We start from the raw sequence: 55,236 nt of genomic DNA on the forward strand, positions 1-55,236 counted from the left end.
GGGCACCACCGTCCTGGTGCCGATCACCGCCACCGGCCTGAAGTCACCAGCCTGATGACGACGGCCTCGACTCACCCGCAGAGCCTCTTCGTCAGCTGCCCCTCAGCCAAGTGGCCCCCGCGCCCGGCTCCGGGGCAAACTTGCGGACATGAGTTACCGGGTGACCTTTGTGTGTACGGGGAACATCTGCCGGTCCCCGATGGCCGAACACATCCTGCGCCGACACGTCTCGGAAGCAAATCTGGACGTTCTCGTCGACAGTTCAGGAACCGGCGGCTGGCACGTCGGCGACCCCGCTGACAAACGCACAGTCGCCACACTCCGACGCCACGGCTACACCTCAAAACACACAGCCCAACAGTTCCGGCCCCTGTGGTTCAACCGATACGACCTGATCATCGCGCTCGACCAGGGCCACTATCGCGACCTCCGTTCAATGGCCCCCAATCCCGAGGACCGAGAGAAGGTCCGCCTGCTGCGCGAGTTCGACACGGCAGCCGACGGGCTTGACGTCCCGGATCCGTACTACGGCGGTCGCGCCGGCTTCGAACTCGTCCGAGACCAGATCGAGGCCGCCGTACCAGGCTTGCTCGAAGAGATCCGCAAGAACCTTCCGGCAGGGAGGGTCTAGGCCAGGTCTAGGCCCTGGAAGTTGGAAACGGGAAACACTCTTGTGCACTTTGTGGAGCCTCTGAATCCTGACAAACTCTGATTGGCGGCGGCGCACCGGACGTCCTTGAGACGGAGCCAGTAGTGACCTATCCGAACAGTTTTGGAGCCGTGCTCCATGAGCTGCGCGGAAAGGCGGACTGGACGCTCTCTCGGCTGGCCCGTGAGGTGTACTACAGCAAGGGACACCTCAGCAAGATCGAAAATGGGCTAAAGGTGCCGTCGCCGGATCTGGCACGCCGATGCGATGCCGTACTGAAGGCCAATGGGGCGCTTATCGCGCTGGCGGCGAACGACGTCTCCGACCCCATCGAATCAGCCACGGCCGCGATTCGGCCGTTCGCGATTTCGATGTCGGTTACGGGGGCGGATATGCACACGGGTGAAGAGGCGGAAGGCGCGTCCCTCAGATTCTTCAGAGCGGCCTTCGACAGTGTCCGGCTGCTTGGCCAGACCGCTCATCCTCGGCTGGTGCTGCCCCTCGTGGTGACCCAGACGGAGGCGTTGCAGGCTCTGGCAGGGCAGGCCGGAGGCCGTACCAGATTGGAGTGGTTGGCGCTGGCCGCGCGGTTCGCGGAGTATGCCGGGTGGATGGCGCAGGAGTCGGGGGACAACGAGGCCGCGCTGAGCTGGACCGAGCAGGCAGTGGCGATGGCGGCCCCCGGACCGGATCGGGACCTGGAGTCGTACGCCAAGATTCGCCGAGCCCTGATCACCTTCTACAACAATGACGCCGCTCAGACGGTGGCCTTGGCCCGCCAGGCACAGCTGGGCACCAACGCTGCCAGAATCCGCGGATTGGCCGCCCAACGTGAGGCGCAGGGCCACGCCCTCGCCGGCGATTACGACGCCTGCTTCCGATCACTGGACCAGGCCCGGGAACTGCTGGCCGACGCCGAGCAGTCCGAGGCGCCCGTCCTCGGCACGACGAACCTGCCGGATTCGGTCGCAATGATCACCGGTTGGTGCCTATACGACCTGGGCCGAGCCCGCGAAGCGGCCGAAGTGCTCGACCGCGAGTGCGCGCGACTGTCCCCGCACGCTCTGCGCACCCACGCCAGGTACGGCGTGCGCCGGGCCCGGGCCCACGCCGCCGTCGGCGAGATCGACCACGCCTGCCAACTGACCGCGGAACTGCTCGACACAGTACGGCTGGTGCGATCGGCCACGATCGGCACCGACCTGCGGCAACTCGCGCACACCTTGCTGCGCTACCAGCAAAGTCCTTCGGTGCGGGCCCTGCACTCGCGACTCATGTCGTCGCTACGCCTGTCCTAAACGCATCTGAATTCTCGATCCGAGGAGGATCCGTCATGCCTGCTGTCTTCATCAACTACCGGACCGGTGACGGCGAGGACGTCGCCGTCACGCTGGACACCTATTTGTCCAACAGGTTCGGTACCAACCTGATCTACCGGGCGAGCAAATCCATCGAACCCGGGCAGCGATACCCGATCCATCTGATCACCAATGTGCGTCGGAGTTCGGTCCTGCTGGCCGTCATCGGCTCCCGCTGGCTGACCGCACGGGCGGAGAACGGCAGGAGCCCCCTGTTCGACCCCGAGGACTGGGTCCGGACCGAGATCCTGGAGGCGTTCGCGCACAAGGTGACGGTGATCCCCGTTCTCGTCGGCAGGACCACCCGGCTCAACCCCGCCGATCTGCCGGACGAACTGGTGGACCTGGTCGAACACCAAACTGTGAAGTACGAGTCGACCAGCGCGGACGTGGACCTCGCCACGATCGCGGAACGGTTGATGCGCCAGATCCCGGAACTGGCTGACCGGACTGCGGTGGACGACTCGCCTGGCCATCAGGCGACTGGCCAGCGCGGCGGAATCACCAACTTCGGCGACAACTCAGGAACGATCATGAACGAACCTACCGGTGTGTTCCATACAGGGAGCGGGTCGATGTACAACGCCCTTCCACCGGACTTCGACCTGTTCCGGCGCAGGACCTGAACTGGCGGACACGATGGAATCCCATCTCAACAACCCGACAGGGATGTTCCACACCGGCCCGGGGTCGCAGTTCAACTACTCGACGTACATCATCGAATCGGACGGCCGCCTGACCAGAAAATCCCGGCGGTTCACTGCGGAATATCTCAATTGGCTACAGCCGCGGTTTGTCCGCCCTCCTGGCTACGGCGCGGCCGAAACGCGATTGATCGATTCTCGCGCTGTGGTGGTGATCGGCCCTCCCGGCAGCGGGCGGCGAAGCGCAGCGTTACTGCTGCTCCACGGGCTGGAGAGATTCTCGGGCCCGCTAAAGGAGTTCACCCCGATCGGCAAGGACGACATCGACCAATGGGACATGAAGATCGAGCCGGGGGACCGGATGCTACTCGACTTCACGAACTTCGATGAGGATGGATTCGCAGTAGTCCAGGACAAGCTGTCCTCGTCCCACGCCGCAGTGATCGAGAAACAGGCGTACATGGTCGCTGTGCTGCCGTACGGGATGGATGCGCCATTCCAGGCGGAACTGATCCGGCTGATCAGTCGGATTGAGCGGCCATCCCCGATGATGGTCTTCCGGCGGCACCTCAGAGTTGATGGGATCAAGCCCGATGATGCCGCGACCGCCGAGATCGAGGCGGAGTTGCGCAGCTGGGAGATGCGGCGGGTGGACCGGCTGGCAGGTCTCGTCAGAGACGCACGTGCGGGCGCACCTGATCAAGCCCTGGGGTTCTGGCTCGCGCAAGCGATGGCTGCACTGACTGCGGGGAACAGCACGGTCTCGAATGCGGTCAAGTCGATCAGGTCGGGCTTGCTCCGTGCGTTGCTGCTATCAGCGGCGATGCTCCACGGGGCACACGCCGATGTCGTGTTCCATGCGGCTCAGCGCCTTCTCGCGGGGACCGACTATCCCGACACCGGTACTCCGGCGCTGGACGAAAGCGGCCTTACCGAGCATTTCGGGGAGCTGAAGATCGCCAGGCTGCCCGATGGCGCGGTCCGTTTCGACGCACTCGGCTACGACGCGGCGGTGCGCGCCTACTTCTGGCGCGACCATCTCAAGATGCGCGAGGCGCTGCGCGATTGGGTTGGCGACCTGATCAGGCTGACCGGCCTGACCGGAGGAGATCGTCAGCGCCTGGTCACGCGCTTCGCTGAACAGTGCCTGGAGGTGGCACAGCCAGGCGACCTGATCTGGCTGGTCGAACGCTGGACGTCGCGCGGAAGCCCGGCCTGGCTGCTGCCGTATGCCGCGCAGGCACTGGAACTGGGGTTGCGGCACGAGCGGTTCGGCATCAGTTTCCGCCGGAAGGCACTGGAATGGGGGAAGCTCCCGCGGCTGGCCCCTGAACTCGGACGGGTACTCGTCGCGACCTGCGCCACAGTGGTCTCCGATACGCACCCTGAGCAGGCCCTGACCCGCCTCCATCACCTGGCCCGCCAGTCCGATGACAGCATCGCGGCGATGGCACGGACGTCGCTGTCGCTACTGACCCAGGATGTCCGGCTGCGCAAGGAGCTGTTCCGCCGCCTTTCGGTGGGCAAGCTATCGGCGAAGGAAGCCGACTTCGAGTTGTTCCTGGTCGCGGCCGAACCGGTCGTGATCGTGTCCGTACTCGCGGACGAGAACGGGAGAGCTTGGGTCGTCGAATGCTGGCGCTCCATGATGACCACGAAGTCACCGGCCTACTGGCGTGAGCTGGTCCATCACTGGCTGGCCGCGTCAGGCACCGACCTCGACGGAGAGCGGCTTCTGGACACGCTCGTCCTGGCGGCAACTCAAGCCGGCAGGGCACTCGGGGACCTGTACGGCATTGCCCTCCGCTGGGCGTACCTTCGCGGCCCGGAAACCGCCCGCAGACACGAGATCGCTACCCGGCTCTGGCGGAAGATCGATGCCGCTCAGGGCGTGGACGTCGTCACGGGATGAGGATGACATGACGACCCGTACAAAGAACGTGTCCTTTGCCTCGCTTGTGGCAGGGATGTCATTGCTGCTGATCGCCAGCCTGATCTTCAGCTGGCCGCTGTGGGCCTGGTTGCTGCTCGTCGGGGGGCTGGCCCTTCTCGCCGTCGTGTCCTTACGCCGGCCCGCGTATGATTCGCGCTCTGAGCGTGGTCCTGAGGAAGAGGTCATCCCGCCGCCGTTGCCGTACGAGCAGCAGACGATCGAGCGGGTGTCGTTGCCGAGCGCGGTACCGCACTACAGTTTCCACTTCTCCGCCACCGTGTATCATCGTGGGACGGAGCGGGCGGTCGGCGTCTTTCGGCCGAGCCTGGCCGCGCTGGCTCTGGACGATGTTCTTTCCCGCGCCCGTGCGACAGCCGAGAACGAAACACCCGAAAAGTACTCGTTAGTCCGTCAGCAGCTCACCCACCGGCTCGGTGTTCCGCGAACCGATCGCACCGGTCTCGTGGAGATCGTGGTCACCGACATCACCCTGGTCCTCTCCGACTCTGACACCGCCAGGCTCGAAGCCATGGCGGATGTGCGCAAGGACGAGGAACTTCACGAACTCCAGCGCCAACGGGAGATTCGCGACCGGAGCTACCTCAGTGACGACGTCCTGAAGAGTCCTGGGGCGGCCGTGGTGTGGTGGCTGACGAAGAACGCGAACCAGGTCGACACCGCGGTCAATCTGATCGGCACTCTCGCGCAACTTTCTGCGGCAGCCAACGACGACGACGTTTCCGCGCCATTCCTCCACATGGCACCCTTTCCGCCACCAACCGTTGAGCTCAACGGGTCCTCCGCACCCCCACCGCCCAAGACCTTGATTGACAGCCTTCGAGAGCTGATGAGGCAACTGGACTTGGACCCTGAGGCCGTCGAACCCTTCGTGCACCGGTTCGCCCAGTACGTCCGGGCGGCTGGTCGAGCAGACGAGGCTGATCAGATTCTGAAGGAGTTCGATCTGCTCCCGGATCCGGAGGACTGGGAAACCGAGGACGATCCCGCCGAGCCGGAGGAAACCGACTGATTCTGATGTGAGAACGGGCGTGACACCCAACTGGTGTCAGGCGGTGGTGACGGCTCCTGGGGGTCCGCGCCTGCGTAGCGCGTACTGGAGCAGGACCGGATGGAGGATGTCCGGTTCGGTGCGCGGTGTCGCGGTTGGGTGCTCGGGGAACCGCTGGGCGGAGAGGATGACGAGCGTCAGTCGTACGAGCAGGCGGCGGAGGAGCTCCCACAACACGCGTTCGCCGCGGGCCAGCCAGAGCGCGGTCAAGCCGGCGGCCCAGCCGTGCAGGACGAGCATTCCCAGACCGGGCACCAATCCGGCGTGGGCGTGGTGCGCGCCGGGGATCGCGTGCGCCAGCGAGAACATCACATGCAGCACAGCCTGCAGACCGACGAGCAACGGGAGGATCACGCCCAGCGTGTGCTCGCGCCCAGCCAGCGGAAGCGCCGTCAAACAGCCCAGGCCCAGCGCGATCACGAGCATGGGACCGGAGACCGAGCCCCCGGCGAACAGGTGCGCGAATGCCGCCAACCCCGTCGACACCACAGCAAAGACCGCTGAGCGGACGAGCCGGAATGACGGAGAGACGGCCATGATGCGGACAATCATTCCACGACGACCCCGCGCCTTCCAATCCGCCAGGTGGGCGGACTCGCCAAAGGCGGAATGGTGAAATTTCAGGCTTCGCGGGCGTCGAGGAGTTCGTCCCAGTGGTCTTCGGTCCAGGCGCACATGGCCGCGAGGGGTTCGAGAATGCTGCGGCCGAGGGGTGTCAGGTCGTATTCGACTCGCTGAACTGGGGTGGTGTGGACGTGGCGGAGGATGAGGCCGTCGCGTTCGAGGGTTCGGAGTGACTGCGTGAGGACCTTTGCGGTGATGGTTCGCAATGGGATTCGCAGTTCTGAGAAGCGGCGTGGGCCGTGTTCAAGGCATCGAATGATCATGCCAGCCCATTTGTCGCCGATGCGAAATGGCACGACTTCCGACGGGCAGATCTCATCGAACATGTCCGGATCAAGAGGTTCTCTCACGGTTTCACGGTAGCCGGTATCCCGTCGGTAACCGGTTGCCCGGATAGCTTCCGAGGCACTGAATCCAGCTGCGGAGGTACGCGAGATGGGGAAGATCGTAGTTTTCGGCGCGGGGGGCCGAGCGGGGGGCGCGGCCGTGCGGGAGGCTCTGCGGCGCGGCCATGCGGTCACCGGAGTGGTCCGCGATCCTGCGAAAGCCGCGGACGGCATGCGGATTGTCGCCGGTGACGTCACGGACGCGGAGAGCGTTGCCGAGCATGCCAAGGGCCATGACGCCGCGATCTGTGCGGTCTATGACGCCAACGTGGAACCTGAGATCTTCTACGCGGGCACCTCGCGTGCGCTGGTCGAAGGGCTCGATCAGGCGGGCGTCGGTCGGCTGGTGGTCGTGGGCCTGGCGTCGATCCTGGAGACCGCGTCAGGCGCGCTTCTGATGGATACGCCCGACTACCCGCAGGCGTACCGAACCTTTTATCTGGGCCACGCCGCGGGCACGGCTGTTCTTCGGGAGAGCACCACCGCACTCGACTGGCTGGTCCTCAGCCCGGCGGGCGACTTCGATCACACCAACGTCGACGCGGGCAGCTACCGCGTAGCGCCGGCCGACGCCGGCAGCCGCATCTCCTACGCCACCCTCGCCACCGCAATCCTGGACGAAATCGACAACCCAACCCACCACCGAACCCACATCGGCATCGAGACCGCCTGAAGCGACGATCATCCACCGCCCCCCAGCAGCGGCACCGCATGCGGGTGCGCGAGCAGCATCCGCCACAAGAGTTCAGCGTAGGTCGAACAGCCACCACGCGCGCGCCGCCCGGAGTGCACGCTCGACGAGCAGGCAGGAGGCCACGAGCAGCGCCGTCACGACGACCGGGTATGTCACCGCGAGTACGGTCTGCGCCGCAGGTCCGGCCTGGGACATCGGCCCGGACACGGCCACATGCAGCAGCGCCAGCAGCGGCATGTGGATGACGTAGATCGGGAGCGTCCGCCGGCCCAGCCAGGCCAGGGCCGTGCCGACGCCCTGCCACCGGGCGACCAGCGGGGCCGCGCTGAGGCCGAACACCATCGCGATCAGCGAGACCATCGGCCACACCGTCGGGATGTGCTGGCTGGCGGTGACGACCATGGCCAGCAACGCGACGCCGTACACCGCGCCGATGGCGCCCACTCGCCGCCACGTCGCGGCGGCGATCAGCCGCTCGGCGTGCGGGCGCAGATGTAGTCCGAGCAGGAAGAACATGAAGTTCTGGAGCAGCGATCCCCGGTTGCCCGGCGTGGCGATCAGTTCGGCGGCGGCCACGACCGCCAGCACGGCGGCGGCGCCGAGCATGATCGGGACGGGGATGCGCTTCAGCGCCTTGGCGACCACGAAGTAGAGGGCGAGCGCGTACAGGTACCACAGGTTGGGTGGTGTGATCGTGAGCTGTTCCACGAACTGGCCCACGCTGTGCGCGCTGAGGGTGTCGAAGCTCGGCGTGAACCACGTGATCGCGGTGTGGATGACCATCCAGACCAGGTAGAGGTACAGGAACTTGGCGACCCGCGAGCGGACGACCACGCGCCAGGGGCGGTGGAAGGCGTTCAACGCGAACATGCCGGAAATAGTGAAGAACAGCGGCATCCGCAGCGTCATCAGCTGGTCCCCGACGAATCCCCACGCGGCCGGGATCGGCGCGTCGATCCGCCAGTCCACCTGGAGGTAGTGCTTGTTGACCGCGTGCCAGAGCACCACGAGCAGGATGCAGACACCTTTTGCGACATCGGCCCACATCGCCCTGGACACCTTGACGCTTGCCGTCGTTGCCATCTCCGCTCCGCCCTTCCTGGCTGGTTAGGGCAACTTTGTGCTGGTACGGCGGCGATGAGGATGGCGGCATACGCAGTGCGGAAAAATGCACGCCCGGGGAGCGATGAGTTCGGCGGAGCGCCGGGATCTGTCTGGATGAGTGGCCGCACCCGCGGCCCTGGATCCGGAGGACACCATGCACCAGAACCACCCCGCGCCGATCAGCGGACTGCTGGAGCGCGGCTTCGAGACCACCACGTCCCTGCTGGCCTCAGTCCCGGCGGACGGCTGGGACCGGCCGAGTCCCTGCGCCGACTGGACGGTCCGCCAGGTCGGCAATCACCTGGCCGGCGGGCTCACCCTGCTGGCGCGGGTCGCGAACGGGGAGCCGGTCGCGCCCGAGGAGCACGACCCCCGGCTGACGTCCGGCACCGACCACCTGGGCAGTGATCCCGCGGCGTCGTTCGCGGCCGTTGCCGAACGCTGCCTCGCGGCCTTCGGCGCCCCCGGCGCACTGGAGCGAATCGTCTCGTTCGCGGCCGGTCCCGTCCCCGCGGCGGTGCTGGCCGACGTCTGCCTGCTGGAGTCACTGGTGCACGGCTGGGACATCGCGTCCGGCGCACAGGTCTCCTTCAAGCCCGAGGACGCGGTGCTCGACGCGGTAACCGCCTTCAGCCAGCGAGCCATCGGCGCGGAAAACCGCGCCAACGGCCAGTTCGGACCCGCCCTAACCGCGGCACCGGCGGACCCACCGCTCACGAGCCTGCTGGCCCACCTGGGACGACAGGCCTGACTTCGGGTAGTCCGAAAACCGGGGCAGGGCGGACCCGCCACTCATGGGCAACCTGGGCCGAGGGCGCCTGATCTCGGGCAGTTCGAAGAACAAAACGGACCCGTCACTCACGGGCCTGTTGGCAGAAGGGCCTGCTCGAAGAAGCGGAACAGGGGTGGACCCGCCGCTCACGGGCCGGGCCTGACCTCTGGTAGTTCGAAGAACTGGAACAGGGTGGGGTCGGGGAAGCCCGTGATCGAGTCGATCCCGCCCGGCGTGAAAGTGAGGACGATCACTCCGTACGCCCGGTAAGGCGCTGTGTCCTTGCCGGGCAAGTACGCGGCCACGGCAGGGTGGCCGTTCGCGCGGGTGACCGTCAGCGGGATCCGGTCGAGGCGGCCTTCGGCCGGGACGGTGGCGAAGAAACCGGCGACCTGATCGCGGCCCCGGATCACCGCCTCCTCTGGCGGCATCCGGAGGACCGCGTCCTCGTGTAGCAGTGCGGCCAGCGCCGGGATGTCACAGCGCTGCCAAGCCTGCACGAAACGGCCGAGAACGTCCTCGTCGCGCCGATCCAGCGATCGCGGGGAGCCCGGAGTGCCTAGTGTGCCGCGGGCTCGCTGCAGGGAGCTGTTGACGGCGGGCACGCTGCTTTCCAGCAGGTCGGCGACCTCAAGTGCGCTCCAGCCCAGCACATCCCGCAACACCAGCGTCGCTCGTTGGGTGGCGGGCAGCCGTTGCAACGCGACGACGAAGGCCAGCGCGACGCTCTCCCGCGTCTCGGCGACCATCGCCGGGTCGCCTTCGGTCAACTCGTCCAGCAGCCGGTCCGGATAAGGCTCCAGAAACGCGACCTCGCCGGCGATAACCGGCTGCCGCCCGCTGCGTTCGATGGCTTTGAGACAGGTCGTCGTCGTGATGCGGATCAGCCAGTGCCGGAGCGGCGCACGCCCTTCAAAGGAATCCAGCGCCCGCCAGGCCCGCAGCAGCACCTCCTGCGAGGCTTCCTCGGCGTCGTGATACGACCCCAGCATGCGGTAACAGTGCACGTGCAGCGCCCGCAGATGCGGCCCCACCAGATGCCGGAACGCCTCCCCGTCACCCTGCCGCGCGGCGGAGAGCCACGCCGCCTCGACCGTCACCACTCCATCCACGCCGCCAACATACCCAACGCCTACGACAGAAATGAGGACCCGCCGATGACAGAGAGGGACCGCCGATCCAAGACCGGCGGTCCCCCAGGAGAGCTACTCCGCGGCGCAGCAGGTGTCAGTCGCGTTGTCCGCGCACTGCTCGTGGCTGGAACAGTCCTCGGCGCTCTCGTGCTCGTGGTGAACGTTGTGGTGATTTGTCATGGCAACCTCCAGATTGTGATGGTCGACTCGACGGCCATTCCGGGTCACGGCATGGCCGCTAATCTGCGTTTATTTCAGAGAGTAGATATCCAGTTACTCTCTGCTTACACGCCTGAGCAACCGTTCAACCTTGTGATAATCCTTGACATCGAATATCCAGGATATTTAGCATCCTGGATATGCGCATGAGTGAAGGTGTCGAGTGGGCTCTGCACTGCTGTCTCAATCTCGCCTTCCTGGAACAGGATGAGGCGGTGCCGGCCGTGAAGCTGGCCGCCTTCCACGAGCTTCCGACCGCCTATCTCACCAAGCAGCTGCAGGCGCTGGTCCGGGCTGGCATCGCGTCGTCCGTACCAGGACCTCGGGGTGGTTTCCGGCTGGCCCGCGCGCCGGAGCAGATCAGTCTGCTGGACGTGGTCGTCGCGATCGAAGGCACGGAGCAGGCGTTCCGGTGTGAGGAGATCCGGCAGCGCGGCCCGGGGGGCGGCGCGTCGGGGGGAATCCAGGTCGCGTGCACCATCGACGTCGCCATGCGCAAGGCCGAACTCGCCTGGCGGCAGGCCCTGGCCGCGCAGACGATCGCCGACATCGCGGCGACCGTCGGGCGCCGCTACCCCAGCACGCCGGTCCGTGTCCGCAACCTGCTGGCGACCGCCCCGGCTTAATCGATCATGCTCACGCCTTTCGGATGCTCAGGAGGGAGACCAGGATGTCTGATGTCCTGATTATCGGTGGCGGGTTCGCTGGAGTCTGGAGTGCGCTGGGTGCGGCGCGCCTCGCCGATCAGCGGCTCACGATCACGTTGGTCGCCCCGGGTGACGATCTGGTGATCCGCCCCCGGTTGTACGAAGCCGCCCCGGCCGCGCTGCGGGTGCCGCTGGAACGGATCCTGCAGCCCACCGGGGTGACCCGGCTGCCCGCGGTCGTCACCGCCATCGACACCGACCGGCGGTCGGTCACCGTCACCCGAGTCGACGGGCAGCCCGCCGACCTGAGCTACCGCCGGCTGATCCTGGCCAGCGGCAGCGCCCTGCGCCGCCCTGCCCTGCCCGGCCACGAGCACCTGTTCGACGTCGACACCCTCCCCAACGCGGTCGCCCTCGACAGCCACCTGCGGACACTCCCGGCTCGCCCGGCCGGATCGGGCCGGTTCACCGCCGTCGTCATCGGCTCGGGCTTCACCGGCCTGGAGGTCTCCACCGAACTCGCCGGACGGCTCCGCGCGCTCGCCGGACCCGCCGCCCACGAAGTCCGGGTGGTCCTGGTCGAACGCGCCGCCACACTCGGCCCCGAACTCGGCCCGGGACCGCGCCCGGTCATCACCGCCGCGCTGGACGAACTGGGCATCGAGATCCACCTCAACACCAGCGCGGCCTCACTCGACGCCACCCGCGTCCTGCTCACCGACGGTACGGAGATCCCCGCGCACACGGCCATCTGGACCGCGGGCATGATGGCCAGCCCGCTCACCCGCCAGATCCCCGGCAAACGGGACCACCTGGACCGGCTGCTGGTCGACAAGCACCTGCGGGCCCCCGAGGCGCCGGAGGTGTTCGTGGCCGGCGACACCGCCGCGGCGAGCGCGGACGACAGCCACCTGACCCTGCAGAGCTGCCAGCACGCGATCCCCCTCGGCCGGTACGCCGGGCACAACGCCGCCGCCGACCTGCTCGGGCTGCCCGCCCTGGAGTTCGCGCCCGCGCCGTACGTGACCTGCCTGGACCTCGGCGCGGCCGGTGCGGTGCTCACCACCGGCTGGGACCGCGCCGTGAAACTCACCGGAAGCACGGCCAAAGACCTCAAACGCACCATCGTCGAGAAGCGGATATATCCGCCCCTGGACGACCTCGAAGAGATCCTGAACGCCGGCGACCCGGAACGCGCCTGGAAGTGATCTGCGCCTCCTTCGAGGGCGGCCCCCGACCGAGGAACTGTCCGCGCTCACCGTGGACGAGATCATCGGCGGCTACTACCGCGTGAGCTGGAACGGAGGCACCCTGCTGGATTCCCGTTAGTCCTGGACCACCCGCTCGATGCTGGCGTTGAAGCGCGCCAGCCCTTCGGCGAACGCGATCAGCTCCGCCGAAGTCCAGTTCGACAGGACCTTGTCGAGCCCGTTGAGCCGGCAGGCGCGCTCCTCCTCGACCCGGCGCAGCCCCTCCTCGGTGATGCGGAGCTTTCTGGCCATGCCGCCGTCCGGATCGGGGATGCGCTCGGCCAGGCCGCCCCGGAGCAGCACGGTGGTCTGCCGGTTGACGGTGGAGGTGTCGAGGCTGAACGCGTGCGCGAGCTGGCCGATCGACATCGGTCCCTCGTCTTCGAGCCGCCGCAGCAGGATGTAGCCGCTGCGCTCCAGCCGCCGTTCCTCGGGGCCCGCGGCCGTCGCGCCCAGCTCCTTGTACCGGCCGATCAGCATGAACCCACGCTCGATTTCGGCGATTTCGGCGCGCATGTAACCCTCCGATCGGGGGGTCAGGTACCCCTCCATCAGGCAATATGTATGATGCACATTATATGCACAATGCACAAAGCCTGGAGAACGCATGAGCCCCTCGCACGCCGCACCGCGCACGGGATCCATCATCGGCGTGCTGGCGGCGGCGGGCATCACCGTCTCGCTGATGCAGACGCTGATCGTGCCGCTGATCTCCACCCTGCCGATCCTGCTGCACACCTCCGCCGCCAACGCCTCGTGGGCGATCACCGCCACCCTGCTGGCCGGCGCGGTCGCCACCCCCGTGGCCGGTCGCCTCGGCGACCTGTACGGCAAACGCCGCATCCTGGTCGCCAGCGCCCTCCTGCTCGCCATCGGCTCCCTGGTCTGCGCGCCCGCCAACTCACTCACCCCGATGATCATCGGCCGTGCCCTCCAAGGCTTCGGCCTGGGCGTGATCCCACTGGGGATCGCCATCATGCGCGACATCCTGCCCCCGCGGCGCCTCGGCTCGGCCATCGCCCTGATGAGCTCCTCACTCGGCGTCGGCGGCGCGCTCGGCCTGCCCGCCGCCGCGATCATCGCCCAGAACGTGAGCTGGCACGCCCTGTTCTGGGGCTCGGCCGGCCTGGGCCTGGTGCTGAGCGTCCTGATCCTGGTCATCGTGCCGGAATCCCCGGTCACCTCGCCCGGCAGGTTCGACTTCGTCGGCGCGATCGGCCTGTCGGCCGGCCTGCTGCTGCTCCTGCTGCCCGTCTCCAAGGGCAGTGACTGGGGCTGGACGAGCGGCACCACGCTCGGCATGTTCGGCGCCTCGGCCGTGATCCTGCTGGTGTGGGGGTGGTGGGAGCTGCGGGTGGCCGCGCCCCTGATCGACCTGCGCACCAGCGCGCGCCGTCAGGTGCTGATGACCAACCTGGCCTCCGTCGTCATCGGTTTCGCCATGTACGCGATGTCGCTGATCGCCCCCCAGCTCCTGCAACTGCCCGCCGCCACCGGATACGGGCTGGGCCAGACGATGGTCCAGGCCGGCCTGTGGATGGCGCCGGCCGGCCTGGTCATGATGGCGATCTCCCCGCTGGCCGCCCGCCTGTCCTCGACCCGGGGCCCCAAGACCTCGCTGCTGCTCGGCGCGCTCATCATCGCCTCCGGCTATGGCCTGGCCCTGGCCCTGATGGACAACGCCTGGGGCGTCCTGATCTTCTCCGCCGTGATCAGCGGCGGCATCGGCTTCGCGTACGCGGCCATGCCCACTCTCATCATGAGCGCCGTGCCGCAGACCGAGACGGCCGCCGCCAACGGCCTGAACAGCCTGATGCGCGCGATCGGCACCTCCAGCGCCAGCGCCGTGCTCGGCGCGATCCTGGGCAACATGACCGTCAAACTCGGTCCGGTGACCGTGCCCTCCCAGGACGGATTCCGGGCCGGCTTCTTCATCGGCGGCGGCGTCGCCCTGCTCGCGGCCCTCGTCGTCCTCACCATCCCCGGCCGCCGCCGGGCCGGCGCCCACCGCGTGATCGACGTCCGCGCCGACCTGGTCCGGGTCTAAAGGCCGGGGCAAATCCTGATGGGCGGCCCCAGACCAGGAGGTCCCTGAAGTCCCTGAACGCCGGAATTTACCTTTCGCGAGGCGACTACCCACGGTTGGCACCTAGGTGCGGATGTCACTTACCTGCGCTGTGACGGCCTGGCTATACCAGGAACAGCCACGTACGCCGGGTGTGGCATGAGCCTGCGAAAGGGGCGGTCGTGGCTGTGGAGTTCCAGGCGGCCCAGGCGGTCGCCGACGCGATTCTGTACGAGGGCTACCTGCTGTACCCCTACCGCCGCTCGTCGGCGAAGAACCGGGTGCGCTGGCAGTTCGGCGTGCTCCTGCCCGAACCCTGGGCGGCGAAGAATCTGACCGATCCGGGCACGAGCGTGGCGGGTTCGGCCGAATCGTGGTGGCAGCAGACCGAATGCCTGTTCGCGGCGCTGCCGACGGACGTCGTGCACTGCCGGCTCCGCTTCCTGCACCTGCGCCGCCGATCGGTGGAGGAACTCGGTCCCGACGGGATATACCGCGAGGTCGACCGGGTCGACGTGGGCGCCCGGACCGCGCTGAGCTTCGACGAGGCCGTCCCGCACGAGTTCGACGCCCAACTCCCGATCGGCGAACTCCTGGCCGGCGAACGCCGGTTCGACGTGTGGCTGCCGGCCTCCGAAGACGTGGAACCACTCGCCGGGGTCGGGCGGGTACGGCGGGAGGGATGGCCGCTGCGGGCCTCGCTCACCCTGTCGATGGCCACCTGCGACGCCCCGCTGTACCGGCTACGCGCGCGCGTCGAGAACACCGGCGACGTCCCGGGCCCGGAAGCGACCAGGGACGAGGCGCTCCGGCACGCCCTGCTCTCCACCCACCTGCTGCTGGCCGTCCCCGGCGGCTCCTTCGTCTCACTCCTGGACCCGCCGGACTGGGCCGAGAACTCCGCCCGCGCCTGCGCGAACGTGCGCACCTTCCCGGTCCTGGCCGGCGACGGCGTGGTCCTGTCCTCACCGATCCTGCTCTACGACCACCCGCGCGTCGCCCCGGAAAGCCCCGGCGACCTGCACGACTCGGCCGAGATCGACGAGATCCTGTCACTGCGCACCCTGACGCTGACCGACGCCGAGAAGCGGGAGGCCCGCGCCACCGACCCGCGGGCCGCCGCCATCCTCGACCGCGTCGAGGCGATGCCGCCGGAGACGATGGCGCGCCTGCACGGCAGGGCCGAGGTCCCCTGGTGGAACCCCGAGGCGGACGCCGCCGTCGCGCCAGAGACCAACACCGTCATGGTCGGCGGCACCCCCGTACGGCGCGGCAGCCGGGTCCGGCTCCGTCCCCGCCTGCGCGGCACCGACCCCCAGGACATGTTCCTCGACGGCAGGACCGCCCGAGTCGAAGGCGTCCTGCTGGACGTGGACGGCTCCCACCACCTCGCCGTGATCCTGGAGGACGACCCTGGCGCCGACCTGCACCAGTGGTACGGCCGCTTCCGCTACTTCGCCCCCGACGAGACCGAAGCCCTGGGGGAACCGGAATGAGCCGGGTCCTCGTGGCCGGCATCGGCAACATCTTCCTCGGCGACGACGGCTTCGGCGTCGAGGTCGTCAACCGCCTGGACCCGGCCGCCCTGCCCGCGACCGTGGACGTCGTCGACTACGGCATCCGCGGCGTGCACCTGGCCTACGAACTGCTCGACGGACGCCACCACACGTTGATCATGGTGGACGCCATGCCGGTCGACGGGCCGCCGGGCACGCTGGCCGTCGTCGAAGTGGACGTCGACGGGCCGGGCGACGAGGGTCCGATGCCGGTGAACGGGCACGGCATGCACCCTCAGGCCGTGCTCGACCTGCTGCGCGGGCTCGGCGGCGAGGTGCGGCGGGTGCTGGTCGTGGGCTGCGCGCCCGCGGCCATCGACGAACTCATGGGCCTGACCGCTCCGGTCGCCGCCGTCGTCGAGGACGCGGTCCGGCTGGTGACGGAGCTGGCTTGCCAGGTGGCGGCGGACCTCGCCGTACCAGGAACCGGACAAGCGGATACGGAGTGTGCCGATGCATGAGACAGGGTTGTCCGACGCGATCGTCCAGGCGGTGCTGGATCGGGCCGACGGGCGGAAGGTCACCGCGGTCCGGGTCAGGGTCGGCGGTCACATCGGCGGGCACGAGGTCGATCCGCACGTCATCGACCAGGGTTTCCGGGTGGCCGCGGCCGGCACGCCGGCGCAGGACGCCGACGTCGAGGTGGTGATCGAGCCGCTGGCGGTGCGCTGCCGGGACTGCGGCGTCCAGGGCGCCGCGCTCGACGCGCCCGCGCTGGCCGCCTGCCCGTGCTGCGGCGGCGTCGACATCGAGGTCGTCGGCGGGGCCGACGTCCAGCTGGAGGAGATCACTTTCGGCGGAGGTGTGTGACATGACCGACCCGTCCACCGGTTACGACGAGATGCACATCCTGTGGATCTCGGAGGGGTTGAGCTGCGACGGCGACACGGTCTCCGTGACGGCGGCCTCCCAGCCCGCGATCGAAGACGTGGTCAACGGGCTCGTCCCGGGGTTGCCCAAGGTGCACCTGCACAACAAGGTGCTCTCGCCCAGCCTCGGCGGGGAGGACTTCCTGGCGCCGTACCGGGCGGCCGCGCGGGGGGAGCTCGAACCGTTCATCTTCGTGATGGAGGGCTCGATCCCGAACGAGAAGATCAACGGGGACGGTTACTGGACGTCGTTCGGCAACGACCCGGCGACCGGTGAGCCGACGCCGGTGAACACCTGGATCGATCTGCTGGCGCCCAGGGCCTGGGCGGTGGTGGCCATCGGGACCTGCGCGGCGTACGGCGGCATCCACGCCATGGCGGGCAACCCGACCGGAGCCATGGGCCTGGCCGACTACCTGGGCTGGGACTTCCGGTCGGCCGGCGGCCTGCCGATCGTCAACATCCCCGGCTGCCCGGTCCAGCCGGACAACTTCATGGAGACCCTGACCTGGGTGCTCTACCACGCGGCCGGCAGCGCCCCGCCGCCCCCGCTGGACGAGATGCTGCGCCCGCAGTGGCTGTTCGGCAGGACCGTCCACGAGGGCTGCGACCGCGGCGCCTACTACGAGCAGGGCGACTTCGCGCGCGACTACAACTCGCCCAAATGCCAGGTGAAGGTGGGCTGCTGGGGCCCGGTCGTCAACTGCAACGTGCCCAAACGCGGCTGGATGGGCGGGGTCGGCGGCTGCCCGAACGTGGGCGGCATCTGCATCGCCTGCACCATGCCGGGCTTCCCCGACAAGTTCATGCCGTTCATGGACATGCCGCCGGGCGGCAGCCTCTCCTCACTGATGATCAGGCCGTACGGCGCCTTCGTCCGGCGGATGCGTGGCATCACCAACCGCACGGTCAACAAAGAGCCCCGATGGCGGCACAACCGCGACGCGCTGACCAGCGGATTCGATCCGCACTGGCGTCCTTAGCGGACACGAGAGCGGACACGAGAGCAGACACGAGACTAGGAGCACGGGGATGGCCATGGACCAGCAGGAAGGCGTCGAGGAGGTCGAGCGCCTCGTCGAGATGTCGTGGGATCCGATCACGCGCATCATCGGGAACCTCGGCATCTACACGAAGATCGACTTCGCGAACCAGCGGGTCGCGGAGTGCCACAGCACGTCCTCGCTGTTCCGTGGCTACTCGGTGTTCATGAAGGGCAAGGATCCGCGCGACGCCGGGTTCATCACCAGCCGGATCTGCGGCATCTGCGGCGACAACCACACCACCTGCTCGGTGTACGCCCAGAACATGGCCTACGGCATCAAGACCCCCAAACTCGCGGAGTGGATCATCAATCTCGGCGAGGCGGCCGAGTACATGTTCGACCACACCCTCTTCCAGGACAACCTGGTCTTCGTCGACTTCTGCGAGGCGATGGTCAAGAGCACCAACCCGAGCCTGCTCCGCCGCGCCAAGACCACCGAGGCGCCGAACGCCGCCATCCACGGCAAACGCACCATCGCCGACATCATGGAGGCGTTCAACCCGTTCGAGGGCGACATCTACAAGGAAGCGCTCAGGGTCAGCCGTACCACCAGGGAGATGTTCTGCCTGATGGAGGGCAGGCACGTGCACCCGTCGACCGTCTACCCGGGCGGCGTCGGCACGATGCCCAGCCCGACGGTCTTCACCGACTACCTGTCCCGCCTGCTCGGCATCATCGACTTCTTCAAGAAGGCCGTCGCGCTCAACGACGACGTCTTCGACTTCTTCTACGAGGCGCTGCCCGGGTATGAGGAGGTGGGCCGGCGGCGGATCCTGCTGGGCTGCTGGGGCGGGTTCCAGGATCCCGAAGTGGTCGACTACCGCTACGAGACGATGAACGACTGGGGCAAGGCGATGTACGTCACCCCCGGCGTGATCGTGGACGGTGAGCTGATCACCACCAATCTGGTGGACATCAACCTGGGCATCCGCATCCTGCTGGGGAGTTCGTTCTACGACGACTGGGCGCACGAGGAGCCGTTCGTCACCCGGGATCCGCTCGGCAACCCGATCGACATGCGGCACCCGTGGAACCAGACCACCCTGCCGGCCCCGCAGAAACGCGACTTCAAGGGCAACTACAGCTGGGTGATGAGCCCGCGCTGGCTGGACCCGCGGACCGGCGACCACCTGGCGCTCGACACCGGCGGCGGCCCGTTCGCCCGGCTGTACACCACGGCGCTGGCCGGCCTGGTGGACACCCCGTACGTCAAGTCGACCGGTTCTTCCGTGCAGATCTCGCTGCCGAAGGGCGACCAGCTGCCGGAGACCGTGCTGGAGTGGCGGATCCCGCAGTGGTCCAACGCCATCGAGCGGAACCGGGCCCGGGTGTACTTCGTGGCCTACTCGGCCGCGATGGCCGTGTACTTCATCGAGCAGGCGCTGGCCCGGGTCCGCGGCGGCGACACCAAGGTCTTCCAGGACTTCGACGTGCCGGACGAGGCGATCGGCGTCGGCTTCCACGAGGCGGTCCGCGGCGTGCTCTCGCACCACCTGGTCATCAGGGACGGCAAGATCGCCAACTACCATCCGTACCCGCCGACGCCGTGGAACGCCAGCCCGCGCGACGAGTTCGGCACGCCGGGGCCGTACGAGGACTCCGTCCAGGGCATGCCGATCTTCGAGGAGAACGGGCCTGACGACTTCAAGGGCGTCGACATCATGCGCGCGGTTCGTAGTTTCGATCCGTGCCTGCCCTGCGGCGTGCACATTTATCTCGGCAAGGGCCGCACGCTGAAGAAGCTGCACTCGCCCATGTTCGGGGCCAGCCATGGCTGACCGGCTCGACGACCGGACCGTGTCCGTACGGCTGGAGGTGCTGGAGGAGCTGCTCACGGAGCTGGAGGCCGCGCCGGTCGGCGAGACGGCGCTCGACGCGGTCGCCCTGCTGGCCGAGGTGTACGGCGAGGCGCTCGCCCGCGTGATGGAGCGGGCGGAGCCGTACCCCGAACTGCGCGGTTCGCTGGCCGGGGACGTGCTGCTGGCGCACCTGCTCGCCCTGCACGGGTTCCGCGCTGCCGAGGAGAGCGGGAAGACGTTCATCCCGGTCGACGCGCTGCTGCGCAGGCCGACATGACGCGCGGCGGGCTCGATCGCGTGATCAACAGGACGGTGGTCCGCACCCGGCAGGCGCCCGAGCCGTGCGAGCTGTGCGGCGCTCCGCTGCGCGCCGCGCACGACCACATCCTGGAGGAGCACCGCGAGGAGCAGTTGCTGTGCGCCTGCCGCCCGTGCGCGCTGCTGTTCGAGCGCGGCGCGGCCAGCCTCGGCCGTTTCCAGCTGGTCCCCGACCGCCGCGTCCGGCTCACCGGGCCGCCACTGGCCGACCTCGGCGTCCCCGTGGGACTGGCGTTCTTCGTCCGCAAGCCCGACGGCCCGGTGGTGGCGCACTACCCGAGCCCGGTCGGCGCGACCCGCTGGGACCTGGACGCCGCCACCTGGGCCCGCCTCACCACCGAGTACGAGCAGCTCAGCTCGATGCGACCGGCGGTGGAGGCGTTCCTGGTGGCAGTCGTCCGCGGCATGGACGAACGGTGGCTGGTCCCCATCGACGACTGCCACCGGCTGGTCGCGCTGGTACGCGGCGAGTGGAAGGGCATGTCCGGAGGACAGCAGCTCTGGACGCGAATCGCACGTTTCTTCGCCGAACTGTCCGCACGAGAGGAAAAGGGAGGACGACATGGCTCGGATCAAGGTGGGCAAACCCGACGTGGCGCCTGACACGACCTCGCACGTCAAGGGCGTACGGCAGGGGAACCAGCGGCGGACCTACCGCTGGCAGGCCGGACATCACAAGGACGGGACCGCCGACGCGCGGCGGTCGACGGGGGTGCGGCCCAAGAGGGAGAACCCGATTCTGGCGGTCATGCCGAACCTGCCGCCGGGCTGAGAGGAGGTGACGTGACATGCGGCGACGCAAGAAGACGCTGGCCCTGCTCGCCGGGGCCGCGCTGCTGGTGCTGTTCTGGCGGGAACTTCCCGCGCTGAAGCGCTACATCAAGATCACACGAATGTGAAAGGGCGGCAGTACCGATGTGCCTGGGCATTCCCGGCGAGATCATTGAACTCCTCCCCGGACAGACCGACTTGGCCACCGTCGACGTCGTCGGCGTCCGGCGGGCCATCCACATCGGCCTGCTCGGTGAGGAGGGGGTTCGCCCAGGCGACTGGGTGCTGGTCCATGTGGGCTTCGCCATGTCCAAGATCGACGAGGCGGAGGCGGCGGCCACGCTGGCCCTGCTGACCGGTCTCGGCGCGGCGTACACCGACGAGCTGGACGCGCTCGCCGAGTCGGATATCACGTGAAGGGCGGACATGCGGTTCATCGATGAGTACCGCGACGCGGGCAAGGCCCGGCGGCTGGCGGCGCAGATCCGGGAGCTGTGCGAACCGGGCCGGCAGTACACGTTCATGGAGGTGTGCGGCGGGCACACGCACACCATTTACAAGCACGGGCTGGAGGACTACCTGCCGGAGGCCGTGACGCTGGTGCACGGCCCCGGGTGCCCGGTGTGCGTGATCCCGATGGGGCGGGTGGACGACGCCATCGCCATCGCGCGGCAGCCGGGGGTGATCATGACGTCGTTCGGCGACATGATGCGGGTGCCCGGGGGGCAGGGGTCGTTCCTGGATGCGAAGGCCGCCGGGGCGGACATCCGGATGGTGTACTCGCCGCTGGACGCGTTGAAGATCGCCCGGACGAATCCGGATCGGACGGTGGTGTTCATGGCCATCGGGTTCGAGACGACCGCGCCGTCGACCGCGATGACCGTGCTACGGGCCGCGGCGGAAGGGCTCGCGAATTTCTTCGTGTTCTGCAATCACGTGACGATCATTCCGGCTATCAAGGCGATTCTGGATTCGCCTGACCAGCGGCTGGATGGGTTCATCGGGCCTGGTCACGTGTCGACGGTGATCGGGTGCCGGCCTTATGAGTTCATCGCGAGCGGGTACGGCAAGCCGTTGGTGTGCGCCGGGTTCGAGCCTCTGGATGTGCTGCAGTCGGTTCATATGTTGCTGCGGCAGCTCGCGGAGGGGCGGGCGGAGGTGGAGAACCAGTACACGCGGGTGGTGCCCTGGGAGGGGAACCGGAAAGCGCTTGAGGTGATTTCGCAGGTGATGGAGGTGCGGCCGTATTTCGAGTGGCGGGGGCTGGGGTTCATTTCGCAGTCGGCGTTGCGGATGCGGGAGGCGTACGCGGCTCATGACGCGGAAAGGCTCTTCGAGGTGCCCGGGGTGCGGGTGGCCGATCCGAAGGCGTGCCAGTGCGGGGAGGTGCTCAAGGGGGTGCTGAAACCGTGGGAATGCAAGGTGTTCGGGACGGCGTGCACGCCTGAGACGCCGATCGGGACGTGCATGGTCTCGTCGGAGGGGGCTTGCGCCGCGTATTACAACTTCGGCCGGTTCACCCGTCAGCGCATCAAGGAGACAAGCACCACATGACCGCCGAACACACTGCGGAATGGGTTGAGCGTGCCATCGCTCAGGCCGAGCCCGGATCCGCGCACCCCTCTCGGGAGCTCCAGGTGCTGGAGCGGATCGAACGTGCCCGGCGTCGCAAACCGAAGGTCAGGGAAGAGCTGATCACCCTGGCTCACGGTGCGGGCGGCAAGGCGACGCGGACGCTGGTCGAGGCCGTTTTCCTGGAGGCCTTCCGTAACCCGGTGCTCGAATCGCTGGATGACGGCGCCGCGCTCGACGTCAACGGCAGCCGGATGGTCTTCACCACCGACTCCTTCGTGGTGTCCCCGCTGTTCTTCCCCGGCGGCGACATCGGCGACCTCGCGGTGAACGGCACCGTCAACGACCTGGCGGTCTGCGGTGCCCGCCCGCTGTACCTGTCGGCGGCGTTCATCCTGGAGGAGGGCTTCCCCGTCGCCGACCTGCGCCGGATCACCGACTCCATGGCGGCCGCCGCCGCCCGCGCGGGCGTCCACGTGGTGACCGGCGACACCAAGGTCGTTCAGCGCGGCAAGGGCGACGGCTGCTACGTGACCACCGCCGGAGTCGGCGTGCTGGACCGAAAGATCACACTCGGCCCCTCGACGGTACGCCCCGGGGACGCCGTGATCGTGTCCGGCCCGATCGGCGAGCACGGCATCACCATCATGATCGCCCGAGGCGAACTGGACATCGCCGCCGACGTCACCTCCGACACCGCGTCCATACACGACCTCGTCGCGACCCTCCTCGACACCGCCCCCGTACGCATGCTGCGCGACGCCACCCGCGGCGGGGTAGCCACCGTCCTCAACGAGATCGCCGAAGCCGCCCAGCTGGCGATCATGGTCGACGAACCGGCGATCCCGATCCGTCCCGTCGTGAACGGCGCCTGCGAACTCCTCGGCCTGGACCCGCTGTACGTCGCGTGCGAGGGCAGATTCGTCGCCGTAGTGGACGGCGCCCACGCGGAAGCCGCCGTCGACGCCCTGCGCAGGCATCCACTCGGCGAGGCCGCCGCCATCGTCGGAACGGTCGAGGCCGACCCAGCCGGACTCGTCCTCCTCAAAACCGTGTTCGGCGGCACGAGAATCGTGGACGTGCTGGTGGGCGACCCGCTACCACGCATCTGCTGACCGGTCGCGGGCGGCTGCGATCACTGCTTGGCCCAGTGAGATGCCGCCGTCGCCCGGCGGGACTCGGGAGTGGACGAGGACTCGGAAGTCGTTCTGTTCCAGGCCGGACACGATCAGTTCCAGGAGGACGATGTTCTGGAAGACGCCGCCGGAGAGGGCGACTGTGCGCAGACCGGTTCTTTCGCGGAGGGAGTGGACCGCGCGGACGACTGCGGTGGCCAGGCCGTTGTGGAATCGGGCGGCGATGCGTTCTACGGCTATTCCGGCGATCATGTCCTCGGCGGCGGCTCTGACGAGGTCGCTTGCGGCGATGGTGAGCGTTTCGCCCTCGGTCAGTCGTACTGGGTAGGCGTGGGATTCGTTTGGGTCCACTCGGGCTTCGAGTTCGGCGGCGGCCTGGCCTTCGTAGCTGACGATGTCGCGGATTCCGGTGATTGCGGAGACGGCGTCGAACAGGCGGCCGGCGCTGGAGGTGAGTGGGGAGTTCGTGCCGGTTTGGGCCATGGAGACGATGGCTGGCCATTGGTCGCGGTGTCTGCGTATGAGCGGTAGTTCGTCGCCGTAGGTTCCGGTGAGGTGGGCTGCGGCCATTCGCCACGGTTGGCGGATGGCTGCCGTGCCGCCGGGCATGGGTACCGGTTCCAGGTGGCCGGCCCGGTGGAAGGTCGTGAGATCGGCGATGAGTAGTTCGCCGCCCCAGAGCGTGCCGTCCTCGCCGTAGCCGAGTCCGTCGAACGCCACGCCGATCACTGGGCCGGCGTATCCGTTGTCGGCCAGGCAGGAGGCGATGTGGGCGTGATGGTGCTGGACCGCCACCAGTTCGACTTCGGGCAGGTCGCGGGCGTACTTCGTGGAGAGGTAGTCCGGATGCAGGTCGTGGGCGACCACGGCTGGGCGTACCCCGAACAGGCGGCAGAAGTGGTCGATGCCTTCGGCGTATGACCGTAGGGTCTCGTAGTTTTCCAGGTCGCCGATGTGGTGGGACAGGAACGCCTGGACGCCCTTGGCCACGCAGAAGGTGTTCTTCAGTTCGGCTCCGCAGGCGAGTACTGGCCGGGGGAACGGCCACGGCACGGTCACCGGAGCCGGCACGTAGCCACGGGAACGGCGGATGGGGAGTTCCCGGCCGCGGAAGACGCGGACCAGGGAGTCGTCGGCGCGGATGTGGATTCGCCGGTCGTGCAGGAGGAACCCGTCGGCGACGGCCGAAAGTCGCCGAAGGGCCTCCTGGTCCTCGACCTCGATGGGAGAGTTCGAGAGATTCCCGCTGGTCAGTACGAACGGCTGGGCGAGCTGTCCGGCGAGCAGATGGTGCAGCGGCGTGTGCGGCAGCATCACCCCCAGGTCACGGCTCCCGGGCGCAACCGCCTCCGCCACCTTGGAGTTGCCGTGCCGGGGCGCCAGCACGATAGGGCGGCTCATGCCGGTTAGCAGCCGTTCCGCCGCTGGTTCGAGCCGGACCAGCGCATGAGCCCCCACCAGATCGGGAGCCATCACCGCGAAGGGCCGGTCCTCCCGGCGCTTCCGGTCACGCAGCCTGGCCACCGCGTCCGCCTGATCAGCGAGAACGGCGAGGTGATAGCCGCCAAGCCCCTTGACCGCCAAGATCCGACCCTGACGAAGCCACGCCGCCGCCGTCGTGACCGGATCTCCTGGTACGGGCAGGCCGTCCGCCCCCACCATCCGCAGCGCCGGCCCACACCCCGGGCAACAGACCGGCTGCGCGTGGAACCGCCGATCCCCCGGATCGCGATATTCAACCTCACACGCCGCGCACATGACGAAGTCAGCCATCGTGGTGGCATGCCGGTCGTACGGGATACCGGTGACGATGGTGAACCTCGGCCCGCAATTCGTGCAGTTGGCGAACGGATGGCCGTAGCGCCGGCAAGCGGGATCGGTGAGCTCGGCCAGACAGTCCCCGCAGGTCGCCGTATCCGGCGCGACCAACGCCTCCCGGAGGGCACCGCCCGCACTGCGCACGATACGAAACCCCACCTCCCCGATCGGCTCCGTCACCTCGACGGTCACCGACTCGACCACCGCCAGCGGCGGCGCCTGTCCCGCCAGACCGGCCACGAACCCATCCAGCGCCGGACGCCGTCCCTCCGCCTCGATGAACACACCCCCGGAGTCGTTCCCGACGAACCCCGCCACGCCGTACACACCAGCGAGACGGCACACGAACGGACGAAACCCCACCCCCTGCACCAGCCCATGGACCCGGATCCGTCTCCGCCCACGCTCAGCCACCGGTGTCAAAGCCTGCCGCTCAACGCCCGCTGGGTGAGCTCCCAAAGCACGTGATAGAGCGTGATCTGCGCCTCCTGAATCCGATGCACCGACGCGGACGGCACAACGAACAGATGCTCAACCCGCCCATCCTGCGCCATCTTCCCGCCGTCATAACCGACCAGCCCAACCGTGACCATGCCCCGCCGCCGCGCCTCATCCATGGCATTGAGCACATTGACCGACCCGCCACTGGTCGACAACCCCACCGCGACATCACTCGCCCGCCCGAGCGCAGCAACCTGCCGAGCAAACACCAAATCAAAGCCAACATCATTGGACAAAGCCGTCAACACAGCCACATCCTGCGCAAGCGCAATAGCCCCAACCGCCCGCGCTACCGGCGCTTCCCCAACCAGATATGTCGGCACCGGTGGTTGTCCGATGGGCCGCGTCGGCACCGATGGTTCGCCGACCAGATGGGTCGGCGTTGGTGGTTGCGCGGATGGATGCCCTGGCACCGGAGGATGGGCGGCCGGGTGTGCCAGTGGTGGGGGATTGGCGAATGTCTGTGCGAGGTCCTGGGCGTCTGTGCTGCTGCCGCCGTTGCCGAAGGCGAACAGTCGGCCGCCGCGGTCGAAGGTTTTGGCCATTGCTCGGGCGCAGGTGATTAGACGTTGACCGTGCAGGGCGGCGAGTGACTGACGTAGGGCGACGGTCTCGGCGATCTTCTCCTGTGTGGAGCGGCGGAGCTGTGACAGGACGTCGTCGGGGTCGGCGGAGGTGGCGTACAGGAAGGGGTAGAGGGCTTCCAAGCCGCCGGGTTCACTTGTCGCGGTCATGGTTTTGTCCTCGGGTGACGGCGATGGCTTCCTTGGCGTGCACGAGCACGATGTCGCCAGGCTGGGCGTCGACCAGGGCCACGCTGATCTCTTCGGGGCCGGATTCGGTCTCGACTACGGCGAGTCCGTCGTCCAGCAGGCGCAGGACACGTACTGGGATGGCTACGTCTGAGCACGTCACGCAGACGTCATGGCAGTCGTCTCCGGTCATCGCGCGGCCTCCGGCTGCTCGAAGAAGACGTGCACCAACTCCCAGAGGAGGTGATAGATCGTCATATGGACCTCCTTGACGACGAGCGGGTCGTCGGACCGCGCGACCAGCAGGTGATCTGCGACGTCCCCGAACGGAGCTTCGCTCCCGCCGACGAGGGCGACGGTGAGCAGCCCCAGTTCGCGTGCGGTCTCCAGACCACGCAGCACGCTGGCGCATCCGCCGTCGGTCGAGAAGCCGACAGCGATGTCACCCGGGGAGGCCAGCAATCGGAGCTGACCGGCGAAGATGCCGTCCAGCCCGTCGGTTCTGGCGATACCCGTCAGGATCGCGGCGTCGTTGGTCAGCGAGATGGCGGGAAGAGCTCGTTTGCCGACGATGACCGGGTGAACGAACTCGACGGCGACATGCTGGGCGTCGGTCGCGGAGCCCCCGTTGCCGAACACGATCAGCTTTCCGCCCTGCTGGAACCGTGCCGCCATGTCCTGGCAGGCACGCAGAATCCGATCCGTCTCCTCGGCCAGCGCACCTCCTGGGCCTACCCGCCGTTCGAAGGCGGCCGACACCACTCGACTCTCGTTCACGGCCTGCTCCACTTCTCTACGGGGTGGTGAGGGAATTTCCCTACGGGGTGGTGAGGGAATGCGGGCGGGTGGCGGCCGCGATCCGCCTCCACCGGGTCAGACAGCTCTCCAGCACATGCCCGAGCTCCGTCAGCCGCGCCATCCGCGTCTCCAGAGCCGCCATCCCGGCCGTGGTGAGCTCGTACCTCCGCCGGGCGGGCCCGGTCGCCGACGCGACCCAGGTCGAGGCCAACAGCCCTTCCCGCTCAAGATTCCGCAGCACCCGGTAGATCTGACCGGGCTCCAGATCATCCGCCCCGAGAAGAGAAAGCCGCTCAATCAGGTCATATCCGTGACCAGGCCGTTCGCAGATCAGCAGCAGCAGAAAAGGATGCAACAGGCTACGGATCTCACTACCGGGCATGGCTACTCCTCGCGGGAACCACTCGTGCCCGTCGGTGACCTGCATCTACTCGGACGCTAGATCGCCCGGTGCATAGATGTACGGCTCGCGCGCGGCACTTGTGGAAGTCATCACCGACCAGCCAGCCAGAAATAGGCAGCCCACCCCGACCTTCACCAGCCCCTGGCGATCAACGCACACCCGGTTTGCCCTGCCATAGCTCGGGATTACAGCGCCCCAGGGGAGTGACGGTCGGTGGTGGATGGGGTATCCAGAGGGTGATGGACATACCGCGCCGGAGTGAGCTTGGCGGGGGTTCGGTCTGCATATCGGATCGCCCTGCTGCGTCGGGGCGTCGCGAAGATTTCGGGTGACGCCGATGCGGACGAACTGCTGGTGCCGGCTCTGGAAGGTGGCCGGGATCGAGGCGGTGAGCGGACACGCCTGAGCCGATGTCCCAAAACGATCATTGATCTGGGTGACGCGGTTCTGACGTGGCGGAGCTACGTGAGCTAGTCCGACGTTGCCGTGGCTGTGCTATACGAGCCAGTCCGGAGTGACAAGGAGTGCCACTCCGGCGGCGGACAGTCAGCCGGGTCGGAGACGCCCTACCAAGCCAAGCGGCAGAACATTTACGCCAAGCAGGGCATGTACCTCGTCGTCTACGACATCGAGGCGGCCCGCGCCGATCTCATCGATCGCGGCATCGACGTGTCGGACATGTTCCACGACGCCGGCGGAATCTTCCACCACATCGGAAACAAGCAACGGGTGAACGGCCCCGCTCCGGATCGCCGCGATTACGGTTCCTTCGCCTCATTCAGCGACCCCGACGGCAACGGATGGATGCTGCAGGAAATCAAGAACCGGGCCCCTGGCCGATGACCGAGCCGACAACCACCGCCGCGCACGCTGGGCAAATACAGCTATCGACCGAGGAGTCCTTCGGCCCGATAGTTCCGCCCTGCCGTTAGGCGTATCCGCCGAGACCTCCCTGCCTGAGACGATCGAGTAGGTTCGCACCGAAGCGTGGGAAAGCTCGCGCAGCTGGGGCGATCGTTACTGAGGAGAGGGCATCGGCAATGCAGTCGACCGAGTACGACCTCATCGTGTTAGGCGCCGGCGCGGGCGGTGAGAACGTGGCCGATCGTGCGGTGCAGGGTGGGCTGACCACGGTGCTGGTTGAGCATGAGCTTGTCGGAGGGGAGTGCTCCTACTGGGCGTGCATGCCCTCGAAGGCGCTGCTGCGGTCCGCTCAGGTGCTGCGTGCGGCCCGGCAGGTCGCCGGTGCGGGCGAGGCGGTGGTGGGTGAGCTCGATGTGCGGGCCGTACTCGCGCGGCGGGACTCGTTCACGAGTAACTGGTCCGACGAAGGCCAGGTGCGGTGGGTCGACGGTGCGGGGATTTCGCTGGCGCGCGGGCATGGTCGGATCACGGGGCCGAAGGAGGTTACGGTCACGGCCGCGGACGGTTCGACGAGCGTGCTCACGGCGCGTCATGCCGTGTCTGTGGTTACCGGGTCGGATCCGCTGATTCCCGACATTGACGGGCTGCGGGAGGCGAGCCCGTGGACCAGCCGGGAGGCGACCAGCGCCAAGAGTGTGCCGGCCAGTCTCGCGATCATCGGTGGGGGTGTCGTCGCCACCGAGATGGCGACGGCGTACGCGGGGTTCGGGACGGCGGTCACGTTGATCTCGCGTAGTGGGCTGCTCGCCGGTATGGAGCCCTTCGCGGGGGAGCTAGTCGCGAAGGCGTTGCGCGCGCAGGGGGTGACGGTTCTGCTCGACACGGAGACGACGCGCGTGACCCGTTCGGGGGATGGCGTCGTCGTGGAGACCGGGGGCGGGTCCGTGGTCACGGCTGAGGAGGTCCTGGTCGCGACGGGTCGTACGCCGCGTACGCGGGATATTGGCCTGGAAACGATTGGTCTCACCCCTGGTGACTGGCTGAAGACCGACGACACGATGCTTGTGCCTGGGTTCGACTGGCTTTACGCCGTCGGCGATGTGACGAAGCGTGCGTTGCTCACTCATCAGGTGAAATATCAGGCGCGGGCGGCGGGGGATGTCATCGCGGCGCGGGCGGCGGGCGCGCCCGTGTCGGATGCCCCGTGGGGTGTTCACGTCGCGACCGCCGACCACGCGGCCGTGCCGCAGGTGACGTTCACCGACCCGGAAGTCGCTTCCGTGGGGCTCACGGCGCAGGCCGCGCGGCAGGCGGGCTACGAGATCCGTACCGTCGACTACGAGATCGGCAATGTCGCCGGCGCGAGCGTGCACGCGGACGGGTACACCGGAACCGCCCGGATGGTGGTCGACGAGCAGCGCAAGGTCATCCTCGGCGTCACTTTCGTCGGCCCCGACGTGAGCGAGTTGCTGCAGGCGGCGACGATCGCGATCGTGGGAGAGGTCCCGCTTGACCGGCTGTGGCACGCGGTGCCCGCCTACCCCACGGTCAACGAGATCTGGCTGCGCCTCCTCGAAACATACGGACGCCCGACCACGTAACACCGCCCGAGTACCTGTCGCGTCGGATGGCCGGGATCTCCGGTTGGTCGGTGAGGTCGTGGGGAGCCTCTTCGATTTCTACGAGTTCGCGTTCAGCGTCACAACCGCCCGGTCAGCTGCCGCCGATACGTATCCGCCGTCGTCTCCGGCACCCTGGCCGGCTGTCCGGCCAGGGCCTCATCGATGGCCGTCACGAGCCGATCCGACTCCCGGCGAGCCTGCGTTCGTCGCCGGCCCAGGTCGTCACGCCATTGCCGTGCTTCCGGCCCGAGCCACACCAGCCCACCACCCATGTCGGCGTCGGCTTTCGCCAGCGCCTGCTCGACCACGTGCAGTTCGGCGAGAAGCTGGCGCCGCAACTCCAGCAGCGCCGCATGCATCGGATTCGCCGCTTCAGCCATCCCCGGGCCCCCCACTCCTGTGCGAATGCCTTCCGATCCAAGCCAGACGTTCCCACACCCCACCCGTACCACGAAAGACCGTTTCGTTATGGGGGAGCCGGGATCAGCCGCCGTGCCCGGATATCACGCCGTGCAGCCGGGCGCCGAACGCCTCTGGTTGAACACCGAATCCGCCATGGTCCCCGGGGAAGATCGCCGGAGCCGTACCCACCTGCTCGGCCACCGCGAAAGCGGCCCGGTACGGCGGTTCGCCTTCGGATGCCTCTCCGGCCGCCGCCACCACGCGCACGCCGGATTCCCTGAGCGCCGAAAAGTCGGGAACATACCTTGCGAATGGCGGCACTTCGTACCCGATGAAGAATTCCATGTTCTTCGCGAACCGCATCAGCATCGCGGCTGTCTCCGGGTCGGGCTCGCCTTCCGACAACGCGCCACCCGGCATACGCTGCTCCTCGGCCTCGCCGCCATCAGCCGATCCGCCGCCCTGCTCGGCGAAGGCCGCACCGAGCACCTGCCCTGCGGCCGTCGGCCCTTCCGAACGGAAGGTCTTCTCCACATTGTCGATGACTCCCCGCCAGTACTCGCGATCGGAGAGCAGTTCGAAGATCGGCGGCTCATGCGCGACGAGCCCGCGAACGTGTTCCGGATACCGGGCGGCCAACGCCAGTCCGACGATCGCCCCGGAACTGTTGCCGAACACATACGCCGGCTCCGTCCCCCGCACCGCCGACAGGACAAGCTGGGCATCCCGCCCATGAACCTCGATGCTCTGCGCCTCGGGCGGCCCGTTCAACGGGCTCCGCGAGTTCCCGCGCCGGTCGTAGGTCACCACCGTGTACCGGTCCGCGAGCGCCTCCGCCAGCGGCTGGTACGCGGCGGCGTCATAGACCCCACCGCAGATCAACAGCAGGACCGGCCCGCTACCCCGCACCTCGTAGTACAGCTCCGCCCCGGGAGCCTGCAGGACCGAAGACCTCATCGCGATACCTCCTGGTGAACAACCTCGTCACACCCAGGTCGGCGCCGAACCCCGATCCTCTACATGCCACGGAAAAGATCTACCAAGAGCCGTGCTACCCGGCAGAGCGGGCTACCCGCGCAGAGCGTGCTACTCGCGCAAAGCGGAAAGTGTATTCGCCCCTTAAGGACATTCACTGTGGCTCGCGGTCACATCCGTCCCACCAGGGCGACGATCATGGCGGCGACGCCATCCTTGACGACCGAGAGGACAGCGTCTTTGGCGCCTCCGGCGATCGCCGTACCCAGTGCCTTCAACCGGCTCGGCTGCGACTCGACCGCGGTGACGACCGCGGCCGGATCCGTGACGCTGCCGTCGGCGGAAACCGCGCCATCGCGGGTCAACTGGGCGACAAAGGCCCTCAGTTCGAGGACCGCGGCGTCCAACTCCCCACGGGACACCCCGCCCGACTTGTTGATGATCATGCTGCTGCTGGACCCGGTCTGCTTGTACTGCTCTCCGTACACGATGTCGCTCATGTCCACCCCTACCGATTGAAGATCATCTTGCTGTCCTGCCCGGTCTGCTTGTGCTGATCACCGAGTACGAGATCCCCGTGCACCTGGATGGTCCGCTCCTCGGTCGGCGGGTCCTCGATGGCGCCCACGATCTCGTCCTTGATCCGCTGGATCTCCTGGAGATCGGTGCCGGACAGCGCGGTGAACTGCGTGCCGGCCGTCTCGATGACCAGCGAGTACTGCTGCCGCCGCAGCATCCGATAGAGCAGCACCATCAGCAGGTACGCGATCCGCAGCCCCGCCAAAACAGCCACACCGTTGAAGGCCTGCTGCGACATCTCCCCGATCTCGAAGTCGAGATTGAGATCGGGAACAACCGTGATCCCGGCAAGGATCGCCCCGGCCAGCAGCGCGGTGCCGACGATCTGCCGGAGCGGATAGAACGTCGCGGATTTACCCACCCAAACCACCCGCAGGCTCTGCACCCGAGAGATGTTCGCCAGCGGATACACCTGGTGCCCGATCTGGACGACCCGCTTACTGATGCGGATCTGCCCGACCTTCTTCTTCGCCATGCCGTCCCTCGCCTTCGGCTGAGGTGATCAAACAACTCCACGATCACACCGATGGCGACGACTGGAGAGAGTACCCCCCTACTTAACTAGGGCCCGCAGGAGGCACACGGCATGGTCGCGGGGGCAATCTCCTCTGTCTCATCTCATGATCATCTTAATGATGGCGTCGATCCAGATCATCTCCAGGCGCATGTCGTAACGCAGGTAGGACTGCCCGCTCCGCGTCGATCGGACCGTGACCTCGTCCCCTTTGTGGACAGCCGGCGGCCCGTCCCGCATCCGCCCCAGCACCAGTTGACGCGCGTGCGGCGACAGTTCGGGGAAGATCTCCTGCGGCGGCGCGTCGACGAGTGCTCCGGTGTCGGCGTCGGTCCAGCGCACGCTCTGGGCGTCGAGCAGTCGCCGCGGCTCGTTGCGTAACTGGCGTGTCTCGGGCGTCGCGACCTTGATCTCGACCCGCGCGGGCCAGTAGATCCCGCCGGGGCCCGGCTGGCCAGGGCTGAACCGCGAGTACGTGATCACGTCCCAGAACTCGATCCACCGGCCGTTGACGAGCGTCTCGACGTTGACGCCCATGCGCGGTGGTTGCAGCACGCCCTGGGGAAGTTTGACCAGGTTTCCGACCCCGTTGATCCGCTGGGCCTGTCCGGCCATCGCCAAGTCATGGATGGGACCGCTGGCCAGGGCGCTGTAGAGGCCCAACCGGCCCGCGACCTCGGGATGATGAATGACCACCCGCTGGTTCAGGAACCCCCGAGACTGCTGTTCCAGTCCGGCCGAGGTCTGCAACCGGGCCGGGTCGTACCGGGAGAACTCCACGTGGGGCTCCCGGGCGAACCCCCAGAGCAGGGAGATCGTCTGGTCGATGGACTGCGCGCCGAGTTTCCGGGGATGGAATCCGTACTGGCCGAGGCCCATGAATCCGTCCACGAGTACGCGGTATTCCGGGAGGATCAGGACCAGTGGATCCCTGAGCCCGAAGTTCACCAATCGTCGCAGTGCGCTGCCGCCGGCCGCTGGCTCGAAAGGAAGCGGTCCCACCGGCGGGACCGGCAGGCCCAGCCCGCGTAGTTCCTCGGCGAGTTTGACCCGCTGTGGTTCGATCACCGCGGCTCGCGTATGGATCTCCGGAGCCTTCGCCGTCACGGAGTGCTGTCCAGCGGGGCGAGCAGAGTCTGTAGATCCCCGTAGTATCCGTACCCCATCAGCGCGAGTTCCGCCTTGGGCAATGCCGCGCCGAGTCGTTGGAGCATCAGGCTGAGCAGCAGCTGTTCGACGATCTCCGCCGGGAGATTCACCCGCACCCGCGTGAGCACGCCCAGTTCGGCCATGGTCTCCACCGAGATCCCCGCCGGGGCGACCAGCGTGTCGTGGATGCTCTCATCCAGCGCGTGCAGCTGACCGACCACCTCCAGCACGGACGACATCGTCGCCGCGAACCCCGTGATCGTGGCGGTCAGCGACACCGCCTCCGCCAGCACGACGAGCCCGAGCGCGGGCACGAACAGCATCGCGGTGCCCAGCACCGCCGCCGTCACCGCCAGCGAACGCGCCGAACCGGCGGCGGCCCGCTCGGCCGCCATCCGAACAGCGCGCTCCTGGACCAGCAACCGCCGGTAGTGATAGGCGACCGCGTACATGAGACTGTCCTTCGGCAGCCGCCCGGCCAGGAAATGCCAGGTCCCTTCGTGTAGCAGCGGATCCCAGCCGAGATCCGCCCGCCGGTTGCGGGACGCGGCGGCGAACACGCCCTCCTCCGGCCCTTCGGCCGGAATGCGCACCAGGGGCGGCCCGGTCGAAGGTTCGGTCACCCGCAGCACCTGGGCGACCTTGCCGCCCATGGTCGTCGCCGTCAGGGCGGTCGCCTGGGCGCGCAGCCGGTGCATGATCTTGCCCAGCTGGTTCTCGACCTCGCTCCTGCTCTCCTTCGGCTTGACCGTGGCGAAGGCGAGTAGCGCGACCGGGCAGTTGATGGTGAGCAGGTCGCGCAGTTCCACCAGGGCGCGGCGGCACTGATCGGCGGCCAGCCGGGTCCGGTCCCGCTCACCGCTCACGTCCCTGATCCGCATCCACTGGCCGAACGTCAGATTGGGATCGCCTGGATCGCCCGCTTCGCTCAGCGCCCGATCCTGCAGCCGGAGCGTGCGCATGATGTAGTCGAGCGCCAGCCGTTCCTGCGCAGCCCGCGTCAACGTCTGGTGGATGCCGTCGGAGAGCCCCCGATCCTCGAAGGTGAAGGAACCGTCCTCCTGTTCGCGTACGCCGAGTTGGTCCCAGGCGGTGTCGACGAACTCCTTGCTCTGCCGGGCCGCGTCCGCGACAGTGGCGGCCGCCCGTGCTTCCAGGTCGAGCAGCGCCTGCCGGATGAGCAGACCCAGCAGGTTCCTGCTGGCGGCGAAGAAGTGCCAGGCGGCGTCCTCCTCTCCGGTGGCCTTGGTGCCGCCGGGGAGGCCGCCTTCCACGGGTGCCCATTGCTTCGACGCGGCGGATTCCGCGGCTTTGATGACGCTCCAGCCGTACGTCGCGTTAAGGAAGCAGAGCCGCCCGAGCAGGGTGGCGTCGATGACGAGTTCCGGTGCGTCCGGGATCGAAAGCCGCGGATATCCGGCGGTACGCGGGCCGCCCAGCCGTCGTTCGTAGTCGTCCCAATGGCGCATGTAGTAGGTGCGGACGCGGTCCTCCAGTTCGAGTGCCGCGCTGCTGACGGTCCGGGCCGGAGCCACGGTCCCGTCGCCCGACGAGACCGTGAACACCAGGCTCACGGAGCACCTCAGGGCTCGCGGGTGGCGAGGTAGTGCAGGATCGCCTGCTCGTAGCCGGGAGTCGCGGCCAGCAACACCCGCGCCATGCCGGCCCGCAGGAAACCGGTGAAAGCGGGATCGGCGTCGTCGGCGTGGTCCATCAGCTCGATCCACCGAGCCCGGCGAGCCCAGAAGTACGGGTAGAACACATACGACACCCGGGACCATTCAAACGCCTGCTCCAGGAACTGGACGACCCTGCCCTTCTTCCGCGTGACGCCCAGATCGATGACCGGGAACCGAACGTCCCGCTCGACATGCGACCAGGTCACACTCGTCGGATTCTTGTCCCGGTTGACGATCTGGAACTGGGTGGACGTCGTCCTGACCGTGTGCGTCGCCATCGCGTCCACGTCGGTCAGCCGGTCGCCGGCGACGGAACGCCGTCGCGTCGTCCTGGTACACGAAGATCTGCGACCCGTTCACCGTCATCCGGAAGAAGTTCCGGTCCGAGTCGGACCCGGAGTGCGCGTCCTCGTAGTTGATCTTCCCGGCGAGCGCCACCTCGGCGAGCCGGTACCCCTAGCCGCCGGTGATCCGCGCCCCGTACGTCCGGGTGAACCACTTGTCGCTCGCATTGGGCGCAGTCTCGGTGAAGGAGGTCGTGCCGTTGCCTTGGTTGACCAGGACGGCCATCTTTTCCCGTACGAGCGGCGGAATGCCCGACAAATCGTATTTCTGGCGAAGCTCGGCGAGTTTGGCTTCGTCGACGTCAGCCGGGCCGAAGCCCAGCGCGACGCTCTGGTAGACGGGAGGAGCGGGCGGCTGAGGCACCACGATCTCGCCGGCATGCGCGGCCAGCCGGGATTCCACCCAGAACGCGGCGGGCTCAGGGACGACGAACTCGAACATCATCCGCCGCCCGTAGTTGAACACCTGGGCGGTGTACTCCTTGTCGATCCAGCGGTACATGCCCGAGATATGCGTCTTACCGTCTTTGTTGTCGAAGACCTGGAGGTTCTTCTCCTCCGTCTCCGACAGCCTGGTGGAACTCCGCTGCGTGCTCGCCCGGGTCTCCACCCGCTCCACCGCCTTGGCCACCACATCCCTGGCGAAGTTCTGCGCGAGCGAGGCATGATCCTCCGCCGCCCGGTTGTACGCGAACCCCGCGCCCGCGCTCGCGGTGATATTCCGCCTTGTTCTCATAGGTGAGATTGGCGGTGACGTTGAGCGTCTGCTTCAGCACGTTCTCGGTCTCGTTCTTCACTTCGTAACGCTCAGTGGACTGCGTGTCCTTACTGACATCCTGGGTACGGCTGTCGCTGAACGAGAACACGTCCTCGGTCTTCTCCAGTCGCCGGTGATCCCGCGTCCGCGCCTCGCCCTTGAGAATGTTGTGCACATGCGAGATCTCGCCGGGATGGTATACGGAGAGCCACTGGCGAACCACCTTGAGATCGCCCACCCCGATCGGCTTGATGTCGTTGAACGGGTGCAGAAACCGGAACAGCCGCGCGAACAGCGGATGCACCACCGGTCGAACTTCCGGGTGGCGGAATCCACCACGGGCAACGCTCCGGCGAGGCGTTTCATCAGCCACGGCGAGCCGAGGCGGGGCAGTCGGTCCGGCAGCAGCCGGTAGGTCCCGTCGGGCATGGCGATGTGGGCGTTCTCGGCGAGTTCGGCCAGTGAGATCGCGTCACCGGTCTTGGCCTTGATCGGGCCACGCGCGGGCAGGAGCGCCAGCAGGTCGGCGCGCAGCGATTCCAGGGCCACCTGCTCGTCGTCGTCGGGACTCCAGGCGAGCACCTGGTCGAGGACGACCTCGGTCACTCGGGAGACCAGCCGCAGTCCCGCCAGACCGGGTTCGTCCGGCTGGGGTCCGGCGAGGTGTCCGTGGTCGTCGATATATCCCCGGCGCAGGCGGTGCGGTGTCGGCTCACCGGGGGTGCGTACCATCATGAAGTCGAACAGAGGGGTCTGATCCGTCACGTTGTTCTCCGTTTTCGTGGATACACGAAAACGCTAGAAGTTACGATAAATCAGGCGCTTCGGGGACTTGCCTAGGGAAATCCCCAGCCCCTTCGCCTTGGCGTGAGAAGTGCGCCCGATCACGTCATCTCCCAGAGCAGCCGGTAATAGGCGATGCGTTCCGCGTCCGGGGCGATCCCGTACGCCTCGTAGACGAGGCCGTCATATCCGGGGCTGAAATTCCAGTCCATGCTCCACGCCGCGACCGCGAGATCCGCCCATCGATCGGCCCGCCCGAGCGACCCGAGATCCACGTGCGCGGCGAACGTCCCGTCGGCGTGTGACAGCGTGTTGGGGACACACGCATCACCGTGACAGACGACAAGACGATCGATCGCCGGCGCATCGCCGATCCCCGCCCGAACCTCGGCGAGCCGAAGCCGCTCGGGAGACCCGCCCGCTTCCGCACCCTCGGCGCGCTCCGCGGCATTGGCCAGCCTGCTGCCGACCCCCCAGTCGAACGGACACTCATCCACCGGCAGGGCATCGTGAAACACCCGCAGCCCCCGCCCGATCGCCACCGCCGCAGTCACCGGATCCGTGACCCTGCGCGGATCCACCGCAGAAAGCCCCGGCACCGCCGCCGTGACCAGCCACTCGCCTTCATCGTCGGCACCATGCTCGATGACCGGCGGCACGGCCACCCATCTCCGCGCCCAACTCAGCCGCAGCATTTCGCTGTACAGGTCAATCTCGGGCGTGCCCGAGGCCACCCATTTCACGTACCGAACGGGCTCGCCTTCAATACGAAACGTCAGCCCCCCAACCTCGTTCGCCCAAACCGGCACAACGACCCCGCCGCCGGCGAGCGCTCTGACCACACGGGGAACGGCCACAGGACCAGTCGGGATGCCAGCAATCACAGATCTATGATCCACCGGAGCAGGTCGCTGAAAGTTTTCATCTGCTTGCCCAAAGTTCTCTAGAGAACTTTGGGCTTTCTCCGGGAATGTCTGCGAGGGGATCGGTCGTGTGCAACCACCCTTGGGGTGGGCATCTTGGACCTCTAGACATTGGACTCTAACTCAGAGTCAAATTGAATGTCAATGCTAATCGAGCCAGATCACGATTCCGGTCAGGTCGTTGAGTACTGCGGCGACGCCCGCTCTGATGGCTGCCGCGCAGCGCTCGGGGGTGAATGAGTTGGGGTCGTAGGTCGTGGACATGCCGAGCCCTTCGCCGCGGAATGACGCGCCGGACCAGTCGGCGGCCGTGACGTTGTGGGTGGGTTCGGCCAGTTCGGCGCCCACGACGAGGAACTGCTGGGCCAGGTGGTTCGGGGCGACCAGGGAGAGGGGGTCGATGAGGTGGTCGCCGGCGCTGACGATGAGGTCGGGGCCCATCTCCATGGCCTTGGTGATGCTGGGCACATAGTCGGCCGGATTGGCGGCGACCACTGTTCTGAGGTCAACGTCCTCCTCCTCGGCCCAGTTCTGGACCGCCGCCACCAGGGTTTTGGTCGGGCGGTCGTCGCCGGTGGTGAGGAGTACCACCCGGTAGTCCTGCGACGGGTGGACCTCGGTCCAGGAGCCGGGCCGGGGGGTAATGGTCGACTCAGGGGCGGGCCGATGGGTGGGGTCGATGAATCCCGGGCCGAGCGTGCCGACGGGGGCGGGCTTGGCGTGCGGCTGTGACCAGTCGCCGGAACCGCATCCGGCGAGCAGTACGGCGACCGCCGCCAGCGCGGCGACGGCCCGAAGCGGGGGGCGCAAAGCGATCGTCCTCCGAGTGATGGCGGGTTGTGCGTGCACATCCTCCTTCCCGGTTCATCCCTATTTCGAGCAATAGAGGTTCTTCTGGGGTTATTTCTTCCGGGGTTCGCCGGTGGGTCGGCTCGCGTTCACGCGGGGGGTGGAGCGTGCACGGGCCAACTGAAGGAGCACCATGTCACACCGGATGCGCGCCGCCGTCCTCGGGATCAGCCTGGCGGCCGCCGCCTTCCTCAGCGCCGGGCCGGCCCTCGCCCACGGGTTCACCTCGACCGTGTACGTCGACATCACCGCAGGCGACGGGGGCCACCTGCGCACCACGCTGGGGCTTGAATACGACCTCTTCGTCGTCTCCACCGCCGACTCGGAGAAGGACGACCCCCTCTACCAGACCGGAATCGCCGCCTTCGAGGCCGGTGACACCGACGGCCAGGCCGCCGCGCTCAACGCCCACGCGAAGCAGGCCGTCGCGTACGTCACCAAGCGTTTCTCGATCGCCTCGGCGGACCAGCCCTGCGCCCCGGCCCAAGTCGGCGATTTCAAGATCAGCGAACGGGAGGGCGTGCCGTACGCCGATCTGCTGCTCGACTGGGCCTGTCCCCAGCAGAGCGACGACCACCAGGTACGGAGCCAGCTGTTCCCCGACACGGAGAAGTACGTCAAAGGGGCCAAGACGATCGTCACGTACGAGATCGACGGCCACTCGGGCAGCGCCGCGCTCGACGCCGGTCAGCCGTCCTTCTCCACCGGCCAGTCCTGGTACGGGCGATTCTGGGAGTTCTTCCTCCTGGGCGCCGAACACCTGCTGTCCGGGATCGACCACATCCTGTTCCTGCTCGCCCTCATCGCAGGATCCCGGCGCCTGCGCGAGATCGTCCTGGTGGCCACCAGCTTCACCCTGGCCCACTCGGTGACGTTCATGCTCGCCGCGCTCGGCCTGGTCGACGTGCCCGCGAGCGTGGTGGAACCCGTGATCGCCCTGTCGATCGCCGTGGTGGCCGGCTGGCACCTGTGGCGGATCCTGCGGCGCGGCGGCCACGCCACCGACCTGGAGCCGGCCGGACGCGGTCATTTCAGCCTGGACCGCGCGGGCTGGACCCGCCTCGGGGTGGTGTTCTGTTTCGGTCTCGTGCACGGCCTGGGTTTCGCGGGCGCGCTGGGGATCGACGAGTCGTGGTCGTGGACCCTGCTGTGGTCGCTGCTGGTGTTCAACGTCGGCATCGAGGTCGTCCAGTTGACGATCATCGCCCTCGTGTTCCCGCTGCTTACCGTGCTCCGGCATCGCCTGCCGACGGCCGGCTTCTGGGTGACCGGAGCGATTTCCGCAGCTGTTTCGGTGATGGGGCTGATCTGGTTCGTCGAACGGCTGCTCGGCACCTAAGGGTTTTTGGGACATGCCATAACCGGCCAGACCGCATTTACGGCCGGTTCATGCGGCAGCGGGAGCTTGAGTTCGCTTCTATGCATAATCGTGGCAAAAGGAACAAAAATGACATTAAGCACCCGGAACCGCGTTGCCGTAGGTGCCACCGCCGCGCTCCTGGGCCTGGCCGTAGCCTTCGGCAGCAGCTTGACGACCGCAGCCAGCGCCGCCGAGCCCGCCACCCTCACCGGGATCATCCTCGGAGTGGGCGCCGATGAGTCCCAGCGCACCGTGACCTGGTACTCCTCGGCCGACATCGCGCAGAAGATCCAGCTCGCCCCGACCGCGGAGCTCGCCAACAACGAGTTCCCCGCCGGCGCGGCCGTCTTCGACGCGGTCGGCTCGGGGAACATCGCCACCAGTGGCGGCTTCAACCGCCACGCGACCATCAGCGGCCTGAAGGAAGACACGGTCTACTCCTACCGTGTCGGCGCCGAGGGCAACTGGTCCCCGACCTACTCCTTCAAGACGCAGGACTTCGACGGGAACTACGACTTCCTGTTCTTCGGCGACCCGCAGATCGGCTCCTCCGGCGACGTCCCCAAGGACCAGGCCGGTTGGCAGGACACGCTGGACGTGGCCCTGGCCGCCAACCCGGACTCCGAACTGCTCGTGTCCGGCGGTGACCAGGTCGAGACGGCCAACACCGAGTCCCAGTGGACCGCCTTCCTGGCGCCCGACAAGCTCCGCCAGTACCCGTGGGCCGCGACCATCGGCAACCACGACGTCGGCGGCAAGGCGTACGAGCAGCACCTCTACACCCCCAACACCGACCGCTCGGCCCCGCTGTACGCCAACGGCAACCCGGCGTCCAACACCTCCGGCGGCAACTACTGGTACGTCTACAAGGACGTGCTGTTCATCGACATCAACAGCAACAGCTACGCCAACTCCCAGGGTGGTGGCGGCGACGCGGCGCACCTCGCGTACGTGACCGACATCATCAACCGGCACGGCAACGAGGCCAAGTGGAAGGTGCTCGTCTTGCACCACGCGATCTACTCGCCGGCCGCCCACGCCAAGGACGGAGACGCCAAGGTGCGCCGGGTCGATTTCCCGACCGCCTTCTCCAACCTGGGTGTGGACCTGGTGCTGCAGGGCCACGACCACAGCTACTCCCGCAGCTACCTGATCAAGAACAGCCAGAAGGCCAACCCGGAGGAGCAGCCCGGCGCGGCTGACGTCTACCCGGGCCCCGGCGGCGTGCTCTACGTGACGGGCAACTCGGCTTCGGGCTCGAAGTACTACGACATCTCGGCCCCCGACGGCAGCGCCGCCGGCGGCGCCGGCAATGGCGCCGACCCGCTGAACCCGAGCAGCTACTGGTACAACTCGGTTCAGAACCAGGAGCACGTCCGCTCCTACGTCAAGGTTCAGGTCCGCAACGACGAGCTCGTGGTCGAGAACGTCCGCAGCGGCACCTGCGCTCCCCCGAACGCGGCGGTGGAGCGTGGCCTCGCGTGCGCCAACACCCCCGCCGACCAGCCGGTCGGCTCGGTCGTCGACAAGGTGACCGTGCACCCGTACCACGGCGATGGCCAGGCCCTCCAGGTCAACGTGCCCAACGCCGCTCCGGGTGAGTTCGGCTGGACCATCGACGGCCGCAACGGCCTGGTGGACCTCGGCACCGCGACGGAGCACGGTGACTACTTCGCGGCGACCGGGCAGATCAACCCGATCGTCGTGTCGGACAGCCGCCGTTCGCTCGCCCCGTGGTCGATCTCGGCCAGCGTGAGCGACTTCCAGGACGCCGCCAAGACCTTCTCCGGCGCGTACCTGGGCTGGACGCCGCGCGTGCTGGAGGACGGCCTCAGCGCCAAGGCCAGCGGGGCGGTGCCCTCCGGCTACGACGACCACGGCCAGGGCCTGGCCGTCTCGCGCGGCCTCGGCTGGGCTGAGCAGGGCCACGTCAAGGGCCAGGCCAAGCTCGGCGCCGACCTGGATCTGAAGATCCCGGGCAGCGTCGAGAAGGGTGGCTACCGCGCCACTCTCACGATCACTGCGCTGAGCAGCTGACCTGCACCTGACGGGGTGGGCGCCTGCCGGGCGTCCACCCCCACAGCCCTTCCAGACCCGCCCCAGATGGCCCAAGGATCCCGAGATGCGCCGGAAAACCACTCTCGTCCGCACCGCCGCCCTGACCCTGCTCGCCGCCTTCGCCGCCGGCGGCCTCACCGCCGGTCCCGCGCTGGCCGCGGACGGCGAGGTCGCCTGGACCGTACGGACGGCCTCCAACACCTACGGCGCTGACCGGTCCAGTTTCAGCTACGCCGTCAACCCCGGCGGACTGGCCAAGGACGCCATGGTCGTCGCCAACCGGGGTACGGCTCCGGTCAAACTCGCCGTCTACGCCGCCGACGGTTTCACCACCGACACGGGCCAGCTCGACCTGCTCCCCAAGAACGAGAAATCCGTCGGAATCGGCGCCTGGCTCCACGCCGGCCGCGAGAGCGTCACCATCCAGCCCGGAAAGACAGCCGAGATCCCGTTCACGGTCACCATTCCGGGCAACGCCACGCCCGGCGACTACGTGGGCGGCATCCTCACCTCGCTGACCCAGTCCGACCAGGCCGAAGGCATCAACGTGGACCGGCGCCTCGGCATCCGGGTCAAACTGCGCGTCAGCGGTGAGCTCAAGCCGATCCTCGCGATCGAGGACTTCCACGTGGACTACGCCGGTTCCATCAACCCCTTCGCGATGGGCGACGCCACGGTCAGCTACCGGATCCACAACACCGGCAACGCCATCCTGTCCGCCCAGCAGACGATGTCGGTCTCGGGCCCGTTCGGCTGGCTACCGGCCGAAGCCGACAAGATCGCCGCGCCGCCGGAACTGCTCCCCGGCGAGAGCCGGCAGGTGACGGTGCCCGTTCACGGTGTGGCACCCCTGTTCACCCTGGCCGCGGCCACGACCATCCTGCCCCAGCTCACCGACATCTCTGGCTCCACCACCTCACTCGACCCCGTCCAGGCCACCGCGAGCGGGTGGGCCGTGCCGTGGACGCAGTCGCTGCTGCTCGTCCTGCTGATCGCGGTCATCGTCGGCGGGATCCTCCTCAACCGCCGCAAGCGCGCCCGGCGCAAGCTACGTGAGGAGGCCCGCGTACGCGACGCCGTCGAGCAGGCCCTCCGTGACCAGAAGGCCCAGGCCCATTAGGGCGTCAACGCTTCAAGAGCTCGGACACGCGCGGAAGGACGTCGCGGGGTTCGCCGCTGAGCCCGCATTCCATCGCGAGCCAGCCGTCGTATCCGATGTCCTCAAGCGCCGTCAGCGTCTCGTCCCAGTCATAGTGGCCCGCCCCCGGCTCAAGCCGGTTGCTGTCACCCAGCTGGACGTGCCCGATCCGGTGACCCGCGGCGCGGATGGCCGCGCCGATGTCGGCTTCCTCGATCGACATGTGGAAAGTGTCGGCGATCACGCGTACGGCCGGCGACGCGATCTCGTCGACGACCCGCGACGCCTGCGCCAGCGTATTGATCAGGTAATCCTCGAAACGGTTCAGCGGCTCCAGGAACACGGCGCTCCCGTGCTCCTCGCCGACGGCGGCCACCTCACGCAGCGCCGCCACGAGCAGCCGCAGGGATTCATCGTCATCCCGCGGCACGGCGAACGGCGGAAGCCGTTTCGAGAAGACGCCGAACGCGTTGGGAGACACGATCCCCGCCGCCCCGGCATACGGCGACCTCGTCGGGGTCCGGGATGTCGAATGGCTCCCCGTGCATCTCCTGCTCGCCGATGACAATGGGCTGGTCGACGCCCGCCGCGATCGGATGACCCGGATCGATCGTCCAGACCAGTTCGCGCTCGCCCTCATTCCGCCAGGAGAGTGAGCAGCTGCTGGACCATGCGCTTTTCTGCACGGCTCCCACGGTTTATTTCAAGGCCGAGTCCCGGTTCTCCAGGATGGTACGGCCGTGCGTGCCGACCCACTCACTGAGGGCGTTGATCGGGCCGAGCAGGGTGCGGCCCAGCGGCGTGAGCGCGTACTCGACCCGCGGCGGCACCTCGGCATGGACCCGCCGGGTGACCAGACCATCACGTTCCAGGTCGCGCAGGGTCTTGGTGAGCATGCGATGGGAGATCCCGTCGATGCCGCGGAGGAGGTTGGTGAAACGCTGCTCGCCCGCGGTGAGGGACGCGATGACGACAAGAGTCCATTTGTCACCGATGGTGCTGAGCAGGCCACGCATAACAGACTGAAGCTGATCATCGTCGCATGTGGTCGCATCGCCCGCAATCCCAGGAAAGATCATTTCGCCCCTTTCGCAATATGCACTCTGAAGTGCGTATTGCACTAAATAGTGCATCCCATTTCGTGGGAATCAACGTTCTCGTCAGGCCGCTCCAGCAGATCAGACATCGACCATAAGGAGTCAAGCCGTGACGAAAATCGCAATCATCGTCGGGAGCGTACGGCCGGGGCGTTACAGCAGAGCGGTGGCGGACTGGGCGCTGACCCAGGCGGCCGGCCGGGCGGACGCGGAGTTCGAGATCGTCGACCTCATCGACCACCCGCTACCCCACCTCGACGAGCCGGCGGCCGCATCGACCGGCCGCTACGACAACGCGCACACGAAGGCATGGTCGCAGCTCATCGCCGGATTCGACGGATTCGTATTCGTCACCCCCGAGTACAACCACTCGACCACCGGCGTCCTGAAAAACGCTATCGACTACCTGTACGCGGAGTGGAACAACAAAGCGGCCGGTTTCGTCAGCTTCGGCGTCGCCGGCGGCGTCCGGGCCGTCGAACACCTGCGGCTCGTCGCCGCCGAGGTGCAACTCGCGACGACGAAAGCCCAGGTGGCCCTCTCCTTCTACACCGACTTCGAGAACTTCAGCACACTCACCCCGGGCACCCACCAGACCGACGCCATGACCGCCACGTTCGACCAGGTGGTCGCCTGGTCCGAGGCACTGGCCCACCTGCGGAAGTGATCACGCGGCGGCCCGGACCGCCCCGGGCCGCCCTCCGTGAGACCTGGACGGTAGCGGCATGGAAGGCGTCGAAGTAGTGCTCGGCGAAGAGCTTCGCGGTCAGCTCGCCGCGGCTGCTCACGCCCACCTTCTCGAACAGCGACTTGATGTAGTCGCGAGGGCCAATTCAGACCAGTCGCGTGGGCGATCTGCAAGAGGCGCTTGATGTCCTCCTCGTCACGCGTGGCTAAGCGCGAGCCGTACGAGAGGATCTTGAGGGCGGGCGCGGCGGCCAGATCGGGGATGACCGCGTTGAACGGGAGTTCGGTTCCGGTGCTCAGCGTGATACGTAGAGGCAGTCGTAGGCCGGGTCTGGCGAGGCTGACGCTGAGGCCGGGCACCCCATCGGCCACGATGGGCCCAACGTCGACGTTGGGCTGGTGCCGGGTGGACGTGGATGGCACCAGCAGGTCGATCGTGAGTTCGCGTTCCCCTGCAATCCGGGTGAAGCGGTTGGAAGTGTTTGTGACCCGAAAGGTCTGGTCTCCCACGATCAGAAGATCGCTCGTGAGTTCCGCCTCCCACCCGGCGGCGCGGAGCTCGGCCAGCCAGCTCACCCTTCAATTATAAGCCACGTGCTCATTTTTGCACGGTGGTTATATTCGTGTTGCTGGGCGTGGAGGCGAGGGCCAGGGGTGAGCAATGCTGGCCTCTCCGCAGCCGCATGCGGACGGTTTGTCAGGATAATTCTGACAGTGAGCGGGTTTCGGCGATCAGTTCGCACTGGCGTTGCCAGTCGTCACCGATGACGCCGAGGATGAGGTGGTCGGCGCCGGCTTCGGCGTACTGGCGGAATCGCTCGGCTGCTTGGGGTGGGGGGCCGGTGATCGGCAGGTGGGCGGCGATCTCGGGAGGCACGCCGTACCGGGTGAGGCCGGCGGTGGCGGCGCTGAGTAGTGACGGGGATGGGGTGGGGCCGAGTAGGACGCTGCCGCCGACGGCGAGATGCGGCGTCGGGCGGCCGTAGCCGGCGGCGAGATCGGCCAGTTCGCGGCGGCCGTTGGCGACCGCCGTCGCGGTGATCACTGAGGGGAACCAGGCATCCGCGTAGCGGGCGGTGCGGCGCAGTGCCGCCCGGGAGCCGCCGCCTACCCAGATGGGCGGCATGGCCGCTCCCGGGGACAAGGCGATGGAGACGCCGGATGGCAGCACCGTTGTTCGGCCGGTGACCAGGTCGGGCAGGACTTCCAGGGCGGCATCGGTATGGCGGCCGCGCTCGGTGTACTGGACGCCGACCGCTTCCCAGGCTCTGCTGCCGTGTACCGCGCCGCCGGAGCCGACCCCGAGGATGACGCGGTCTCCGGACAGGTGCTGGAGAGTCGCGATCTGTTTGGCGGCCCAGGCCGGGTGGCGCAGCGCGAGGACCATCACCCCGAACCCGATGCGCAGCCGCTCGGTGACCGCGGCCACGGTGGCGAGGGTGAGGGTGCTCTCCATGGTTCCGACGGTGGCGGCGAGGTGGTCGCCGGTGAACAGCGCGTCCAGGCCGAGGTCCTCGGCGTGACGCGCGCAGGCGCGGACATCGACGGCCGCGCTCCGGGACGACGGAAACATCACCCCGATCGACAGGCGCTTCACCGCACGTCACCTCCACCCATACCGATCACGATTGCCGGGGCGGTGGCGCTGATCGGCTGCCTGATCACTGGGCGCCCCCGGCAGGGGAGATGTCCTCGGGTGCCGGAGGTCGTACGAGGAGGAGGGTCTTGCCGACGGTCGCGCGGGAGGCGATGGCGGCGTGGGCGTCGGACGCGCGGTCCAGGGGATACTTCTGGCCGATCAGGGGCTTGAGGCTGCCGGTGGACGCCGCGGTGAGGGCGGCCTGGGTCAGCTCGCGCATCTGGGGCGGGGTCGGCGGCGTGCCTCGGATCGGTGTTATGTCCTTCCCATCGGGGGGTGCGGTGAAGGATCCGCTGGCCATGCCGTACGACGAGAGGCGCCCGCCCCTGCGTAGCAGGCCGGCCGCCGTGCCGCCGATCTCGCCGCCCACGCCGTCGAAGACCACGTCGACTTCGCCCACCTCGCGCCTGATCTGGTCGGACCAGCCGGGGACCGTGTAGTCCACCGCCAGGTCGGCGCCGAGGTCCTTGGCGATGCCGGCCTTGCGCGGGCCGCCCGCCGTGGCGACCACGCGGGCTCCCGCGTCGCGCGCGAGTTGGACCAGCAGGCTCCCGACGCCTCCGGCGGCGGCTTCGATCAGCACGGTCTCGCCGGGCCGCAACGCCGCGGAACGGATCAAGGCGACGGCGGTTCGCCCGTCCGCGAGCAGCGCGACGGCGTCGGCCAAGCTCAGCTCCGGCGGGAGGTCGATCAGCCCGGTCGCGTCGACCGCCGCCAGTTCCGCGTAACCGCCGCGACCGCCCGTCGTCGTGATGACCCGCCGACCCGCCAGTGCCGGATCCGCGCCTTCGCCGACGGCGGTCACGATGCCGCCGACCCCGTTGCCGAGGATCGCGGGCAATGGCGGCAGCATCGCCGGATTCGGCGGCCGGCCCGCGCGGACCTGGGTCTCCACGAACGTGATGTTCGCCAGGTGCACTTCGACCAGGACTTGGCCCGGACCTGGCACCGGGTCCGGGACCTCGGTCAGGGCGAGGTTGGCCGGCGGGCCGAACTCCGACAACACGACAGCGAACATGAGCGTCACCCCAAGGGCTGTTATTCGGAGCGGAATGCTCCGATTTACTTTGAGGCATGCTATCGGAGCGTTTCGCTCCGAATGAAGTAGGCTTCGCTCGTGGCAGAACCGCAGTACCGTTCCCGGCGGGGGAGGCAGGCCGAAGCCGAGCGGAACGACCGCCGTGTGCTGGACGCGGCCCGGGAGGTCTTCGCCGCGCACGGCGCCGGCGCCACGGTCGCCGAGATCGCGGAGCGGGCCGGGGTCGGGATGGGCAGCCTCTATCGCCGGTACGGCAGCAAGTCCGATCTGCTGCGGCAGCTCTGTATGCAGGCCATGGAGGAGTCCATTCAGGCGGCCGAGGCCGCACTCGCCGCCCCCGACGCCTGGACCGGCCTCAGCGACTACGTGCACGCCTGCGTCGCGCGGGGTTCGGGTGCGCTCGCTCCGCTGGCGGGCTCGCTGGAGACCACCCCGGAGATGTGGGAGACCAGCAGGCGGGGCCGTCGCCTGCTGGAGCAGTTGGCGGACCGGGCGCACCGGGAGGGCGTGCTGCGCGCCGGCGTCACGGCACTGGACGTCGCCTGGCTGGTGGAGTTCTTCGGGCGGCGCGGCCCGGCCGCGCCAGGCACCGAGGACGAAGCCATCCGGCGACGACTGCTCGCCATCAGCCTGGACGGCCTGCGCAATCATGACGCCGGACCGCTCCCCGGTCCGGCGCCCAGCGCACGGCACTACGAGCGACGCTGGCAGCTCGAACCGAAACCTACACCGGGCGACACGCAACACGACTGATCGGGCCGACCCCGTTGAACCGTGGTCAGCAGGGGGACAAGCGGCCAGACCTTTGATTGAGCCGCGGTCAGCAGGGACAAGCGGCGGCCCGGCCTTCCGACTGCGCGGGCCTCGCCCAATGGGTGAGCGCATCCCCCGTGAGAGCTACCCGAAGTGTTCGCCTGCCGGGGATTCGTGGCCTGTGGTCGCGTTCGTAGCGTTGCCGGTGAATCGCCGTACCAGAGCGGCGCAGGTCACCGGAGGTTTCCATGGAAACGACGCAGCGCACCCGTTCTCCTCTCATCTGGCTTCCGGTCGGGTTGATCGGCGTCGGTGGGGTGTCGGCGCTGGCCTCGGGTGGGGCGCTGCTCTCCGTCGTGGCCGCGGTGGCTGCGGTGGCCGTCTACTGGGCGGTCATGCGTTTCGTAGCGCGGCGTCCCATGCCGGAGCTGGCCACGCGAGGAGCCGGGCGGGAGGCGCTGTCCGGCGCGGCGATCGGCCTGGGGTTCGTTCTCCTCTCGGTGTTAGTGATCACGGTTCTCGGTGGCTACTCGTTCACCTGGTCCCAGGGCCTGTCGGTGGTGTTGCCGGTGGTCGCGGTCTCGATCGGCGCGGCGGTCACCGAGGAACTGATCTTCCGCGGGCTGGCGTTACAGGCCCTGGAAGAGCTGTTCGGGAGTCGGGCCGCGCTGGCGGTCACCGCGCCGCTCTTCGGCGGTCTGCATCTGGCCAACCCGGGCGCCACCGTGTGGAGTTCGCTGGCGATCGCCGTCGAGGCGGGAGTCCTGCTGGGGGCCGCCTTCCTGTGGCGGCGCAGCATCTGGTTCGTGACCGGGCTCCACTTCGCCTGGAACGCCACCGAGGCGCTGCTGGGCATTCCGGTCTCCGGCCACGCGTCCGACGGCGTACTGACCACGCACGTTTCCGGAGCGGAGTGGCTGACCGGCGGCGGGTTCGGGCTTGAGGCCTCGGTCGTGCCGGTCGTCCTGAGTGTGCTGATCGCGGCTGCGATGCTGGTCCGCGCCCGCCTGGTACCGCGGCGCAGTGCCCGTCGTTAGGCTCGGTCAGGTGTCCGCCAAAAGGGACGGCCTGCTCGCGGCGATCCTCACGTTGCTGGCGTTCACGCCGACCGTGTCGGGTATCGGGGCCGAACTCGGTGATCTGCCCAAGCGCCCGGCCGATGCCCTGTCGGTGGCGCTGACCTTGGCGCTGACCCTCCCGCTGGCCGTACGCACCCGCTGGCCCGCGGCCTGTCTGGCGATCGTCGGCATCGGGTTCGCGCTGCACCAGACGCTGTCCGGCCCGCCGACGTTCGGCACCGTCGGAATCTACCTGGCGCTGTACGCCGCCGGAGCCCATCAGGAGCGGCTCCGCCGTACCACCCAGATCGTGGTGGCCGCGGGATACGTCGTCCTGGCGGTCGTCCTGCACCTGCTGGGCTCGCCCCGGCAGCTCCCGGACTTTTTCGCGTTCTTCCTGGTGCTGGCGGTGATCTGGGTGGCCGGAGCCGGGGTGCGCCGGTGGCGGGCCGACGAGGCCGAGCGGCGGCGGCTGTCGGCGGAGGTGGCCGTGGCCGCCGAGCGGGCCAGGATCGCCCGCGAACTGCATGACGTGGTCACCCACCATGTGACCGCGATGGTGGTCCAGGCCGACGCCGCGCTGTACCTGCTGGGGAGCGCGCCGGATCGGGCCGGGGAGTCGCTCACGGCGATCAGCGGGACCGGCCGTCGCGCGCTGACGGAGCTGCGCTCCCTGCTCGGCGTGCTGGAGGCCACCGGCGACTCGGCAGCGGCCGACCGTACGCCGGCCCTGGGCAAAGTGAGCGATCTGGTGGAACAGGCCCGGTTGTCGGGCCAGCCCATCGAGTGGACCGAGCACGGCCGGCCGCTTACGCAGAGCGTCGATGTGGAACTGGCCGTTTACCGAGTGGTCCAGGAGGCGCTCACCAACGCGCTCAAGCACGCGACCGGACACCCGACCGCGGTGCTGGTACGGCACGGCGACACCCACATCGAGATCGAGGTGACCACCGAGGGGTCGGCCACCGCTCCCGTCGTCGCGTCGGGCGGGCGAGGCTTGGCCGGGTTGCGTGAGCGGGTGCGAATGCTCAATGGTGAGCTGATCGCCGGAGCCCGGCCCGAAGGCGGGTTCCGCGTCCGCGCACTGATCCCTTCCGTGACCGCAAGTGGTTCCGTCCAGGAGTGACGCATGATCCGGGTGCTCGTGTGTGAGGACCAGGCGCTGGTACGTGCCGGATATGTCACCATCTTCGATGCCCAGCCGGATATGGAGGTCGTCGGGGAGGCGGCCGACGGGCGCGCGGCGGTGGAGGCCGCACTACGGCTGAACCCCGACGTGATCGTGATGGACATCCGGATGCCCGTACTGGACGGCATCGAGGCCACCCGGCGCCTGGCCGGCCCCGGCACCGCGTACCCGGCGAAGATCCTGGTGGTCACCACCTTCAACGTCGACGAGTACGTCTACGAGGCCCTCCGGGCGGGCGCCAGCGGTTTCCTGCTGAAGGACGCGCATCCGGCCGAGCTGATCAACGGCGTGCGGACGATCGCGGCGGGCGAATCCCTGCTGGCCCCCGCGGTCACCCGCACCCTCATCGGCCACTACGCCGAACGGCTCCGCCCCGCCCCTCCGGCCCCCAACCGCGTGGTGGACGTCCTGACCCCGCGCGAGCTGGAGGTTCTCCAGCAGATCGCGGCCGGGCTGTCCAACGCCGAGATCGCCGCCAAGCTCTTCATCACCCCGGAGACGGTGAAGACCTACGTGTCCCGGATCCTGACCAAACTCGACCTGCGTGATCGCGTCCAGGCAGTCGTCCTGGCCTACCGGACCGGCCTGGTCTTGGGCCCGGGCTGAACGATTCCAGCCGCGCATGGCCTGATGGCGATCTCCGCACACCACCGGCCGAAGGGGGGCGGGTGTAGCGCGCGAATCCCGAATTTGTGTGAAGAATGGGGTGATAACAATCTTGTCCATCCCACGCTGGGGGGCGCAGGCAACGTTGGCCATGCCGAGGGCCGGTGGCCCGCCGATGAGCATCGAAGGAGTCGACTTCGCGCTGCGTCGCCGTGCCGAAGAACGGGACAGGATCTCGGGCGACCTGCTCGACCTCGACTCGCACCCGAGCTACCAGCTGCTCGAAGGGGCGCGGCTGACCGGGGAGACCCGGCGCCGCTGGGACGAGGCGCAGGCCAGAGCGGTGACCCTGTGGTGGTTGTTCGACGCCTACCGCGGAGTGCTCGATCGCGCGCAGGAGCTGAGGGCCGGCAAGCCCGACCTGGCCGCGCTGACCGCGTTGCTCACCGGCCCGTCGGTCGAGCTGAAGCCGGAGAACGTGCCCGTCGAGAAGCGGTCGCTGCTGCGGGCCGCGGGCGAGTGGATCACGCTGGACACGGTGGTGGCCCGGATGGACGCCGCCTACCGCGACGTCGCCGCGATGGTCGCGGCCGCGGACGACGCCTGGAGCGCGCTGCTCCCGCGGCTTGAGCAGGCCGATAGCGCCCGCCGCTCGGCTCAGGACCTGCTGCGCGACCTGGACGGCGGTGATCCGGATCTGGACCGCATCGGTGCCGGGATCGACCGGATTCGCGCGGCGGTCACCGCCGACCCGCTCGGCTCGGCCGCTCCCGGTGGCAAACTCGGCGGCGAGCTCGACGGCTTGCTCGCCGACCTCACCGCCCGTCGCGGGCTGCTGGAGCAGGCCGCGCGAATCCGAGCGGAGTACGGCGATCGGACCCGCCGCCTCGGCGCCCGCATCGCGCAGGTCGCCGAGGCCGAGAACGAGGCCCGCTCGATCCGGGCCACGGTGCTCGTCAAGATTGCCTCACCCGCGCTGCCGGCGCTGCCGGACCAGAGCGCCGCGTTACGGAACCGGCTGGGCGCGCTGGAAACGGCCCGCGACCGCTGGCTGGAGCTGGTCGAGCGACTGACCGAACTGGAACGGGCCGTGGACGGCGCGCTGGCGTCGGCGCGGACCGCGACCGAATCGATGGCGGGCCTCATCGGCCGCCGTGACGAACTGCGCGGCCGGCTGCAGGCCTACCACGCCAAGGTGGTCCGGCTCGGGTCTGCCGAGGACGCCGCGCTCGGTGAGCTGTACGGGGAGGCCCGAGCCCTGCTCTGGACGGCACCGTGCGATCTGCGGAAGGCTACCGTCGCGATCACCGCCTACCAGCGGGCGATCAGCCGGATCGGGGTGGCGGAGTGATCAGATGCGCCCAGCCGGGGTGCGGCGGCACGGTGGAGGACGGCTACTGCGACCTCTGCGGCCTGGCCCCACAGCCGGCGCCGGCGCCGCCCTCGGCACCGTTGACCAGGCCGTCCGTCCGGCTGGACATGTCGGGTACGGCCCACACCGGTTCGAGCCGGTCGAGCCGCCGGTCGAGCCGGGGCCATCTGGGGATGGGCCTGGTCGAGGTGCCGGCCGTGCCGTACCGGGACCCGGCCGGGGTGGTGCTGACCGACGCCCAGGTGCCGGAGGACCGGCGCTTCTGCGGCAATCCCGACTGCGGCCAGCCGGTGGGCCGCCGCAGAGGCGACCAGCCGGGGCGGCCGGAGGGATTCTGCCCGCACTGCGGCTGGCGGTTCTCGTTCACGCCCAAGCTCGCCGAGGGCGACCTCGTCGGCGGGCAGTACGAGGTCAAGGGCTGCCTGGCGCATGGTGGACTCGGCTGGATCTACCTGGCGGCCGACCGCAACCTGGAGGGCCGGTGGGTGGTCCTGAAAGGGCTGCTCGACACCGGGGACGTGGAGGCGCTGGCCGCGGCGGAGGCCGAGCGGCGTTTCCTCACCGCGATGGACCATCCGAACATCGTCAAGATCTTCAACTTCGTCACCCACCCCGATCCCGGCACCGGGACGATGGTGGGCTACATCGTGATGGAGTACATCGGCGGCGTGCCGCTCCAGGAGATGCTGCGCGCGCGGCTGCGGGAGAGCGACAACCGCCAGGCTCTCCCGGTCGCCCAGGTCATCGCCTACGGGCTGGAGATCCTCAAGGCCTTCGGCTACCTGCACGACCAGGGCCTGCTGTACTGCGATCTGAAGCCGGGCAACGTCATCCAGGTGGAGGAGCAGCTCAAGCTCATCGATCTCGGCGCCGTGCGGCGGGTCGACGACGCGGACAGCGCGATCTACGGGACGGTCGGATACCAGGCGCCGGAGATCGCCTCCGACGGGCCGTCGGAGGGTTCCGACCTCTACACGGTGGGGCGCACGCTCGCCGTGCTGAGCTTCCCGTTCAGCCCCGTCAGCGGCGGGTCCGTCGCGCCGCTGCCGGCGATCGACCAGCGGTACGAGTCCTACCGCCGGTTCCTGGAACGGGCGACCGACTCCGAGCCCGCCCGCCGGTTCCAAAGCACGGCGGAGATGTCCGACCAACTCGTCGGCGTGCTCAGGGAAGTGCGCGCCGCGGAGGAGGGCGCCCCTCACCCCGCGCAGTCCACGATGTTCGGCCCGGAGCGGCAGGCCGTCGGAACCGAGCTCGCCCCGGCCGTCACGGGGCAGGTCTTCGGCCCGCTCGACCGCCTCGCCGTCGCGTCCGCGCTGCCTGTGCCTCTGGTGGATCCGCTCGACCCCGCCGCCGGGCTGCTCGCGGGCCTCACTTCGGGAAACCCCGCCGAGCTGGTCGCGCTGCTCGAATCCGCGCCGTCCACTCCGGAGACCACGCTCGCGCTGATCAGGGTGCTCAGCGAACTCGGCCGTCCAGTTCCGGACCAGCTGTTCGCGGACGCTGCCGGGCAGCTGCCTGGAGACTGGCGGATCTGGTGGTATCGGGGGGCCGGGCAGCTGGCCTCGGGGGACCCGGACGAAGCGGCGCGCATCTTCGACGGGCTCTACTCGTGGTTCCCCGGCGAGGCCGCGCCCAGGCTGGCCCTCGCGTTCGCCCTCGAAGCCGGCGGAGCGGGTCAGGAGGCAGAGCGCCACTACGCGGCCATCTGGCAGACCGACCGGTCATACGTGAGCGCCGGCTTCGGCCTGGCCAGGCTCCGGCTGGCGGCGGGCGACCGCGCCGGGGCGACCGCCGGCCTGGACGAGGTGCCCGCGACCTCCATCCACCGCACCGCGGCGCAGGCGGCCGCGGTGGCGGCAGCCGTACGAGGACATGACCCCGCCGAAGGCGAGCTCGTCGCCGCAGGCGAGCG

At 68.2% G+C, this 55,236-nt stretch carries 62 protein-coding genes (2 of these 62 only partly in view); 37 read left to right on the forward strand and 25 right to left on the reverse strand.

Going from position 1 to position 55,236, the window contains the following annotated elements; genetic code table 11:
- The 6 genes from Acor_RS16535 to Acor_RS16560 all read left to right on the forward strand — a co-directional run.
- Positions 1-55, forward strand: the end of a protein-coding gene (locus Acor_RS16535) for a threonine synthase (protein ID WP_170316959.1). 860 nt of this gene lie to the left of the window's left edge; the window shows 55 of its 915 coding nt (coding positions 861-915); its start codon lies off the left edge, out of view; the stop codon is at positions 53-55.
- Positions 56-148: 93 nt separating this feature from the next.
- Positions 149-631: a low molecular weight protein-tyrosine-phosphatase gene (locus tag Acor_RS16540; protein ID WP_155337549.1), complete on the forward strand. Its 483-nt coding sequence runs from the start codon at positions 149-151 to the stop codon at positions 629-631.
- A gap of 122 nt (positions 632-753) precedes the next feature.
- Entirely contained in the window at positions 754-1,947 is a 1,194-nt protein-coding gene (locus tag Acor_RS16545; protein WP_155337550.1) for a helix-turn-helix domain-containing protein, read from the forward strand.
- Positions 1,948-1,982: 35 nt separating this feature from the next.
- Complete coding sequence (locus tag Acor_RS16550) at positions 1,983-2,633, forward strand: TIR domain-containing protein (RefSeq protein ID WP_155337551.1); 651 nt, start codon at positions 1,983-1,985, stop codon at positions 2,631-2,633.
- Between the two features lie 13 nt (positions 2,634-2,646).
- Complete coding sequence (locus Acor_RS16555) at positions 2,647-4,563, forward strand: hypothetical protein (RefSeq protein WP_155337552.1); 1,917 nt, start codon at positions 2,647-2,649, stop codon at positions 4,561-4,563.
- Between the two features lie 7 nt (positions 4,564-4,570).
- Positions 4,571-5,614, forward strand: coding sequence for a hypothetical protein (locus Acor_RS16560; protein ID WP_155337553.1), 1,044 nt, complete (start codon positions 4,571-4,573; stop codon positions 5,612-5,614).
- 36 nt (positions 5,615-5,650) lie between these two features.
- Here Acor_RS16560 and Acor_RS16565 read toward each other — a convergent pair whose 3' ends face one another.
- Positions 5,651-6,127, reverse strand: coding sequence for an MFS transporter (locus Acor_RS16565; protein WP_218034323.1), 477 nt, complete (start codon positions 6,125-6,127; stop codon positions 5,651-5,653).
- 146 nt (positions 6,128-6,273) lie between these two features.
- A complete protein-coding gene (locus Acor_RS16570) occupies positions 6,274-6,603 on the reverse strand; it encodes a winged helix-turn-helix transcriptional regulator (RefSeq protein WP_218034324.1) in 330 nt (109 codons plus the stop codon).
- A gap of 109 nt (positions 6,604-6,712) precedes the next feature.
- Here Acor_RS16570 and Acor_RS16575 point away from each other — a divergent pair, with 109 nt between their 5' ends.
- Positions 6,713-7,336: an NAD(P)-dependent oxidoreductase gene (locus tag Acor_RS16575; protein WP_155337556.1), complete on the forward strand. Its 624-nt coding sequence runs from the start codon at positions 6,713-6,715 to the stop codon at positions 7,334-7,336.
- Positions 7,337-7,408: 72 nt separating this feature from the next.
- Here the strand turns inward: Acor_RS16575 and Acor_RS16580 are convergent, their stop codons facing one another.
- Entirely contained in the window at positions 7,409-8,440 is a 1,032-nt protein-coding gene (locus Acor_RS16580) for an acyltransferase family protein (RefSeq protein ID WP_155337557.1), read from the reverse strand.
- Positions 8,441-8,579: 139 nt separating this feature from the next.
- Here Acor_RS16580 and Acor_RS16585 point away from each other — a divergent pair, with 139 nt between their 5' ends.
- Positions 8,580-9,212, forward strand: a complete 633-nt coding sequence (locus tag Acor_RS16585; RefSeq protein ID WP_155337558.1) for a TIGR03086 family metal-binding protein — start codon at positions 8,580-8,582, stop codon at positions 9,210-9,212.
- Positions 9,213-9,379: 167 nt separating this feature from the next.
- Here the strand turns inward: Acor_RS16585 and Acor_RS16590 are convergent, their stop codons facing one another.
- Positions 9,380-10,345 (reverse strand): RNA polymerase subunit sigma-70, encoded by a 966-nt coding sequence (locus Acor_RS16590; protein WP_246238687.1) that lies wholly within the window; start codon positions 10,343-10,345, stop codon positions 9,380-9,382.
- 45 nt (positions 10,346-10,390) lie between these two features.
- On the opposite strand from Acor_RS16590, the gene Acor_RS16595 reads away from it, so the two are divergent.
- Genes Acor_RS16595 through Acor_RS16605 form a run of 3 tightly spaced genes read left to right on the forward strand, consistent with a single transcriptional unit; the run spans position 10,391 to position 12,440 of the window.
- Complete coding sequence (locus tag Acor_RS16595; RefSeq protein ID WP_155337559.1) at positions 10,391-10,735, forward strand: hypothetical protein; 345 nt, start codon at positions 10,391-10,393, stop codon at positions 10,733-10,735.
- Positions 10,732-11,211, forward strand: coding sequence for an RrF2 family transcriptional regulator (locus Acor_RS16600; protein ID WP_246238688.1), 480 nt, complete (start codon positions 10,732-10,734; stop codon positions 11,209-11,211). Before Acor_RS16595 ends, Acor_RS16600 begins: the two co-directional genes overlap by 4 nt.
- A 44-nt stretch (positions 11,212-11,255) precedes the next feature.
- Positions 11,256-12,440 (forward strand): NAD(P)/FAD-dependent oxidoreductase, encoded by a 1,185-nt coding sequence (locus tag Acor_RS16605; RefSeq protein WP_155337561.1) that lies wholly within the window; start codon positions 11,256-11,258, stop codon positions 12,438-12,440.
- 117 nt (positions 12,441-12,557) lie between these two features.
- On the opposite strand, the gene Acor_RS16610 is transcribed toward Acor_RS16605, so the two are convergent.
- Complete coding sequence (locus Acor_RS16610; RefSeq protein ID WP_155337562.1) at positions 12,558-12,998, reverse strand: MarR family winged helix-turn-helix transcriptional regulator; 441 nt, start codon at positions 12,996-12,998, stop codon at positions 12,558-12,560.
- 91 nt (positions 12,999-13,089) lie between these two features.
- Between Acor_RS16610 and Acor_RS16615 the strand changes: the two genes are divergently transcribed.
- The 13 genes from Acor_RS16615 to hypE all read left to right on the forward strand — a co-directional run bounded on the left by Acor_RS16615 (position 13,090) and on the right by hypE (position 23,592).
- Positions 13,090-14,529, forward strand: coding sequence for an MFS transporter (locus Acor_RS16615; RefSeq protein WP_155337563.1), 1,440 nt, complete (start codon positions 13,090-13,092; stop codon positions 14,527-14,529).
- A 200-nt stretch (positions 14,530-14,729) separates the two neighbouring features.
- The gene (locus Acor_RS16620; RefSeq protein ID WP_155337564.1) at positions 14,730-16,043 is read left to right on the forward strand and encodes a hypothetical protein; all 1,314 of its coding nucleotides are present in this window, start codon (positions 14,730-14,732) and stop codon (positions 16,041-16,043) included.
- Positions 16,040-16,564: a hydrogenase maturation protease gene (locus tag Acor_RS16625; RefSeq protein WP_155337565.1), complete on the forward strand. Its 525-nt coding sequence runs from the start codon at positions 16,040-16,042 to the stop codon at positions 16,562-16,564. The genes Acor_RS16620 and Acor_RS16625 overlap by 4 nt, the downstream gene beginning before the upstream one ends.
- A complete protein-coding gene (locus Acor_RS16630) occupies positions 16,557-16,913 on the forward strand; it encodes a hydrogenase maturation nickel metallochaperone HypA/HybF (protein WP_246238689.1) in 357 nt (118 codons plus the stop codon). The genes Acor_RS16625 and Acor_RS16630 overlap by 8 nt, the downstream gene beginning before the upstream one ends.
- Before the next feature lies 1 nt (position 16,914).
- Entirely contained in the window at positions 16,915-17,955 is a 1,041-nt protein-coding gene (locus tag Acor_RS16635) for an NADH-quinone oxidoreductase subunit B family protein (protein WP_155337566.1), read from the forward strand.
- A gap of 49 nt (positions 17,956-18,004) precedes the next feature.
- Positions 18,005-19,795 carry a nickel-dependent hydrogenase large subunit gene (locus tag Acor_RS16640; protein WP_155337567.1) on the forward strand — a complete coding sequence of 597 codons (1,791 nt, stop codon included), beginning with the start codon at positions 18,005-18,007 and terminating at the stop codon, positions 19,793-19,795.
- Positions 19,788-20,093: a hypothetical protein gene (locus Acor_RS16645; RefSeq protein WP_155337568.1), complete on the forward strand. Its 306-nt coding sequence runs from the start codon at positions 19,788-19,790 to the stop codon at positions 20,091-20,093. Before Acor_RS16640 ends, Acor_RS16645 begins: the two co-directional genes overlap by 8 nt.
- A 20-nt stretch (positions 20,094-20,113) precedes the next feature.
- Complete coding sequence (locus tag Acor_RS16650; protein ID WP_246238690.1) at positions 20,114-20,737, forward strand: DUF5947 family protein; 624 nt, start codon at positions 20,114-20,116, stop codon at positions 20,735-20,737.
- A complete protein-coding gene (locus Acor_RS16655) occupies positions 20,697-20,906 on the forward strand; it encodes a hypothetical protein (protein WP_155337570.1) in 210 nt (69 codons plus the stop codon). The genes Acor_RS16650 and Acor_RS16655 overlap by 41 nt, the downstream gene beginning before the upstream one ends.
- Positions 20,907-20,922: 16 nt before the next feature.
- Positions 20,923-21,033 carry a DUF6893 family small protein gene (locus Acor_RS46295; protein ID WP_422664812.1) on the forward strand — a complete coding sequence of 37 codons (111 nt, stop codon included), beginning with the start codon at positions 20,923-20,925 and terminating at the stop codon, positions 21,031-21,033.
- 16 nt (positions 21,034-21,049) lie between these two features.
- Entirely contained in the window at positions 21,050-21,322 is a 273-nt protein-coding gene (locus tag Acor_RS16660; protein WP_155337571.1) for a HypC/HybG/HupF family hydrogenase formation chaperone, read from the forward strand.
- Positions 21,323-21,331: 9 nt separating this feature from the next.
- The gene (gene hypD / locus Acor_RS16665) at positions 21,332-22,459 is read left to right on the forward strand and encodes a hydrogenase formation protein HypD (RefSeq protein ID WP_155337572.1); all 1,128 of its coding nucleotides are present in this window, start codon (positions 21,332-21,334) and stop codon (positions 22,457-22,459) included.
- Positions 22,456-23,592, forward strand: a complete 1,137-nt coding sequence (hypE, locus tag Acor_RS16670) for a hydrogenase expression/formation protein HypE (RefSeq protein WP_155337573.1) — start codon at positions 22,456-22,458, stop codon at positions 23,590-23,592. The genes hypD and hypE overlap by 4 nt, the downstream gene beginning before the upstream one ends.
- Here the strand turns inward: hypE and hypF are convergent.
- From hypF to Acor_RS16700, 5 genes are read right to left on the reverse strand one after another with little or no spacing between them, the layout of a single operon-like run.
- A complete protein-coding gene (hypF, locus tag Acor_RS16675; RefSeq protein WP_281353232.1) occupies positions 23,575-25,845 on the reverse strand; it encodes a carbamoyltransferase HypF in 2,271 nt (756 codons plus the stop codon). The genes hypE and hypF overlap by 18 nt on opposite strands.
- A gap of 5 nt (positions 25,846-25,850) precedes the next feature.
- The gene (locus Acor_RS44360; RefSeq protein ID WP_246238692.1) at positions 25,851-26,666 is read right to left on the reverse strand and encodes a D-sedoheptulose-7-phosphate isomerase; all 816 of its coding nucleotides are present in this window, start codon (positions 26,664-26,666) and stop codon (positions 25,851-25,853) included.
- Complete coding sequence (locus tag Acor_RS16690) at positions 26,650-26,877, reverse strand: HypC/HybG/HupF family hydrogenase formation chaperone (protein ID WP_155337575.1); 228 nt, start codon at positions 26,875-26,877, stop codon at positions 26,650-26,652. The genes Acor_RS44360 and Acor_RS16690 overlap by 17 nt, the downstream gene beginning before the upstream one ends.
- Positions 26,874-27,461: a D-sedoheptulose-7-phosphate isomerase gene (locus Acor_RS16695; RefSeq protein ID WP_155337576.1), complete on the reverse strand. Its 588-nt coding sequence runs from the start codon at positions 27,459-27,461 to the stop codon at positions 26,874-26,876. The genes Acor_RS16690 and Acor_RS16695 overlap by 4 nt, the downstream gene beginning before the upstream one ends.
- Positions 27,462-27,501: 40 nt before the next feature.
- Entirely contained in the window at positions 27,502-27,864 is a 363-nt protein-coding gene (locus Acor_RS16700) for a PadR family transcriptional regulator (RefSeq protein WP_155337577.1), read from the reverse strand.
- A 627-nt stretch (positions 27,865-28,491) separates the two neighbouring features.
- Here Acor_RS16700 and Acor_RS16705 point away from each other — a divergent pair.
- Together Acor_RS16705 and Acor_RS16710 are read left to right on the forward strand one after the other, a co-directional pair.
- Positions 28,492-28,728 carry a VOC family protein gene (locus Acor_RS16705; RefSeq protein WP_174876154.1) on the forward strand — a complete coding sequence of 79 codons (237 nt, stop codon included), beginning with the start codon at positions 28,492-28,494 and terminating at the stop codon, positions 28,726-28,728.
- Between the two features lie 197 nt (positions 28,729-28,925).
- Positions 28,926-30,350, forward strand: coding sequence for a dihydrolipoyl dehydrogenase family protein (locus Acor_RS16710; protein WP_155337578.1), 1,425 nt, complete (start codon positions 28,926-28,928; stop codon positions 30,348-30,350).
- A 98-nt stretch (positions 30,351-30,448) separates the two neighbouring features.
- Here the strand turns inward: Acor_RS16710 and Acor_RS16715 are convergent, their stop codons facing one another.
- The 11 genes from Acor_RS16715 to Acor_RS16765 form a co-directional block, all read right to left on the reverse strand.
- Entirely contained in the window at positions 30,449-30,751 is a 303-nt protein-coding gene (locus Acor_RS16715) for a hypothetical protein (protein WP_155337579.1), read from the reverse strand.
- Positions 30,752-30,854: 103 nt separating this feature from the next.
- The gene (locus Acor_RS16720; RefSeq protein WP_155337580.1) at positions 30,855-31,730 is read right to left on the reverse strand and encodes an alpha/beta fold hydrolase; all 876 of its coding nucleotides are present in this window, start codon (positions 31,728-31,730) and stop codon (positions 30,855-30,857) included.
- Positions 31,731-31,918: 188 nt separating this feature from the next.
- Positions 31,919-32,248 (reverse strand): hypothetical protein, encoded by a 330-nt coding sequence (locus Acor_RS16725; RefSeq protein ID WP_155337581.1) that lies wholly within the window; start codon positions 32,246-32,248, stop codon positions 31,919-31,921.
- 8 nt (positions 32,249-32,256) lie between these two features.
- Positions 32,257-32,802, reverse strand: a complete 546-nt coding sequence (locus Acor_RS16730; protein WP_155337582.1) for a DUF6232 family protein — start codon at positions 32,800-32,802, stop codon at positions 32,257-32,259.
- 138 nt (positions 32,803-32,940) lie between these two features.
- The gene (locus tag Acor_RS16735; RefSeq protein WP_155337583.1) at positions 32,941-33,909 is read right to left on the reverse strand and encodes a hypothetical protein; all 969 of its coding nucleotides are present in this window, start codon (positions 33,907-33,909) and stop codon (positions 32,941-32,943) included.
- Between the two features lie 35 nt (positions 33,910-33,944).
- Complete coding sequence (locus Acor_RS16740) at positions 33,945-35,564, reverse strand: hypothetical protein (protein ID WP_155337584.1); 1,620 nt, start codon at positions 35,562-35,564, stop codon at positions 33,945-33,947.
- Positions 35,565-35,572: 8 nt separating this feature from the next.
- Complete coding sequence (locus tag Acor_RS16745; protein WP_155337585.1) at positions 35,573-35,947, reverse strand: hypothetical protein; 375 nt, start codon at positions 35,945-35,947, stop codon at positions 35,573-35,575.
- A 178-nt stretch (positions 35,948-36,125) separates the two neighbouring features.
- The gene (locus Acor_RS16750; RefSeq protein WP_155337586.1) at positions 36,126-36,749 is read right to left on the reverse strand and encodes a hypothetical protein; all 624 of its coding nucleotides are present in this window, start codon (positions 36,747-36,749) and stop codon (positions 36,126-36,128) included.
- A 57-nt stretch (positions 36,750-36,806) separates the two neighbouring features.
- On the reverse strand, positions 36,807-37,535 hold the full coding sequence (locus tag Acor_RS16755) for a hypothetical protein (RefSeq protein ID WP_155337587.1): 729 nt from the start codon (positions 37,533-37,535) through the stop codon (positions 36,807-36,809).
- 119 nt (positions 37,536-37,654) lie between these two features.
- On the reverse strand, positions 37,655-38,437 hold the full coding sequence (locus tag Acor_RS16760; protein WP_246238693.1) for an aminoglycoside 3'-phosphotransferase: 783 nt from the start codon (positions 38,435-38,437) through the stop codon (positions 37,655-37,657).
- 186 nt (positions 38,438-38,623) lie between these two features.
- On the reverse strand, positions 38,624-39,286 hold the full coding sequence (locus tag Acor_RS16765; RefSeq protein ID WP_155337589.1) for a type 1 periplasmic-binding domain-containing protein: 663 nt from the start codon (positions 39,284-39,286) through the stop codon (positions 38,624-38,626).
- Between the two features lie 172 nt (positions 39,287-39,458).
- On the opposite strand from Acor_RS16765, the gene Acor_RS16770 reads away from it, so the two are divergent.
- From Acor_RS16770 to Acor_RS16780, 3 genes are all read left to right on the forward strand, one after another.
- On the forward strand, positions 39,459-40,664 hold the full coding sequence (locus tag Acor_RS16770) for a HupE/UreJ family protein (protein ID WP_155337590.1): 1,206 nt from the start codon (positions 39,459-39,461) through the stop codon (positions 40,662-40,664).
- Positions 40,665-40,772: 108 nt separating this feature from the next.
- A complete protein-coding gene (locus Acor_RS16775; RefSeq protein ID WP_155337591.1) occupies positions 40,773-42,722 on the forward strand; it encodes a purple acid phosphatase family protein in 1,950 nt (649 codons plus the stop codon).
- Positions 42,723-42,807: 85 nt separating this feature from the next.
- Positions 42,808-43,863 carry a WxL protein peptidoglycan domain-containing protein gene (locus Acor_RS16780; RefSeq protein ID WP_155337592.1) on the forward strand — a complete coding sequence of 352 codons (1,056 nt, stop codon included), beginning with the start codon at positions 42,808-42,810 and terminating at the stop codon, positions 43,861-43,863.
- Between the two features lie 4 nt (positions 43,864-43,867).
- Here the strand turns inward: Acor_RS16780 and Acor_RS16785 are convergent, their stop codons facing one another.
- Positions 43,868-44,362, reverse strand: a complete 495-nt coding sequence (locus Acor_RS16785; RefSeq protein WP_174876155.1) for a sugar phosphate isomerase/epimerase family protein — start codon at positions 44,360-44,362, stop codon at positions 43,868-43,870.
- Here Acor_RS16785 and Acor_RS42800 point away from each other — a divergent pair.
- A complete protein-coding gene (locus Acor_RS42800) occupies positions 44,352-44,537 on the forward strand; it encodes a hypothetical protein (protein ID WP_174876156.1) in 186 nt (61 codons plus the stop codon). The genes Acor_RS16785 and Acor_RS42800 overlap by 11 nt on opposite strands.
- A 42-nt stretch (positions 44,538-44,579) precedes the next feature.
- Here Acor_RS42800 and Acor_RS16790 read toward each other — a convergent pair whose 3' ends face one another.
- Positions 44,580-44,897, reverse strand: a complete 318-nt coding sequence (locus Acor_RS16790; protein WP_155337594.1) for a winged helix-turn-helix transcriptional regulator — start codon at positions 44,895-44,897, stop codon at positions 44,580-44,582.
- Between the two features lie 190 nt (positions 44,898-45,087).
- Here Acor_RS16790 and Acor_RS16795 point away from each other — a divergent pair, with 190 nt between their 5' ends.
- Positions 45,088-45,645, forward strand: a complete 558-nt coding sequence (locus Acor_RS16795; RefSeq protein WP_155337595.1) for an NADPH-dependent FMN reductase — start codon at positions 45,088-45,090, stop codon at positions 45,643-45,645.
- A 717-nt stretch (positions 45,646-46,362) separates the two neighbouring features.
- On the opposite strand, the gene Acor_RS16800 is transcribed toward Acor_RS16795, so the two are convergent.
- Together Acor_RS16800 and Acor_RS16805 are read right to left on the reverse strand one after the other, a co-directional pair.
- Positions 46,363-47,262 (reverse strand): LLM class flavin-dependent oxidoreductase, encoded by a 900-nt coding sequence (locus tag Acor_RS16800; protein WP_218034325.1) that lies wholly within the window; start codon positions 47,260-47,262, stop codon positions 46,363-46,365.
- A 64-nt stretch (positions 47,263-47,326) separates the two neighbouring features.
- Entirely contained in the window at positions 47,327-48,322 is a 996-nt protein-coding gene (locus Acor_RS16805) for a zinc-binding dehydrogenase (RefSeq protein ID WP_155337596.1), read from the reverse strand.
- A gap of 99 nt (positions 48,323-48,421) precedes the next feature.
- Here Acor_RS16805 and Acor_RS16810 point away from each other — a divergent pair, with 99 nt between their 5' ends.
- The 6 genes from Acor_RS16810 to Acor_RS16835 all read left to right on the forward strand — a co-directional run.
- Positions 48,422-49,096 carry a TetR/AcrR family transcriptional regulator gene (locus Acor_RS16810; RefSeq protein WP_218034326.1) on the forward strand — a complete coding sequence of 225 codons (675 nt, stop codon included), beginning with the start codon at positions 48,422-48,424 and terminating at the stop codon, positions 49,094-49,096.
- A 248-nt stretch (positions 49,097-49,344) separates the two neighbouring features.
- On the forward strand, positions 49,345-50,133 hold the full coding sequence (locus Acor_RS16815; RefSeq protein WP_155337597.1) for a CPBP family intramembrane glutamic endopeptidase: 789 nt from the start codon (positions 49,345-49,347) through the stop codon (positions 50,131-50,133).
- Between the two features lie 10 nt (positions 50,134-50,143).
- Entirely contained in the window at positions 50,144-51,280 is a 1,137-nt protein-coding gene (locus Acor_RS16820; protein ID WP_218034327.1) for a sensor histidine kinase, read from the forward strand.
- Between the two features lie 3 nt (positions 51,281-51,283).
- Positions 51,284-51,949, forward strand: coding sequence for a response regulator (locus Acor_RS16825; RefSeq protein ID WP_155337598.1), 666 nt, complete (start codon positions 51,284-51,286; stop codon positions 51,947-51,949).
- A 175-nt stretch (positions 51,950-52,124) separates the two neighbouring features.
- Positions 52,125-53,300: a hypothetical protein gene (locus Acor_RS16830; RefSeq protein WP_155337599.1), complete on the forward strand. Its 1,176-nt coding sequence runs from the start codon at positions 52,125-52,127 to the stop codon at positions 53,298-53,300.
- Positions 53,297-55,236, forward strand: the 5' portion of a protein-coding gene (locus tag Acor_RS16835; protein WP_155337600.1) for a serine/threonine-protein kinase. It continues 262 nt past the right edge of the window; the window shows 1,940 of its 2,202 coding nt (coding positions 1-1,940); its start codon is at positions 53,297-53,299; the stop codon falls past the right edge of the window. Before Acor_RS16830 ends, Acor_RS16835 begins: the two co-directional genes overlap by 4 nt.

This window comes from Acrocarpospora corrugata (assembly GCF_009687845.1).
GTDB classification, from domain to species: domain Bacteria; phylum Actinomycetota; class Actinomycetes; order Streptosporangiales; family Streptosporangiaceae; genus Acrocarpospora; species Acrocarpospora corrugata.

Excerpts from the sequence above, each read along its gene's own strand:
- Acor_RS16600 (WP_246238688.1), top strand. The coding sequence starts at position 10,732 with ATGAGTGAAGGTGTCGAGTGGGCTCTGCACTGCTGTCTCAATCTCGCC.
- Acor_RS16690 (WP_155337575.1), bottom strand. The coding sequence starts at position 26,877 with ATGACCGGAGACGACTGCCATGACGTCTGCGTGACGTGCTCAGACGTA.
- hypD (WP_155337572.1), top strand. The coding sequence starts at position 21,332 with ATGCGGTTCATCGATGAGTACCGCGACGCGGGCAAGGCCCGGCGGCTG.
- Acor_RS16825 (WP_155337598.1), top strand. The coding sequence starts at position 51,284 with ATGATCCGGGTGCTCGTGTGTGAGGACCAGGCGCTGGTACGTGCCGGA.
- Acor_RS16580 (WP_155337557.1), bottom strand. The coding sequence starts at position 8,440 with ATGGCAACGACGGCAAGCGTCAAGGTGTCCAGGGCGATGTGGGCCGAT.
- Acor_RS16700 (WP_155337577.1), bottom strand. The coding sequence starts at position 27,864 with ATGCCCGGTAGTGAGATCCGTAGCCTGTTGCATCCTTTTCTGCTGCTG.
- Acor_RS16770 (WP_155337590.1), top strand. The coding sequence starts at position 39,459 with ATGTCACACCGGATGCGCGCCGCCGTCCTCGGGATCAGCCTGGCGGCC.
- Acor_RS16725 (WP_155337581.1), bottom strand. The coding sequence starts at position 32,248 with ATGAGCGACATCGTGTACGGAGAGCAGTACAAGCAGACCGGGTCCAGC.
- Acor_RS16615 (WP_155337563.1), top strand. The coding sequence starts at position 13,090 with ATGAGCCCCTCGCACGCCGCACCGCGCACGGGATCCATCATCGGCGTG.
- Acor_RS16540 (WP_155337549.1), top strand. The coding sequence starts at position 149 with ATGAGTTACCGGGTGACCTTTGTGTGTACGGGGAACATCTGCCGGTCC.
- Acor_RS16570 (WP_218034324.1), bottom strand. The coding sequence starts at position 6,603 with ATGTTCGATGAGATCTGCCCGTCGGAAGTCGTGCCATTTCGCATCGGC.
- Acor_RS16635 (WP_155337566.1), top strand. The coding sequence starts at position 16,915 with ATGACCGACCCGTCCACCGGTTACGACGAGATGCACATCCTGTGGATC.
- Acor_RS16560 (WP_155337553.1), top strand. The coding sequence starts at position 4,571 with ATGACGACCCGTACAAAGAACGTGTCCTTTGCCTCGCTTGTGGCAGGG.
- Acor_RS16720 (WP_155337580.1), bottom strand. The coding sequence starts at position 31,730 with ATGAGGTCTTCGGTCCTGCAGGCTCCCGGGGCGGAGCTGTACTACGAG.
- hypE (WP_155337573.1), top strand. The coding sequence starts at position 22,456 with ATGACCGCCGAACACACTGCGGAATGGGTTGAGCGTGCCATCGCTCAG.
- Acor_RS16575 (WP_155337556.1), top strand. The coding sequence starts at position 6,713 with ATGGGGAAGATCGTAGTTTTCGGCGCGGGGGGCCGAGCGGGGGGCGCG.
- Acor_RS16780 (WP_155337592.1), top strand. The coding sequence starts at position 42,808 with ATGCGCCGGAAAACCACTCTCGTCCGCACCGCCGCCCTGACCCTGCTC.
- Acor_RS16730 (WP_155337582.1), bottom strand. The coding sequence starts at position 32,802 with ATGGCGAAGAAGAAGGTCGGGCAGATCCGCATCAGTAAGCGGGTCGTC.
- Acor_RS16750 (WP_155337586.1), bottom strand. The coding sequence starts at position 36,749 with ATGAGAACAAGGCGGAATATCACCGCGAGCGCGGGCGCGGGGTTCGCG.
- Acor_RS16705 (WP_174876154.1), top strand. The coding sequence starts at position 28,492 with ATGTACCTCGTCGTCTACGACATCGAGGCGGCCCGCGCCGATCTCATC.
- Acor_RS16640 (WP_155337567.1), top strand. The coding sequence starts at position 18,005 with ATGGCCATGGACCAGCAGGAAGGCGTCGAGGAGGTCGAGCGCCTCGTC.
- Acor_RS16745 (WP_155337585.1), bottom strand. The coding sequence starts at position 35,947 with ATGGCGACGCACACGGTCAGGACGACGTCCACCCAGTTCCAGATCGTC.
- Acor_RS16775 (WP_155337591.1), top strand. The coding sequence starts at position 40,773 with ATGACATTAAGCACCCGGAACCGCGTTGCCGTAGGTGCCACCGCCGCG.
- Acor_RS16645 (WP_155337568.1), top strand. The coding sequence starts at position 19,788 with ATGGCTGACCGGCTCGACGACCGGACCGTGTCCGTACGGCTGGAGGTG.
- Acor_RS16595 (WP_155337559.1), top strand. The coding sequence starts at position 10,391 with ATGACAGAGAGGGACCGCCGATCCAAGACCGGCGGTCCCCCAGGAGAG.
- Acor_RS16630 (WP_246238689.1), top strand. The coding sequence starts at position 16,557 with ATGCATGAGACAGGGTTGTCCGACGCGATCGTCCAGGCGGTGCTGGAT.
- Acor_RS16625 (WP_155337565.1), top strand. The coding sequence starts at position 16,040 with ATGAGCCGGGTCCTCGTGGCCGGCATCGGCAACATCTTCCTCGGCGAC.
- Acor_RS16605 (WP_155337561.1), top strand. The coding sequence starts at position 11,256 with ATGTCTGATGTCCTGATTATCGGTGGCGGGTTCGCTGGAGTCTGGAGT.
- Acor_RS16805 (WP_155337596.1), bottom strand. The coding sequence starts at position 48,322 with ATGTTCGCTGTCGTGTTGTCGGAGTTCGGCCCGCCGGCCAACCTCGCC.
- Acor_RS16655 (WP_155337570.1), top strand. The coding sequence starts at position 20,697 with ATGGCTCGGATCAAGGTGGGCAAACCCGACGTGGCGCCTGACACGACC.
- Acor_RS16550 (WP_155337551.1), top strand. The coding sequence starts at position 1,983 with ATGCCTGCTGTCTTCATCAACTACCGGACCGGTGACGGCGAGGACGTC.
- Acor_RS16830 (WP_155337599.1), top strand. The coding sequence starts at position 52,125 with ATGAGCATCGAAGGAGTCGACTTCGCGCTGCGTCGCCGTGCCGAAGAA.
- Acor_RS16610 (WP_155337562.1), bottom strand. The coding sequence starts at position 12,998 with ATGCGCGCCGAAATCGCCGAAATCGAGCGTGGGTTCATGCTGATCGGC.
- Acor_RS16660 (WP_155337571.1), top strand. The coding sequence starts at position 21,050 with ATGTGCCTGGGCATTCCCGGCGAGATCATTGAACTCCTCCCCGGACAG.
- Acor_RS16710 (WP_155337578.1), top strand. The coding sequence starts at position 28,926 with ATGCAGTCGACCGAGTACGACCTCATCGTGTTAGGCGCCGGCGCGGGC.
- Acor_RS16790 (WP_155337594.1), bottom strand. The coding sequence starts at position 44,897 with ATGCGTGGCCTGCTCAGCACCATCGGTGACAAATGGACTCTTGTCGTC.
- Acor_RS16555 (WP_155337552.1), top strand. The coding sequence starts at position 2,647 with ATGGAATCCCATCTCAACAACCCGACAGGGATGTTCCACACCGGCCCG.
- Acor_RS16715 (WP_155337579.1), bottom strand. The coding sequence starts at position 30,751 with ATGGCTGAAGCGGCGAATCCGATGCATGCGGCGCTGCTGGAGTTGCGG.
- Acor_RS46295 (WP_422664812.1), top strand. The coding sequence starts at position 20,923 with ATGCGGCGACGCAAGAAGACGCTGGCCCTGCTCGCCGGGGCCGCGCTG.
- Acor_RS44360 (WP_246238692.1), bottom strand. The coding sequence starts at position 26,666 with ATGACCGCGACAAGTGAACCCGGCGGCTTGGAAGCCCTCTACCCCTTC.
- Acor_RS16815 (WP_155337597.1), top strand. The coding sequence starts at position 49,345 with ATGGAAACGACGCAGCGCACCCGTTCTCCTCTCATCTGGCTTCCGGTC.